Annotated in this window: 57 protein-coding genes, 1 tRNA gene and 1 pseudogene (2 of these 59 cut by a window edge); 33 read left to right on the top strand and 26 right to left on the bottom strand. The window is 58.5% G+C overall.

Annotation, left to right across the window (positions count from 1 at the left end; genetic code table 11):
* Positions 1-53, top strand: the 3' portion of a protein-coding gene (mgtE, locus tag LOY55_RS23210) for a magnesium transporter (protein WP_109785140.1). Its footprint begins 1,390 nt before the window's first position; the window shows 53 of its 1,443 coding nt (coding positions 1,391-1,443); its start codon lies beyond the left edge, outside the window; it ends in the stop codon at positions 51-53.
* Between the two features lie 102 nt (positions 54-155).
* On the opposite strand, the gene LOY55_RS23205 is transcribed toward mgtE, so the two are convergent.
* Positions 156-482 (bottom strand): Arc family DNA-binding protein, encoded by a 327-nt coding sequence (locus LOY55_RS23205; protein ID WP_028620557.1) that lies wholly within the window; start codon positions 480-482, stop codon positions 156-158.
* Between the two features lie 387 nt (positions 483-869).
* Here LOY55_RS23205 and phnN point away from each other — a divergent pair, with 387 nt between their 5' ends.
* A complete protein-coding gene (phnN, locus tag LOY55_RS23200; RefSeq protein ID WP_109785141.1) occupies positions 870-1,442 on the top strand; it encodes a phosphonate metabolism protein/1,5-bisphosphokinase (PRPP-forming) PhnN in 573 nt (190 codons plus the stop codon).
* On the opposite strand, the gene LOY55_RS23195 is transcribed toward phnN, so the two are convergent.
* The gene (locus LOY55_RS23195; RefSeq protein WP_109785142.1) at positions 1,417-1,596 is read right to left on the bottom strand and encodes a PA3371 family protein; all 180 of its coding nucleotides are present in this window, start codon (positions 1,594-1,596) and stop codon (positions 1,417-1,419) included. The two genes, phnN and LOY55_RS23195, sit on opposite strands and share 26 nt — an antisense overlap.
* Positions 1,597-1,619: 23 nt before the next feature.
* On the bottom strand, positions 1,620-1,850 hold the full coding sequence (locus tag LOY55_RS23190) for a hypothetical protein (protein ID WP_109785268.1): 231 nt from the start codon (positions 1,848-1,850) through the stop codon (positions 1,620-1,622).
* Between the two features lie 297 nt (positions 1,851-2,147).
* On the opposite strand from LOY55_RS23190, the gene LOY55_RS23185 reads away from it, so the two are divergent.
* Positions 2,148-2,224 (top strand) — tRNA-Arg (locus LOY55_RS23185).
* A 47-nt stretch (positions 2,225-2,271) separates the two neighbouring features.
* On the opposite strand, the gene LOY55_RS23180 is transcribed toward LOY55_RS23185, so the two are convergent.
* The gene (locus LOY55_RS23180) at positions 2,272-2,817 is read right to left on the bottom strand and encodes an autotransporter outer membrane beta-barrel domain-containing protein (protein WP_258668366.1); all 546 of its coding nucleotides are present in this window, start codon (positions 2,815-2,817) and stop codon (positions 2,272-2,274) included.
* Between the two features lie 310 nt (positions 2,818-3,127).
* On the opposite strand from LOY55_RS23180, the gene LOY55_RS23175 reads away from it, so the two are divergent.
* The 4 genes from LOY55_RS23175 to LOY55_RS23160 all read left to right on the top strand — a co-directional run bounded on the left by LOY55_RS23175 (position 3,128) and on the right by LOY55_RS23160 (position 8,305).
* On the top strand, positions 3,128-4,732 hold the full coding sequence (locus tag LOY55_RS23175; protein WP_109785161.1) for a tetratricopeptide repeat-containing response regulator: 1,605 nt from the start codon (positions 3,128-3,130) through the stop codon (positions 4,730-4,732).
* Positions 4,729-5,421, top strand: coding sequence for a sensor histidine kinase KdpD (locus LOY55_RS23170; RefSeq protein WP_046031546.1), 693 nt, complete (start codon positions 4,729-4,731; stop codon positions 5,419-5,421). The genes LOY55_RS23175 and LOY55_RS23170 overlap by 4 nt, the downstream gene beginning before the upstream one ends.
* 199 nt (positions 5,422-5,620) lie before the next feature.
* Positions 5,621-6,862 (top strand): glutamine synthetase family protein, encoded by a 1,242-nt coding sequence (locus LOY55_RS23165; protein ID WP_258668365.1) that lies wholly within the window; start codon positions 5,621-5,623, stop codon positions 6,860-6,862.
* 69 nt (positions 6,863-6,931) lie between these two features.
* On the top strand, positions 6,932-8,305 hold the full coding sequence (locus tag LOY55_RS23160) for an MFS transporter (RefSeq protein ID WP_258666896.1): 1,374 nt from the start codon (positions 6,932-6,934) through the stop codon (positions 8,303-8,305).
* 65 nt (positions 8,306-8,370) lie between these two features.
* Here the strand turns inward: LOY55_RS23160 and LOY55_RS23155 are convergent, their stop codons facing one another.
* The 4 genes from LOY55_RS23155 to flgA all read right to left on the bottom strand — a co-directional run bounded on the left by LOY55_RS23155 (position 8,371) and on the right by flgA (position 10,981).
* Positions 8,371-9,117 carry a flagellar brake protein gene (locus LOY55_RS23155; RefSeq protein ID WP_046031549.1) on the bottom strand — a complete coding sequence of 249 codons (747 nt, stop codon included), beginning with the start codon at positions 9,115-9,117 and terminating at the stop codon, positions 8,371-8,373.
* Positions 9,118-9,209: 92 nt separating this feature from the next.
* On the bottom strand, positions 9,210-9,677 hold the full coding sequence (locus LOY55_RS23150) for a flagella synthesis protein FlgN (RefSeq protein WP_077431456.1): 468 nt from the start codon (positions 9,675-9,677) through the stop codon (positions 9,210-9,212).
* A gap of 48 nt (positions 9,678-9,725) precedes the next feature.
* Complete coding sequence (gene flgM, locus LOY55_RS23145; RefSeq protein WP_046031551.1) at positions 9,726-10,052, bottom strand: flagellar biosynthesis anti-sigma factor FlgM; 327 nt, start codon at positions 10,050-10,052, stop codon at positions 9,726-9,728.
* A gap of 167 nt (positions 10,053-10,219) precedes the next feature.
* Positions 10,220-10,981, bottom strand: coding sequence for a flagellar basal body P-ring formation chaperone FlgA (gene flgA, locus LOY55_RS23140; RefSeq protein ID WP_109785163.1), 762 nt, complete (start codon positions 10,979-10,981; stop codon positions 10,220-10,222).
* A gap of 82 nt (positions 10,982-11,063) precedes the next feature.
* Between flgA and LOY55_RS23135 the strand changes: the two genes are divergently transcribed.
* Positions 11,064-11,996, top strand: coding sequence for a chemotaxis protein CheV (locus LOY55_RS23135; protein ID WP_258666893.1), 933 nt, complete (start codon positions 11,064-11,066; stop codon positions 11,994-11,996).
* Between the two features lie 46 nt (positions 11,997-12,042).
* Entirely contained in the window at positions 12,043-12,870 is an 828-nt protein-coding gene (gene cheR, locus LOY55_RS23130) for a protein-glutamate O-methyltransferase CheR (protein WP_010457158.1), read from the top strand.
* 196 nt (positions 12,871-13,066) lie between these two features.
* Here cheR and LOY55_RS23125 read toward each other — a convergent pair whose 3' ends face one another.
* The 3 genes from LOY55_RS23125 to LOY55_RS23115 are packed head-to-tail and all read right to left on the bottom strand — an operon-like array spanning position 13,067 to position 15,047.
* Entirely contained in the window at positions 13,067-13,339 is a 273-nt protein-coding gene (locus tag LOY55_RS23125) for a hypothetical protein (RefSeq protein ID WP_258666890.1), read from the bottom strand.
* The gene (locus tag LOY55_RS23120) at positions 13,336-14,859 is read right to left on the bottom strand and encodes an S-type pyocin domain-containing protein (RefSeq protein WP_258666888.1); all 1,524 of its coding nucleotides are present in this window, start codon (positions 14,857-14,859) and stop codon (positions 13,336-13,338) included. The genes LOY55_RS23125 and LOY55_RS23120 overlap by 4 nt, the downstream gene beginning before the upstream one ends.
* Positions 14,844-15,047, bottom strand: coding sequence for a hypothetical protein (locus LOY55_RS23115; protein WP_258666886.1), 204 nt, complete (start codon positions 15,045-15,047; stop codon positions 14,844-14,846). Before LOY55_RS23115 ends, LOY55_RS23120 begins: the two co-directional genes overlap by 16 nt.
* Positions 15,048-15,576: 529 nt before the next feature.
* On the opposite strand from LOY55_RS23115, the gene flgB reads away from it, so the two are divergent.
* The 4 genes from flgB to flgE are packed head-to-tail and all read left to right on the top strand — an operon-like array spanning position 15,577 to position 18,520.
* Positions 15,577-15,984, top strand: coding sequence for a flagellar basal body rod protein FlgB (gene flgB, locus LOY55_RS23110; protein WP_046031554.1), 408 nt, complete (start codon positions 15,577-15,579; stop codon positions 15,982-15,984).
* 3 nt (positions 15,985-15,987) lie between these two features.
* Positions 15,988-16,431, top strand: a complete 444-nt coding sequence (gene flgC, locus LOY55_RS23105; RefSeq protein WP_046031555.1) for a flagellar basal body rod protein FlgC — start codon at positions 15,988-15,990, stop codon at positions 16,429-16,431.
* Between the two features lie 15 nt (positions 16,432-16,446).
* Positions 16,447-17,172 (top strand): flagellar hook assembly protein FlgD, encoded by a 726-nt coding sequence (flgD, locus tag LOY55_RS23100; protein WP_258666882.1) that lies wholly within the window; start codon positions 16,447-16,449, stop codon positions 17,170-17,172.
* A 31-nt stretch (positions 17,173-17,203) separates the two neighbouring features.
* Positions 17,204-18,520, top strand: coding sequence for a flagellar hook protein FlgE (gene flgE, locus LOY55_RS23095; RefSeq protein ID WP_223522230.1), 1,317 nt, complete (start codon positions 17,204-17,206; stop codon positions 18,518-18,520).
* A gap of 227 nt (positions 18,521-18,747) precedes the next feature.
* Here flgE and LOY55_RS23090 read toward each other — a convergent pair whose 3' ends face one another.
* The 3 genes from LOY55_RS23090 to LOY55_RS23080 form a co-directional block, all read right to left on the bottom strand.
* On the bottom strand, positions 18,748-19,584 hold the full coding sequence (locus tag LOY55_RS23090; protein ID WP_223525384.1) for an IS3 family transposase: 837 nt from the start codon (positions 19,582-19,584) through the stop codon (positions 18,748-18,750).
* On the bottom strand, positions 19,581-19,886 hold the full coding sequence (locus LOY55_RS23085) for an IS3 family transposase (RefSeq protein ID WP_046033372.1): 306 nt from the start codon (positions 19,884-19,886) through the stop codon (positions 19,581-19,583). Before LOY55_RS23085 ends, LOY55_RS23090 begins: the two co-directional genes overlap by 4 nt.
* Before the next feature lie 164 nt (positions 19,887-20,050).
* On the bottom strand, positions 20,051-22,945 hold the full coding sequence (locus tag LOY55_RS23080; RefSeq protein WP_077431460.1) for a ribonucleoside-diphosphate reductase subunit alpha: 2,895 nt from the start codon (positions 22,943-22,945) through the stop codon (positions 20,051-20,053).
* A 735-nt stretch (positions 22,946-23,680) separates the two neighbouring features.
* On the opposite strand from LOY55_RS23080, the gene LOY55_RS23075 reads away from it, so the two are divergent.
* Together LOY55_RS23075 and LOY55_RS23070 are read left to right on the top strand one after the other, a co-directional pair.
* Entirely contained in the window at positions 23,681-24,403 is a 723-nt protein-coding gene (locus tag LOY55_RS23075; protein WP_046031559.1) for a response regulator, read from the top strand.
* Entirely contained in the window at positions 24,400-26,010 is a 1,611-nt protein-coding gene (locus LOY55_RS23070) for an ATP-binding protein (protein ID WP_046031560.1), read from the top strand. Before LOY55_RS23075 ends, LOY55_RS23070 begins: the two co-directional genes overlap by 4 nt.
* A gap of 129 nt (positions 26,011-26,139) precedes the next feature.
* Here the strand turns inward: LOY55_RS23070 and LOY55_RS23065 are convergent, their stop codons facing one another.
* Both LOY55_RS23065 and LOY55_RS23060 read right to left on the bottom strand, forming a co-directional pair.
* Positions 26,140-26,865, bottom strand: a complete 726-nt coding sequence (locus LOY55_RS23065; protein WP_223522231.1) for a 4'-phosphopantetheinyl transferase — start codon at positions 26,863-26,865, stop codon at positions 26,140-26,142.
* Between the two features lie 158 nt (positions 26,866-27,023).
* Positions 27,024-27,815, bottom strand: a complete 792-nt coding sequence (locus LOY55_RS23060; protein WP_109785166.1) for a dienelactone hydrolase family protein — start codon at positions 27,813-27,815, stop codon at positions 27,024-27,026.
* Positions 27,816-27,961: 146 nt separating this feature from the next.
* Between LOY55_RS23060 and LOY55_RS23055 the strand changes: the two genes are divergently transcribed.
* The 4 genes from LOY55_RS23055 to LOY55_RS23040 all read left to right on the top strand — a co-directional run bounded on the left by LOY55_RS23055 (position 27,962) and on the right by LOY55_RS23040 (position 31,627).
* Entirely contained in the window at positions 27,962-28,564 is a 603-nt protein-coding gene (locus LOY55_RS23055; RefSeq protein WP_223522232.1) for a hypothetical protein, read from the top strand.
* Positions 28,565-28,759: 195 nt separating this feature from the next.
* Entirely contained in the window at positions 28,760-29,437 is a 678-nt protein-coding gene (locus LOY55_RS23050) for a response regulator transcription factor (RefSeq protein ID WP_109785168.1), read from the top strand.
* Entirely contained in the window at positions 29,434-30,780 is a 1,347-nt protein-coding gene (locus LOY55_RS23045) for an ATP-binding protein (RefSeq protein WP_046031565.1), read from the top strand. Before LOY55_RS23050 ends, LOY55_RS23045 begins: the two co-directional genes overlap by 4 nt.
* Before the next feature lie 454 nt (positions 30,781-31,234).
* Positions 31,235-31,627, top strand: coding sequence for a DUF6124 family protein (locus LOY55_RS23040; RefSeq protein ID WP_258666879.1), 393 nt, complete (start codon positions 31,235-31,237; stop codon positions 31,625-31,627).
* A 128-nt stretch (positions 31,628-31,755) separates the two neighbouring features.
* On the opposite strand, the gene LOY55_RS23035 is transcribed toward LOY55_RS23040, so the two are convergent.
* The gene (locus LOY55_RS23035) at positions 31,756-32,754 is read right to left on the bottom strand and encodes an AraC family transcriptional regulator (RefSeq protein ID WP_258668364.1); all 999 of its coding nucleotides are present in this window, start codon (positions 32,752-32,754) and stop codon (positions 31,756-31,758) included.
* A 130-nt stretch (positions 32,755-32,884) separates the two neighbouring features.
* Here LOY55_RS23035 and LOY55_RS23030 point away from each other — a divergent pair, with 130 nt between their 5' ends.
* The 3 genes from LOY55_RS23030 to LOY55_RS23020 all read left to right on the top strand — a co-directional run bounded on the left by LOY55_RS23030 (position 32,885) and on the right by LOY55_RS23020 (position 35,754).
* Positions 32,885-33,082, top strand: a complete 198-nt coding sequence (locus tag LOY55_RS23030) for a hypothetical protein (protein ID WP_046031568.1) — start codon at positions 32,885-32,887, stop codon at positions 33,080-33,082.
* 11 nt (positions 33,083-33,093) lie between these two features.
* Positions 33,094-34,428: a dicarboxylate/amino acid:cation symporter gene (locus LOY55_RS23025; protein WP_109785171.1), complete on the top strand. Its 1,335-nt coding sequence runs from the start codon at positions 33,094-33,096 to the stop codon at positions 34,426-34,428.
* Between the two features lie 144 nt (positions 34,429-34,572).
* On the top strand, positions 34,573-35,754 hold the full coding sequence (locus LOY55_RS23020; RefSeq protein WP_258666878.1) for a CaiB/BaiF CoA-transferase family protein: 1,182 nt from the start codon (positions 34,573-34,575) through the stop codon (positions 35,752-35,754).
* 109 nt (positions 35,755-35,863) lie between these two features.
* Here LOY55_RS23020 and LOY55_RS23015 read toward each other — a convergent pair whose 3' ends face one another.
* Entirely contained in the window at positions 35,864-36,358 is a 495-nt protein-coding gene (locus LOY55_RS23015; protein ID WP_046031571.1) for a SprT family zinc-dependent metalloprotease, read from the bottom strand.
* Between the two features lie 158 nt (positions 36,359-36,516).
* Positions 36,517-37,119: a Yip1 family protein gene (locus LOY55_RS23010; RefSeq protein ID WP_046031572.1), complete on the bottom strand. Its 603-nt coding sequence runs from the start codon at positions 37,117-37,119 to the stop codon at positions 36,517-36,519.
* Between the two features lie 287 nt (positions 37,120-37,406).
* Here LOY55_RS23010 and ttcA point away from each other — a divergent pair, with 287 nt between their 5' ends.
* Together ttcA and LOY55_RS23000 are read left to right on the top strand one after the other, a co-directional pair.
* Positions 37,407-38,231 carry a tRNA 2-thiocytidine(32) synthetase TtcA gene (ttcA, locus tag LOY55_RS23005; RefSeq protein WP_077431467.1) on the top strand — a complete coding sequence of 275 codons (825 nt, stop codon included), beginning with the start codon at positions 37,407-37,409 and terminating at the stop codon, positions 38,229-38,231.
* Between the two features lie 67 nt (positions 38,232-38,298).
* The gene (locus tag LOY55_RS23000) at positions 38,299-38,973 is read left to right on the top strand and encodes a DNA-3-methyladenine glycosylase I (protein WP_109785174.1); all 675 of its coding nucleotides are present in this window, start codon (positions 38,299-38,301) and stop codon (positions 38,971-38,973) included.
* 132 nt (positions 38,974-39,105) lie between these two features.
* Here the strand turns inward: LOY55_RS23000 and LOY55_RS22995 are convergent, their stop codons facing one another.
* From LOY55_RS22995 to arsC, 3 genes are read right to left on the bottom strand one after another with little or no spacing between them, the layout of a single operon-like run.
* Positions 39,106-39,531: a DUF2069 domain-containing protein gene (locus LOY55_RS22995; protein WP_109785175.1), complete on the bottom strand. Its 426-nt coding sequence runs from the start codon at positions 39,529-39,531 to the stop codon at positions 39,106-39,108.
* A 1-nt stretch (position 39,532) separates the two neighbouring features.
* Positions 39,533-40,129, bottom strand: a complete 597-nt coding sequence (wrbA, locus tag LOY55_RS22990) for an NAD(P)H:quinone oxidoreductase (RefSeq protein WP_046031615.1) — start codon at positions 40,127-40,129, stop codon at positions 39,533-39,535.
* Positions 40,126-40,479 carry an arsenate reductase (glutaredoxin) gene (arsC, locus tag LOY55_RS22985; protein WP_223522237.1) on the bottom strand — a complete coding sequence of 118 codons (354 nt, stop codon included), beginning with the start codon at positions 40,477-40,479 and terminating at the stop codon, positions 40,126-40,128. The genes wrbA and arsC overlap by 4 nt, the downstream gene beginning before the upstream one ends.
* 114 nt (positions 40,480-40,593) lie before the next feature.
* Between arsC and LOY55_RS22980 the strand changes: the two genes are divergently transcribed.
* Positions 40,594-41,061, top strand: a complete 468-nt coding sequence (locus LOY55_RS22980; RefSeq protein WP_077431469.1) for a TlpA disulfide reductase family protein — start codon at positions 40,594-40,596, stop codon at positions 41,059-41,061.
* Between the two features lie 219 nt (positions 41,062-41,280).
* Here the strand turns inward: LOY55_RS22980 and LOY55_RS22975 are convergent, their stop codons facing one another.
* Both LOY55_RS22975 and LOY55_RS22970 read right to left on the bottom strand, forming a co-directional pair.
* Entirely contained in the window at positions 41,281-41,685 is a 405-nt protein-coding gene (locus tag LOY55_RS22975) for an META domain-containing protein (RefSeq protein ID WP_046031618.1), read from the bottom strand.
* Positions 41,685-42,119 (bottom strand): hypothetical protein, encoded by a 435-nt coding sequence (locus tag LOY55_RS22970; protein ID WP_046031619.1) that lies wholly within the window; start codon positions 42,117-42,119, stop codon positions 41,685-41,687. The genes LOY55_RS22975 and LOY55_RS22970 overlap by 1 nt, the downstream gene beginning before the upstream one ends.
* Before the next feature lie 134 nt (positions 42,120-42,253).
* On the opposite strand from LOY55_RS22970, the gene LOY55_RS22965 reads away from it, so the two are divergent.
* Positions 42,254-42,667: a hypothetical protein gene (locus tag LOY55_RS22965; protein ID WP_046031620.1), complete on the top strand. Its 414-nt coding sequence runs from the start codon at positions 42,254-42,256 to the stop codon at positions 42,665-42,667.
* A 5-nt stretch (positions 42,668-42,672) separates the two neighbouring features.
* On the opposite strand, the gene LOY55_RS22960 is transcribed toward LOY55_RS22965, so the two are convergent.
* Together LOY55_RS22960 and LOY55_RS22955 are read right to left on the bottom strand one after the other, a co-directional pair.
* Positions 42,673-43,662 carry a 2-hydroxyacid dehydrogenase gene (locus LOY55_RS22960; protein WP_223522238.1) on the bottom strand — a complete coding sequence of 330 codons (990 nt, stop codon included), beginning with the start codon at positions 43,660-43,662 and terminating at the stop codon, positions 42,673-42,675.
* A gap of 204 nt (positions 43,663-43,866) precedes the next feature.
* The gene (locus LOY55_RS22955; RefSeq protein WP_223522239.1) at positions 43,867-46,620 is read right to left on the bottom strand and encodes a response regulator; all 2,754 of its coding nucleotides are present in this window, start codon (positions 46,618-46,620) and stop codon (positions 43,867-43,869) included.
* A 214-nt stretch (positions 46,621-46,834) separates the two neighbouring features.
* Here LOY55_RS22955 and LOY55_RS22950 point away from each other — a divergent pair, with 214 nt between their 5' ends.
* The 7 genes and pseudogenes from LOY55_RS22950 to mazG form a co-directional block, all read left to right on the top strand.
* Entirely contained in the window at positions 46,835-47,563 is a 729-nt protein-coding gene (locus tag LOY55_RS22950) for a response regulator transcription factor (RefSeq protein WP_258666872.1), read from the top strand.
* The gene (locus LOY55_RS22945) at positions 47,550-48,974 is read left to right on the top strand and encodes a sensor histidine kinase (RefSeq protein ID WP_046031624.1); all 1,425 of its coding nucleotides are present in this window, start codon (positions 47,550-47,552) and stop codon (positions 48,972-48,974) included. Before LOY55_RS22950 ends, LOY55_RS22945 begins: the two co-directional genes overlap by 14 nt.
* 183 nt (positions 48,975-49,157) lie before the next feature.
* Positions 49,158-50,167 (top strand): annotated as a pseudogene (locus LOY55_RS22940) (YhcG family protein).
* 108 nt (positions 50,168-50,275) lie between these two features.
* On the top strand, positions 50,276-51,178 hold the full coding sequence (gene cysM, locus LOY55_RS22935; RefSeq protein ID WP_046031625.1) for a cysteine synthase CysM: 903 nt from the start codon (positions 50,276-50,278) through the stop codon (positions 51,176-51,178).
* A complete protein-coding gene (gene rlmD / locus LOY55_RS22930) occupies positions 51,178-52,530 on the top strand; it encodes a 23S rRNA (uracil(1939)-C(5))-methyltransferase RlmD (RefSeq protein ID WP_077431473.1) in 1,353 nt (450 codons plus the stop codon). Before cysM ends, rlmD begins: the two co-directional genes overlap by 1 nt.
* Positions 52,531-52,653: 123 nt before the next feature.
* Entirely contained in the window at positions 52,654-54,897 is a 2,244-nt protein-coding gene (gene relA / locus LOY55_RS22925) for a GTP diphosphokinase (RefSeq protein ID WP_109785178.1), read from the top strand.
* A gap of 114 nt (positions 54,898-55,011) precedes the next feature.
* Positions 55,012-55,244 carry the 5' portion of a nucleoside triphosphate pyrophosphohydrolase gene (gene mazG, locus LOY55_RS22920; protein WP_046031628.1) on the top strand. The gene runs 601 nt beyond the window's last position, so 233 of the gene's 834 nt are visible here — the first part of the coding sequence; the start codon lies at positions 55,012-55,014; its stop codon lies beyond the right edge, outside the window.

Raw genomic sequence — 55,244 nt, 5'->3', positions numbered from 1 at the left:
ACAGCGGCGGATTCTTCATCTTCCTCGGGCTGGCGACGATCTTTCTGCTCTGACGTGTACGCTTTTGAAAACCCGCCCAACCCGGCGGGTTTTTTTTGCCAGATTTCAGGCAAAAAAAAGCCAGCAATTATGCTGGCTTGAGCTTTCGGGATGAATCAGGAAGCGTCGGCGGCCAATTCGGCGTCGTGGGCAATCAGCGACACGAGAGCGTTTTGTTGGCGGTGAGAGAGTTGACGAAAGCGTTGCAGTAACTCGCGTTCGTGCAATGACAGTTCGGGGCTGTCCAGGCGCATGCTCAATTCTTCGCCCAGTGCGCCTTCCTGAATAAGGCTCTGCTCAAGGCGCGCAATGATTTCGGAGTTCATGCTGCGATGATGATTGCGAGCCACCTCGGCAATGCGTTCACGCATTCCGTCTGGCAGACGTACGACGAACTTGTCAGCCGTACGGCTGGAATAAATTGCCTGTTTCAATGGGCGCATATATTTAACCGGTTAGTTCAGGGGAGCGGTTCTCGGGATTGGCCGCAGGATGTCTGGTAGGACAAGCGTTATGGCCAAATGTTCAACCTGAATTGATAGAGGCGCGCATCATGCCTCAAAGCAGCCAGATCATTGGCGTCAATTCTGTGACAAATATTGATCTGGGTAAAGGCGTTCTGCCAGCACCCATTTTCAGAAATGCGGACTGGTTGGAAAAAATTTGCCCAGCGCCGCATCGCTGAATGCATCCTTTGCCTCCGCAGGTGATGTCCGAAAACGCCTGAAGGTGCATGCTATAAGGATTCGATCCTTGATCCTTGTCTAATACAGAATAGTGGCAAATTGCCGATTTACTAGGGGCTCAAGTGTCGTGGGGGATGATTCAGGATGGATGGCAGGCTGATTTATCTGATGGGGCCTTCCGGATCCGGCAAAGACAGCCTCATTGAAGCGGCTCGAATACCGTTGCGCTCGATGAACTGCGAAGTGGTGCGTCGGGTCATCACACGCTCGGCCGAGTCTGTGGGTGAGGACGCCATCGGCGTATCCCGCGAAGAATTCGAGCGTCGCAAAGACGCAGGGGACTTTGCCTTGTCGTGGCATGCCAATGGCCTGGGTTATGGCATTCCGATTCAGATTAATGATTGGCTCAAGGGCGGTCGTCACGTACTGATCAACGGTTCTCGCGGTCATTTTGCCGAGGCGCTACAACGCTATCCCGCGCTGTTGCCGGTAGTGCTGACCGTAACGGATGAAGTGTTGCGTAAGCGCCTGGTGCGGCGTGGCCGCGAGAGTCTTGATGAGATCGAAGCGAGACTGCGGCGTAATGAACAATTCGCCGCTAACGATTTACTCGGTAATACGCAGGTCCATCGACTGGATAATTCCGGGGAGCTCTCTGTCACCGTTGCCAACCTGCTGCATCTACTGACACTCAACGCAGAACCGGATCGAATTTGATTTTTCGACCGGCAATCAATGCCAGCACAAATAAGCCACCAAAAACGCCGCAGGCAATCAGGGGCGGGGTGACCACTGATTCCTGAACCAATGCCAGATGAAGAATGCCGCTCAGTAAGGCAAGGATCAAAAATCCTGCAGCTGATTTGGACATGCTGTGCTCCTGATAGGGATGATTCAAAATACAAAGCGTTCTGAAGCCTGCGACACGGGTGTACCTTCCTGGCTCACATCCTGGCGATTAAAACCGTGCTGATCATTCATCACCGCTAACTGCGGGGCTTTTTGCAGTTGCAGGTAATGCGGCATGCGCTGAGCAACCTGCGTCGCACTGCTCTCGGGGGCAAAATGAAAACTCGCCAGGACTGCAAGAGCGATTGCATTCGAGAGTAAAAGGGCGCGGTTCATGAGGCTCACCTCAGCTGTTCTGGAGAACATTCTTGAGAACAGCTGAAGCAGCCCGCGTGCCAGGAGTTTAACGGCTATTAAATCCTTTAAAAACAAAGAATTAACTTATCTTTGAAAACGGCCTGCGTTGCAAATTGCAATGATGGCATTTTGAGAGGATGCAATTTGCACGGTAAACGAACCCACCCTCATGCGGGCGTCTGCCTACAGTTAAAAAGCCCTACGGACGACATGACAAACGCAGGCCTGCCCGTTAACATGCAGGCCCTCCATCGCACCGCAATGCGTGCGACTTGTGTCCCAGTAGCTCAATTGGATAGAGCATCCCCCTCCTAAGGGGAAGGCTGGCAGTTCGAACCTGCCCTGGGACACCACCTTCCTTTCCACACCGATGACGTTCCTTTTGCCGCTCCGGCCAAGGTCAGAAATCGTATTTCACCCCCGGCATGCCCTCATAGCTATGGCTGTCGCCATCAAAGGCCTTCTGATAGCCGGCTGAAATATAGAACGTGACTTTCTTGTCGGCCTGATAATCGACACCCAGGTTGGCCTCCCACCAACTCCCGCCAATATCCGCCTCGAAGGGTACGAAGCCGTCGGCCGAGGAGAATTCGGTTTTGGGTTGCCCCTTGAACTCATGCCAGACACTGGGACGCAGCCAGCCATTGGTGCGCAATGTTTCTCCTTTGTCATTTTCGCGGAACCAGTCTTTGGCAAGGCGCACGCCCAGGCGGCCAATCAGCGAGTCGACATCCCTGAAACGTACATCGGCAGCAATGTCATTGCTGTCATCGAGGTCGATGTGCGAATAGATCAATTGAGCCTGCGGTTCGAGGTAGAGGTTTTCGTATTTGTCCTCACCTTCGCCCTTATCGATCAAGAACGGGTAGCCGCCTTCCAGTGAGGCTGTATAACCCCGGGATTGACGGCGTTGACTGTCACGGTTGTACCGACCGGTACTGTGCAGTTCGTGTTACTGGCCACCGCCGGTGACGGACAATCAACCGGCCATGCCGGCGCAACCAGGCCACCCAACAGCGTCACGACGGTCGCGAACTGCCCTGGCAGGCGTATCTCTGGAGTAATGCTCGAGTCGGCGGACTTCGCCGGGAGGAGGTCTTCGTTTATACGCGTCGGGCCGGGGGCGGTGGGGTTCTGACCACTTGCGCAAACATTTAGCCGACACTTGAGGCCTACTAATTCTCAAGGTAACGCCAGTGCTGGCCGATAACCCGAACGGTCACGCTCTTCTTCTTAAAATTGCCTGGAAATCTTCGATGCTGTCGTATCACCAAAAGAGTTTTCTGATCGTCGATGATTTCTCGGATTTCCGCAGTTCCGTCAGGTCCATGCTGCGTGAGCTGGGCGTCAAGGACGTGGATACCGCAGATTCTGGCGAGCAGGCGCTGCGCATGTGTTCGCAGAAGTCCTACGATTTCATCCTGCAGGATTTCCACCTCGGCGACGGCAAGAAGAACGGTCAGCAAGTGCTTGAAGACTTGATGATCGAGAAGCTGATCAGCCATGAAAGTGTGTTTGTCATGGTCACTGCTGAAACCAGCCAGGCCATGGTCCTCAGTGCGCTGGAGCACGAACCGGATGCCTACCTGACCAAGCCGTTCAACCGCTCGGGCCTGGCTCAGCGCCTGGAGCGCCTGGAGCAACGCAAGAACCTGCTCAAGCCGATCCTGCAAGCACTCGACCGTGGCAAGCCACTTGAAGTGCTCAACGCCTGCATCGAGCTGTGCAAGAAAGACATCCGTTATTCGCCACTGTGCTTGCGCTACCGTGCGGATGCGTTGCGCGACTTGAATCAGAACGAAGCGCTGGAGCGCCTCTACGACAGCATCATTGCTGATCGACCGTTGCCGTGGGCGTTTGCCGGGTTGGGCCAGTTGCTGTTCAAGCGCGGCCAGGTCAGCCAGGCCAAGGGCATCTACGAAAAAGCGCTGAAAGTGTTTCCGTTGATGCCTGCGTTGTATGACGGCATGGCCGACGTGCTGGTGGTCGAAGGCGACAACAAGGGCGCCCAAAAAGTACTGGAAGAAGCCATTCGTCTGTCGCCGCTGGCGGTTCGCCGACAAGCGCTGCTGGGCAAACTGGCGATGGCCAACGAAGATTTCGACACCGCCTCCCGAGCTTATCGCCAGGCGGTGAACCAAGGGGCCCAGTCGCGTTTCAAGGATGCGGAAAGCAACCTGGGCCTGGCTCATGCCTTGATCAGCAAAGGCAGCGAGAAAGGCCTGGATACTCGCACCCGCCTGGAAATCAACACGACCCTGAGCCTGGTGGCCAAGGAAAATCCGAGCGACCCTGGCCTGCAGATTCGTGCGCGCCTGATGAAAGCCACCAGTCTGTTGCTCAACGATGCCGAAACTGCCGAGAAGCTCACCGAGCAAGCGATGATGCGCCTTGATGGCATGGAGCAGTTCATGAGCGCCGAAGCCGCGCTGCTGGTGGCCAAACAATTGCAAATGCTCGGTCAGGCGAGTGCTGGCGCATCGATGTTGAAAAACTGCGCGGAAATCTACGGTGACGATCCGGTCGTGATGAAGGGCATCGCCAAACTGACTGACGACCCGACGATCCTCAGTTCCAGCAACGCCGCCGCCGAACTGAACCGCCAAGGCGTGCGGGTGTACAAGACTGGCAACCTGGTGGAAGCCCGCGCGGTGTTCCGCAAAGCGCTGGCAATGCAGCCGAAAAACATCAGTATCGCCCTGAACATGGCGCAGTCGCTGTTGCACGGCACTGACACCAGTGTGCCGTCGGCGGAAATAGAAGAATGTCGGGTTTGCCTGAAAATGGTCGGCTTGATGCCCGATACCGACGCGCGTTATCCGCGCTATCAGAAACTCAAAATCAAGGCGTTCAACGGATGAGCCAAGACAGCCCGGCATTGGATTTCTCGACGGTGATTGCCTCCACCGTGCATGACATGAAGAACTCGCTGGCCATGGTGATGCAGGCACACAGCCATTGGCTGGCGCGCTTGCCTGATCCGCAGCAGCACTGCCCGGAGCAGGGCGTCATCGAGTATGAGTTCGCGCACCTCAACGGCATGTTGGTGCAGTTGTTGGGCCTGTACAAACTGGGCGTCAATCAGCTACCGCTGCAGCCGGCCTACCACGATCTGGATGATTTCCTTGAGGCGCAACTGGCCAGTCATCAAGAAGTGTTTGCCAGTCGCGGCATCATCGCGACCTACGAAGTCGACCCGTTGAGCCCGCTGGGTTTCTTCGATCGGGAACTGGTCGCCTCGGTGCTGGGCAACATCATCAACAACGCCATTCGTTACGCGCGCGAGTCGCTGCTGATCAGCGTCAGTGACGAGGGCGGTCAACTGGTGCTGAGCATCAACGACGATGGCAACGGCTATCCGGCCGAGATGATCGAGTGTCAGGCGGATTATGTGCAGGGCATCAACTACAGCAGCAGTAGCACCGGGCTGGGCCTGTATTTTGCCGGGCGGATCGCCGCGCTGCACCAGCGCAATGGCGTCGGCGGACGCACTCTGCTCAGCAATGGCGGCCCATTGGGCGGCGGTATGTTCACCCTTTATCTGCCCTGACCGTTCTTTATTGTGTGGCACTGCTTGAAATTCTGAACAGGCGGAGCCTATTTTGTACGGGTCGCCGTTCGCGGCTCGCACAACAAAGGATTGCGTCATGACAACCGATGGCCATCGTTCACTCGCACAGCGATTGGCGGGCATTGATGAGATTGAATGTGTCACCCCGGACTTGAATGGCGTACCCCGGGGCAAAGTCATGACGGCCGAGGGTTTTCTCGAAGGACGACGCTTGCAGTTGGCGCGAGGTGTGCTGCTGCAATGCATCATGGGCGGCTATCCGCCGGCACGTTTTTACGGCAGCGATGATGGCGACCTGGCCTTGGTGCCGGACGTTGCGCACATCTATCGGTTGCCCTGGAGCCAGCAGCCTCGGGCGCTGGCCATTTGCGATGCGGACGAATTGAGCGGCGAGGGTTCGCGACTGTCGACCCGTGGTCAGCTCAAGGCTGTGATCGCGCGCTATGCGGCTCGTGGCCTGGCGCCGGTGGTAGCGACCGAGCTGGAATTCTTCGTGTTCGCGCCCAACCCCGATCCGACACAACCGTTCCAGCCTCCCGTGGGCCTGGACGGTCGTCGCGAGGACGGTCAGTCGGCGTTCAGTGTCAGTTCCAATAGCGGCTTGCGGCCGTTCTTCAGTGAAGTCTACGAATGCATGGCGGCGCTGGGTTTGCCGCGCGATACCTTCATGCATGAAATGGGTGTCAGTCAGTTCGAGATCAACCTGCTGCATGGTGATGCGCTGCTGCTGGCCGACCAGACATTGCTGTTCAAGCACCTGCTCAAGGAAGTCGCGCTAAAGCATGGCCTGACCGTGGTCTGCATGGCCAAGCCGCTGGCGCACACGCCGGGCAGTTCGATGCATATTCACCAAAGCATCGTCGACATTGCCACCGGAAAGAATGTGTTCAGTGACGAAGCCGGTCAGCCGACCGCCGCTTTCCGTCACTTCATCGGCGGTCAACAGGCCGGCATGGCTGATTTCACGGCACTGTTCGCACCCAACGTGAACTCTTATCAGCGCTTGTGCCATCCGTATGCGTCACCAAATAATGCCTGCTGGTCCCACGACAATCGGGCTGCCGGGTTGCGCATTCCGGCCAGTGCGCCGGTTGCTCGTCGGGTCGAGAACCGTTTGCCGGGGGCTGACGCCAATCCGTACCTGGCCATCGCCGCCAGCTTGGCCGCGGGCTTGTATGGCATTGAAAAAAAACTGGAGCCGAGTGAGGCGATCCAGGGTGAATTCGAAGTGCCGGATAATCTTTCGCTGCCGTGTACCTTGCATGCGTCTCTTGAGCGTCTGAAACGTAGTCAATTGGCGAAGGAACTGTTTGGCGCCGAGTTCATCGAAGGCTACGTCGCTTCGAAGTCCATGGAGCTGACCAGCTTCTTTGATGAAATTACCCCTTGGGAACGGCGTGTTTTAGCCGCCCAGGCCTGACGCTTCGTCGTCTTCGGGCTATCGTTTGGTTAGCCTGATCTTCACTGCAAGGAGCCGCTCGGAACGCCGATGCGCCAAATCTGGAAATCCTTTCGAGCGCTGTATTTCGCCTCGCTGATGATGTTGATCGGCTCGGGCCTGTTAAGCACTTACCTGGCCTTGCGCCTGGCCGCCGACCATGTCGACAGCCTGTGGGTGGGTGCGTTGATGGCGGCCAACTATTTCGGCCTGGTGCTGGGTGGCAAGATCGGTCACCGACTGATTGCCCGGGTCGGGCACATTCGTGCGTATGCCGCGTGTGCCGGGATCGTCGGGGCGGCGGTGCTCGGCCACGGCTTGATCGACTGGCTGCCGGCCTGGCTGTTTCTGCGAGTAATCGTCGGCCTGGGCATGATGTGCCAGTACATGGTCATCGAGAGCTGGCTCAACGAACAGGCCGACGCGAAGCAGCGCGGCATGGTGTTTAGCGGATATATGATCGCCTCGTACCTGGGCTTGGTGCTGGGTCAACTGATACTGGTCATGCACCCCGGCCTGGGCCTGGAACTGCTGATGCTGGTCGCCTTGTGTTTCGCCTTGTGCCTGGTGCCGGTGGCCCTCACTCGAAGGATTCACCCGGCGCCGTTGCACCCGGCCCCGATGGAGCCGCGTTTCTTCATCAAACGCGTGCCGCAGTCGCTGAGCACGGTATTGGGCGCGGGGTTGATCGTCGGCTCGTTCTACGGTCTGGCGCCGCTGTATGCGTCCCAGCAGGGACTGTCCACCGAGCAGGTCGGTCTGTTCATGGGTAGCTGCATTTTTGCCGGCCTACTGGTGCAGTGGCCGCTGGGTTGGCTGTCTGACCGTTATGACCGGGCGCTGTTGATCCGTTGTTTTGCCTTCAGCCTGGCACTGGCCGCGCTACCGCTGGCGATCCTGCAGAAAGTGCCGTTGGAGGTGTTGTTCATCTCCGGCTTCCTTTGCTCGCTGGTGCAGTTCTGCCTGTATCCGTTGGCGGTGGCGTTCTCCAATGACCACGTCGAAGGTGATCGTCGGGTTTCGCTGACGGCGATGTTGCTGGTGACCTACGGTGTCGGCGCCAGTATCGGGCCGTTGGTCGCCGGGGTGCTGATGAAGCTGTTCGGCAGCCAGAGTCTTTATGCGTTTTTCAGTTTCTTCGCGTTGGTGCTGGTGTGGCGGATCCGCCCGAAAGCGGTCACCAACCTGCATCAGGTCGACGATGCGCCGCTGCATCACGTGGCGATGCCGGACAGCATGTCGAGCTCGCCGCTGGTGGCGTGCCTTGACCCGCGTGTCGATGAGCAGGTGGTGCAGGAGCAGATGCACAGCCCGGTTCATCCTGAAGCGGAGCCGGATCCGGATCCGACTCCTGAGCCCGAATCGACGCCACCGGAAGACCCGGACTCAGGTCGCGAGCCAAGTTTTACTGAGGCCAGGCCCTAACCTTGATGCATAAAAAAAACGGGCAGTTCCGCAAGGGACTGCCCGTTTTTTGTTGAAGCGCTGGATCAGATATCGTCTTTGTCGAAGCGTCGGGCTTCACGCTGAAGCTGGTACACGAAGCGCTCGACCTGGCGCTGCTCCAGCCCGCTCATATTGTGAAAGCGGAGACCGGCGAAGGTGGTGGAGATCTTTTCTTCGAAGTGCAGGTAACGCAATTCCACCGGTGTGGTCATGCTGCCGAAGGGCAGGGCGGCAACGAAGCGCTCGTAGACCTGGCCCAGTTGCAGGCGGCTGGTGATGTCGCCCTCAAAACGCAATTTGCAACCGGTGGCGGAAATATCCAGCAACTTGCCACTGACCGGCGATTTGAGCTTTTCACCGCTCAGTTCGACATTGACCAGTTGCGCCAGCTTCAACGCAGCCCGGAAGGCATTGCGGCGCTGGTGGTAGACCACTTGGTCGGGGAGTTTGCCGCGATAGCAGCGTGTGTTGCCGGATTCGTCGATGTTCAGCAGACCGTTGCTTTCCCAGGCGATGCGCACGCCCTCATGGAAGCCTTCGATCCGAAACGACTCGCCCGCCAGCAGATAGCGTTCGCCATCGCGAGGCACCATCTCGTCCAGGGCAATCATGTTGTTGTCACGGTCAACGTCCACCAGATAGCTCTGGAAGCGCTGGTTACGCTCGTGGAACGTGATGATCAGCGGATCATGGCTTTCTTGCAGTTGCCGCAGGTTACCCGCGATCTCCATGGGTGTGGAGAGTACCTTCGGTGGCTGCGGAGCATCTTCCGCGGTTAAGGCATTGGACACGGTTCATCATTCTCCGGACAAAATATGACTGCGCATAGCCAGCATATTGCCAGCATGTGACGCGTCTTGATAGAGCGAGCTATTCAACAGAATCAAGCCTGACTGAGCGGGCGCGGCTTCGCTAATTTGGAGGTTGATCCGCGGGCATCGTAAAGCGCAGGTGGTTCGCCGCCGGTGAGGATCTTCAGCTGATTGGCCGTGGCGGCCTGTTGTATCAGGATCGACTGACCATTATTGACATTGATCGCCTGGCACTGAGCCAAAAGGTCTGTCAGGGCATCGCTCTGCGCCAGCAATTGCTCACCCACGCTCGACTGGCTGGCGAGTTGCTCCAGGCCTTGGCGATTGGTGGGCAGGTTGAGGCTGGCGAGGATTTCGCTGCGCTTGCGGCCATGCTGTTCGAGCAGAATGATCATTGCCTGTTTGCGCGCCAGAATGTCTTCGAGCAGCGGCATGTCGCGACCATGCAAGGCGAGGGACTCGGTTTGCAATAACTCCAGCAAGTGTTGCGCTGGAGCAAAGTCGTCGATGATCAGTTGCAGTAAATTAGTATCGTGCATGACTGGCCTTGGGGTTTAAGCGTCCAAAAGCCTGGCGCAGGCCGTGGCCTAGCGCTGGGCTTCGAAGTTGAGCAGTTTGCTGGCTACACGGTTGCTGTCGACTTTATAGCTGCCATCGGCAATCGCTGCTTTCAACTCGGCCACGCGGGCGTTGTCGACGGCAGGTTGATCGCGCAGCTTGTCAGTGACCTTCTGCAACTGTTGAGCCTCATCGCTGAGGTGTACCGATTCCCCGATATTGGCGGTACTGGCCTGTTGAGCCGCCGTATTCAGCGGCGCGGATTTGCCGGCTTCGGCAGCTTCCTTGTTGGCGCTGGTACGCGTACTGCCGGGCAGTGGCGAGGAACTGTTCAAACGGCTGAAATCGATGACCATGATAAAAAACCTCTGGGTATTTGGACGCTTGCCATGTTTTCGGCTCTCCCTGCAAAAACTTTAGACCCATTTATCAATGAGCTTGCATGCGCCAGCGCATTTCCTGCGTGCGGCACAGTTTAGGGAACAGCCAGGCAGCGCGCCATAGCTTTACCAAGCAGAGCGCCTTACATGGAGACCTCCACCTGGCCCGGCGCGATCACCTGCGCCTTGATAACCCGTTGGGAGTTAAGGTTTTTCACCCGGATCTGTTCACGCAAGCCGCCGTTCGACAGCGCTTCGCCCGGCATGCGCACACTGAGCGTACCGCTGCGAGCGGTAATCACCACCTGGTCGCCCTTGGTGATGACTTCGGCCTGTTCGAGGTGGACCAGCGTCAGGACCTGACCAGCGACCGTTGGTCGGGTAAGTTTCTGTCCGATCGTTTGATCCGTAGAGGTGAAGTAGCCCTGGCCGATCAGGCTGATGTCTCGTTCGCGCAGCATGACGTCGCCCGGCTCGATAAAGCCGGCTCGCTTGAGTGGCCGAGTGGTGGTGACGACGTCTCGAAACAGGCGGACTTGAGCGGGCACGAAGACCGTCCAGGGGGAAGTGCTGTCACAACGAACCTTGACCGTGACGCGACCAATCGGGATCGCCGGGCTCTCCAGGGTGGCTGTCAATTCCTTGTCGCACATGGGCATGCGCAGGCGTGGATCGAGCTGCTTGACCTCAATCTCATAACGACCTTCGGTTTGACTGGTCGCCAAATAGTCTTCTACGGTGAACTCAAGAAAGCCCTGAGTGACGCCGATAAGCATGTCAGGCAAGGTAACTGCGTCAGCAAGGGCAGGGCTGCCAGCGTTGAACAGGCAGACGGCAGACACCGCGCAAAGCACTTGGCGAGCGTGTGATGTCAGGCGTCGGAAAAATGTCGGTTCTGTGTTCATAAGAGTTAAAAAGCAAGCGCCGTGCCGTTTAGCAATTAACGTGCGTCGCAACACACTTAAGCGTTGGTGTAGGAGTCTGTGCATGGCTGGTGTAATGGATGCGGTAAACCAGCGCACGCAACTGGTAGGGCAGAATCGCCTGGAGCTGTTGTTGTTCCGTCTCGACGGCCAGCAGCTTTACGGGATCAACGTGTTCAAGGTTCGGGAGGTGCTGCAATGCCCCAAACTCACGCTGATGCCAAAATCCAGTCCTGTCGTGTGCGGTGTGGCAAACATCCGGGGGGCGACCATTCCGATTCTTGATCTGGCGATGGCGACCGGTTCCGGCGCGCTGAAAGATCAAAGCAATCCGTTCGTGATCATCACGGAGTACAACACCAAGACCCAGGGTTTCCTGGTGCGCTCGGTGGAACGCATCGTCAACATGAACTGGGAAGAGATTCACCCGCCGCCCAAGGGCACGGGGCGCGATCATTACCTGACGGCTGTGACTCGGGTCGACAATCAGTTAGTCGAAATCATCGACGTCGAGAAAATCCTCGCGGAAGTGGCCCCGACACCGGAAGTGATTTCGGTCGGCGTGGTGGATGTCGAAACCCAGCACAAGGCCTTGTCCTTGAAGGTCCTGACGGTCGATGACTCGTCGGTGGCACGCAAGCAGGTGACCCGTTGCCTGCAAACCGTCGGTGTCGAAGTGGTCGCGTTGAACGACGGCAAGCAAGCGCTGGACTATCTGAAAAAGCTGGTCGACGAAGGGAAAAAGCCGGAGGAAGAGTTCCTGATGATGATTTCCGACATCGAGATGCCGGAAATGGACGGGTACACCCTGACGGCCGAGATCCGCAACGACCCGCGCATGCAAAAGCTTCATATCATCCTGCATACTTCGTTGTCGGGTGTATTCAATCAGGCGATGGTCAAGAAAGTCGGTGCCGATGACTTCCTTGCCAAATTCCGTCCTGATGACCTGGCATCCCGGGTAGTCGACCGGATCAAAGCAGCAGATTTCAGCTAGGGGCCTTCTGCCCCTGGTGGTTAACACGATTTAAGAGGCGGCATCATTGTCTACGGGTAATTTGGATTTCGAACAGTTCCGGGTATTCCTGGAAAAAGCCTGTGGCATTTTGCTCGGTGAAAACAAGCAGTACCTGGTCTCGAGCCGTCTCAACAAACTGATGGAACAGCAAGGCATCAAATCCCTGGGTGAGCTGGTCCAGCGCATCCAGACCCAGCCGCGCAGCGGTTTGCGCGAAATGGTGGTGGATGCCATGACCACCAACGAAACCCTGTGGTTTCGTGACACCTATCCGTTTGAAGTCTTGAAGAACAAGGTATTGCCTGAAGCGATCAAGGCCGCTCCCGGTCAGCGTCTGCGGATCTGGTCGGCGGCGTGCTCGTCGGGTCAGGAACCGTACTCGCTGTCGATGTCCATCGATGAGTTCGAGCGCGTCAACATGGGTCAGTTGAAGATGGGTGCGCAGATTGTAGCCACCGACTTGTCCGGCACCATGCTGACCAACTGCAAGACCGGCGAGTACGACAGCCTGGCCATCGGCCGAGGCCTGTCGCCCGAGCGTCTTCAGCGTTACTTCGACCCAAAAGGGCCGGGACGCTGGGCGATCAAGGCGCCGATCAAGAGCCGGGTGGAGTTTCGCTCGTTCAACCTGCTGGACAGCTACGCGGCCCTTGGCAAATTCGACATCGTGTTCTGCCGCAACGTGCTGATCTACTTCTCCGCAGAGGTGAAGAAAGACATCCTGTTGCGCATTCACAGCACGCTCAAACCGGGCGGCTATTTGTTCCTCGGCGCGTCCGAAGCGCTGAACGGTTTGCCGGATCATTACCAGATGGTCCAGTGCAGCCCGGGGATCATTTACCAGGCGAAGTGATGCAAAGGCCACCGGCATAAAAACGGAAGCCCTCTGGGGCATGCCGATCAGGTAAGCTCATTCGCTTGACCATTGGCCGCAAGTCAAAATCCGATGCCTGTACTGGCATCGGATTTTTTTATGTGTCTCAATCGGGCCTGGAGTTCACCCATAACTTGCTAATCGTCTCCCTGAAGGTGACAGGCGATTAGCAATATCACTCAAAAGTATATTTCCCCTCTACCATGAATGCCGGCTCCCTCCAGTTGTTGCCCCTGACAATTCCGGTACCGTTAGACTTTACAAGACCCGCGTCACGCATTTTCCAGACGATTTTCATTAGCCCTATATTATCCGCAACATGCGCCCAATTAGCCCAGCTATAGAGACGATCCAGCTGAGGAAAAGAGATGCCTAATTCATTCTTGGTAAGAAATAGGATTACTTCTTCAGGCTTCTCGTTTAATACAATGGTTTTAATGACACTCATCGCTTTGCTCCTCCTAATTGTTTGTACTCTCTTTCAATTTGTTTGCCGTATGCCTCCATGGCTTCAGGTGTGTAGAGTAACTCAGGATCGTCTTTTAGTTTGTAGTCTTCCAGTGTTGCAGCGTGAGTGCTATTCCAAATAGCGCCTTCATCATTTGGATTTATACCGTCTGCCACTCCTAATTTTCTGAAACGTTCAAGCTCTCTGAGTTCATGAGTATAGAAACGTTTGTCGGTAGCCGTGATTACTAATTTACCTTGGAGAATCTTTTTCAGTCGATCAACCATGATGGCATTAGCATCTGAAGGGCTGAAACGTCCAATATGCAATTTCACTCGTTTAATACCCGCTTTCGTCACGGTAGCCTTGGTCCAATCCAGATCCAGGATTGAGCCTCCAGCTTTGGCAGGATTGAAAAATCGACCGCTATAATTTCCTCTCGTAGTAGCCCCTTCATAAGGGCTATTGAAAACAACATAAATCGGCGGCAAGCCGCTGTTGATCGGAAAGCAGTAAATACAATCCCTGAAATCCGGTAACTCGAACGCAGGCAATGGTTCGGGCCGCACGAGTAGTGGCAACAGTTCAACGCCACTGTAATGCGGTACTTCCACTGATCTAGCAGGCGAAGTTGTCGAACTGCTTTCCCAGTGGATAATTGGAAAGCCGAGGGTGATGGGCGGTGTGTCGGCGGAGGTGAAACTGTAGCTGTTAGTCTTCTGGTCAAACTCCAGCGCTCGAACTGGCACCGCTGGTGAAATGCTACCTCCCGCCGGTGTTGCAACGAGGGTGTATTGGCCAAGGTCACCATAAATCCGGTAGGGAAGGTCGATGGTTCCTTCGGTAGCGGCGATTTCATTCAGGTTAGACGGTGCTTCTGGCAAGACTGTACTGCCAGATAGTTTGAGAGCCGTTTGAGGATAACGCTCGCCGTTACCCAGAGCGGGTGAATAGAGCAAAGCCCCGATCCCAATCGCCGTCGCTCGACTGAGAAGTACGTCCCCCAGCCCTGTCAACAACAAAATGCTTTTACGGATGGCTGCCTCGAAGGTCCAACCGTCCGCGTTTTGGAGAGTAGCGGCACCCGCCACAGTGACCACCTGCGCGGATTGACTAAGGGTTAAATTGAAACTGTAGGCAGTTTCACCTCTAGCCAAGGCAGAATGGATCGCAGCATCTATAGCTGGAGAAGCGTCCTCTAAAATGGAAACAGCCTCGACAAGGATTCGTTTGATGTAGGCGGCTGTCAGAGATTTCAGAAAGTTTTCGTAATAGGCTCGGCGCTCCTCCTCGTGTTCTACTGTATCCACATAAGCCGCGAACAACTCGGCACTTTCCATACTGTCCAATGACAATGCATCTATGCCAAAAAAGCTATCTGCTTCATACCAGCTGCTACTCATTCTAATTTGTTGCAGGAGCTCGACAATAATGGCTTTCTTTTTTAAGGCGTCCTCTAGTTTGTTGAATGGATGGGTATCAGTAGACGAGCCTATGCGCCCCTCTATTTCATTTCGCACGCCCGCCGTGCCGTTCGAAAAAAACTTCCTGTCTGATCTTGCACCGAATGTGCTACGGCTACCAACTTTGCATATGCGTCGCGCTCTTGGTCGATAGTTTCAATACTGTGAACCCCAGTAATCGTCGGAATAGCTCCATTCCAATTCAGAGCGCTGTCAAAATTTGATAAATCGATAGATTTTTGCATGCGGCATTCCTTGCCATGATTTGAATTCCAATTAGCAGAAGCGCCTAGTTATGCCGCAACAAGGGCGCCACATCAACAGTAGAATATTTGCTGTTGATGTCGTGATTGAAGATTGGGTAATTACAATGTGAGCGATACCTGTAGTAAAACTTCTTACATTAAATAATCCGATTTCAGGCAGAATTTTTGATGCATTCTGTAGAGAAAATATCGGATTAAAACTTAGCTGATAGGACTATTGCCTATCAGTTAAGCCCCGAAACAACAGGTAGCGGCTGGCGAAGGCTGTATTTGGCTGCGTAGCAGTCATCGCCAGCTCCTACAACGACCGGCGCACGATTCGAGAAATCGAGGCACGATTCGAGAAAGCGGCAGAAAAGCGGCATTCAGCGGAAACCGGTTGCCGCTTTTCTGGCATTGCCGCTTTGCCACCGCCCGCAAAGCCCCGGTTTTCGGGCTTTTTCGAATTGGCACGCCGCTTGCTATATCTCTGGTTACGAAAAATCAGGTCACCCGAAGGTTTCCCGACATGAGCATCAGCTTCGATAAAGCGCTCGGTATCCACGAACAAGCCCTGGGCTTCCGCGCTCAGCGTGCCGAAGTCCTGGCCAACAACATCGCCAACGCCGACACCCCGAACTACAAGGCTCGGGATCTGGAATTCTCCAAAGTGCTCGCTGCACAGAACGAGAAAACCAAGAACGGCACCTTTGCCTTGAACATGACCAACAGCCGTCATATCGAAGCTGAAGGCCTGGGCAATGGCGACGAGTCGCTGATGTATCGCACGCCGATGCAGCCATCGATCGACCAGAACACCGTGGACGCCCAACTGGAACAGTCGAACTACGCGGAAAACGCGGTCGGCTTCCAGGCCAGCTTCACCCTGCTCAACAGCAAATTCAAAGGGCTGGTGTCAGCCCTGCGCGGAGAGTAAGTCATGTCTCTATCCAGTGTTTTCAACATTGCCGGTAGCGGCATGAGTGCTCAAACCACTCGCTTGAACACCGTGGCCTCGAACATCGCCAACGCCGAAACCGTCTCGTCGAGCATCGACCAGACCTATCGCGCCCGTCACCCGGTATTCGCCACCATGTTCCAGGGCGGCCAGAGCGGCGGCAGCAACTCGCTGTTCCAGAGCCAGGACGCTGCGGGTCAAGGCGTGCAAGTGCTGGGCGTGGTCGAAGACCAGAGCAACCTTGAAGCGCGCTACGAGCCGAACCATCCGGCTGCCGATGCCAAGGGCTACGTCTACTACCCGAACGTCAACGTCGTCGAAGAAATGGCCGACATGATTTCCGCGAGTCGTTCGTTCCAGACCAACGCTGAAATGATGAACACCGCCAAAACCATGATGCAGAAGGTCCTGACTCTCGGTCAGTGATAAGGGGCGACTCAGATGAGTGTTATCGATACCACCAGTGGCGTGAGCCTCAAGGATGTCCTGGCCAACTCTTCGGTCAAGGCCAATAAATCCAGCAGCGATGGCCTGGCTGCCGCAACCGGCAGCGCCACGGGCAAGAAAGCGTTGGGCAAAGACGCGTTCCTGCAGTTGCTGGTGACCCAGCTGAAAAACCAGAACCCGTTGGAGCCGCAGGACAACGGCGCGTTCGTCGCGCAGTTGGCGCAGTTCAGCAGCCTGGAAGGCATCACCACGCTGAACGATACCGTCAGCGGCATTGCCGGCAACTACAACTCCTCGCAAGCGTTGCAAGCGTCTTCGCTGGTGGGGCGTTCGGTGGTTGCCCAGACCGATACCGCAGTGGTCGATACCTCCAAGAGTTTCAACGGTACGGCGGTCGTACCGGCCTCGACGAATCCGGTGACGGTCAAGATCACGGATACCGATGGCAAAGTCGTTCGCACCATCGATCTTGGCAGCCAGCAGGCCGGCAACGCCGGTTTCATCTGGGACGGCAAGAACGATGCGGGCGAAGTGGCCAAGGCTGGCACTTACAAGTTTGCAGCTACCGCGACTTACGACAGCAAGGCGACCTCGCTGGTGACTTACCTGCCGGCAACCGTCAACAGCGTGACCATCAGCCAGACCGGCGGTGAGTTGATGCTGAACCTGGCAGGCCTGGGCAGTGTTGCCCTGTCCAAAGTACAGACCATTGGTATATAGAGCCGACTAACACGGCACAAAGGAGTGGAATATGTCTTTCAATATCGGCCTTAGCGGTCTCTATGCAGCCAACAAACAACTGGACGTAACCGGCAACAACATCGCCAACGTCGCGACCACCGGTTTCAAATCGTCCCGTGCAGAATTCGAAGACGTGTACTCGGCCACGCGCCTGGGTACCGGCAGCAAGACCGTCGGCAACGGCGTGCGTCTGGCCAACGTTTCCCAGCAGTTCGGCCAGGGCGACGTGAACAACACCGGCAACGTGTTGGACATGGGTATCCAGGGCAACGGTTTCTTCGTCATGAGCGACAACGGCTCGCTGAGTTACACCCGTGCCGGTGCGTTCAAGACTGACGCCCAGAACTACGTGGTCGACAACAACGGCCGCCGCTTGCAGGGTTTTGGCGTAGACGCCAACGGCAAGATCATCAACGGCGTGCTGACCGACCTGAAAATCGACACCTCGAGCCTGGCGCCACACGCGACCACTCGTGTCGACCAGACGATGAACGTGAACTCCTCGGATCCACTGCCAACAGTGACCCCGTTCAACGTCAAAGACACCAACAGCTACAACAAGACCATTTCCACCCCTGTGTACGACACGCAGGGTAACCAGCACACGATGGATCAGTTTTACGTTAAAAATGCGGCGTCCAACTCCTGGACTGTTTACACCTACATGGACGGCCGTAGCCCAACCAACCCACTGGCTGAGCCACCGGTGCCGATCCAGGCTGATATCACCTTCAATCCTGATGGCACCATCAAGACGCTGACGGGCGGTGCTGGCTGGACGCAAACCGGTACCACCCTGACCATGACAGGCTGGAAGCCGGGCGTGATGGTTAACGCCAACACCAACCCGCCGACCTGGGCCCTGAACGGTTCGGACGCAGCCGCGGCCGGTATCGCGTTCGACATGACCAAAACCACTTCGTACGCTTCGCCAACCGCACGTACTGCGCAGTATCAGGACGGTTACGCGACCGGCCAGATCTCCAGCCTGACCATCGACGAAAGCGGTGTCATGACCGCCAACTTCACCAACCAGCAAACCAAGGCCATCGGCCAGGTAGCCATTGCCAGTTTCGCCAACGAACAAGGCCTGCAGCCAATCGGTGGTACTGCCTGGAAAGAAACCTTCGCTTCAGGCGTGCCTGGCATCGATGCACCGAAAACCGGTACGCTGGGTTCGGTTGTATCCAACTCGCTGGAAGAGTCCAACGTCAACCTGACCAACGAGCTGGTTGACTTGATCAAGGCGCAGAGCAACTACCAGGCGAACGCCAAGACCATCTCCACCCAGAGCACCATCATGCAGACCATCATTCAGATGACTTGATGCCTGATAGCGCTGCATAAAAAACCCCTCGAAAGAGGGGTTTTTTTATGGACGGGATTTGTCTCAGGTGCTGACATTTTGGTTGTCTGTATTGGCCTCATCGCGAGCAATCTCCCACAGGGGACCGAGTTGGCCCGGAGGAATGCGATCAACTGTGGGAGCGGGCTTGCCCGCGATTGGGTGGCACAGTGAACTGGTCAAGTAATCTCGGACACCGATTACGGTGTTTATGCCGCTTTTTGCTCCATGGCTATTGGCGACAGGTAGTCGTTATAGCTATGGAGTCTGGTGCGGTTGTAGTACATGAAGAAGCGCACGATATCGGTTTTGGCTTCCTCGATCAGGCTGTAACCGCCACGAGGCACCCACTCTGACTTGAGCGTGCCGAAAAAGCGTTCTGTCGGCGCATTATCCCAGCACTGCCCGCGATGACTCATGCTTTGCAAAATGTCGTGTTGCAGCAGCTCTTCTTGAAACTTGCGACTGGTGTACTGACATCCCTGATCTGAGTGAAACATCAGCCCAGGAGGACACGTTCGTACCTCTGTCGCCATACGCAGCGCTTTGCTGACCAAGTTGGCGTCATTGACCAGAGAAAATGCCCAGCCAATAACCCTTCGGGCATACAGATCGATCACGATGGCCAGATGAACCCAACGTTTGCCCACCATCAAACTGGTGACGTCGCCACACCAAACCTGATCGATTGCAGTCGGTTTGAAGTTGCGCTTGAGCCGATTGGGCGCGACAAATGCTTCCACTCCTTTGGATCTGAAAGGGTGAGGCTGGCGTTGTTTACTGACGATATTGGCCTCTCTCATCAGCGCTCTGACAAGACTCCTTCCAGCTGTAATGCTTTGGGATTTCAGGCCTTTACTGATCATTCTGGAGCCCATGGCTTCGCGGCTTTCGCTGTGCAGCTCAACTACTTTCAGCTTGAGCTCTTCGCGTTTGCGCCTCGGTTTGGCGCGTCGCTGAATCCACTCATAAAAGCTGCTGCGCTTCACACCGAAAACACGACACACCACAGCCGTCGGGAATGACTCTCTTAGCTCTGCGATCATCGAAAACGATCGGGATCCGACATCAAGAGAGCGGTAGCCTTTTTTAGGATATCGGCTTCCATCTCCATGCGCTTGATCTTGGCTTTTAGTTCCTGGATCTGGCGCTGATCTTCGGTGATTGCCTTGGTGCCTTTGACTGGCTGCCCTTCACGTTCCTTACGAACCTGATCGACCCAGCGCCGTAAAGCGGTGGGCCCGATATCCAGCGATGCACAAACATCTGAAACCGGGCAGTTATCATCAAGCACCATGCTGGCAGCATGAAGCTTGAACTCGCGCGTATAGACCTTTCTTTCGTTCATGGAGCCTCCAAGTTGGCGAAATCATATCGCCCTTAAGAGGTGTCCGAAATTATTAGGCCAGTTCACAGTCGACGCTTTACTTGAGCCAAAAGAAAACCCCCGATCAATCCAGAGGAGTGATCGGGGGTTTTCGAGTAGCGTCTTGCGACGCCTACCGGCTCAGCTTATTGGCAAGCTTCGCAATCCGGCTCGTCGATGGCGCAAGCCTTTGGCACTGGAGCAGGGCCGGCAGGTGCTGCCAGGACCGAATCTTCACCGTGGTTGCCGCCGCTGGAAACAGCGTTCAGCTTGCCGGTGTTGATGGTCGACTTCTCGGTGCTGGTCGCAGCCAGGGCACGGAGGTAGTAAGTGGTTTTCAGACCACGGTACCAGGCCATGCGGTAGGTCACGTCCAGCTTCTTGCCCGAAGCGCCAGCGATGTACAGGTTCAGCGATTGAGCCTGGTCGATCCACTTCTGACGACGGCTTGCCGCGTCAACGATCCACTTGGTGTCCACTTCGAATGCAGTCGCGTAGAGCTCTTTGAGTTCTTGCGGGATGCGCTCGATTTGCTGCACCGAACCGTCGTAGTACTTCAGGTCGTTGATCATGACCGAGTCCCACAGACCGCGAGCCTTCAGGTCGCGAACCAGGTACGGGTTGATTACGGTGAATTCGCCCGACAGGTTCGATTTCACGTAGAGGTTCTGGTAGGTCGGTTCGATCGACTGCGATACGCCAGTGATGTTGGCGATGGTCGCGGTCGGTGCGATGGCCATGATGTTGGAGTTACGAATGCCTTTCTGTACACGGGCGCGAACCGGTGCCCAGTCCAGGGATTCGTTCAGGTCAACGTCGATGTACTTCTGGCCACGCTGTTCGATCAGGATCTGTTGCGAATCCAGCGGCAGGATGCCTTTGGACCACAGCGAACCCTGGAATGTCTCGTAGGCGCCGCGCTCGTCAGCCAGGTCGCAGGAAGCCTGGATCGCGTAGTAGCTGACCGCTTCCATCGACTTGTCGGCGAACTCGACGGCAGCGTCGGAACCGTAAGGAATGTGCTGCAGGTACAGCGCATCCTGGAAGCCCATGATGCCCAGGCCGACCGGACGGTGCTTGAAGTTGGAGTTCTTCGCTTGTGGCACCGAGTAGTAGTTGATGTCGATGACGTTATCGAGCATGCGAACGGCGGTGTTCACGGTGCGTTCCAGCTTGGCGGTGTCCAGCTTGCCGTTGACGATGTGGTTCGGCAGGTTGATCGAGCCCAGGTTGCAAACGGCGATTTCGTCCTTGTTGGTGTTCAAGGTGATTTCGGTGCACAGGTTCGAGCTGTGAACCACGCCCACGTGCTGCTGCGGGCTGCGCAGGTTGCACGGGTCTTTGAAGGTCAACCATGGGTGGCCGGTTTCAAACAGCATGGACAGCATTTTGCGCCACAGGTCTTTGGCCTGGATGGTCTTGAACAGTTTGACCTTGCCTGGGTATTCGGTCAGGGCTTCGTAGTACTCGTAACGCTCTTCGAAGGCTTTACCGGTCAGGTCGTGCAGGTCCGGTACTTCGGATGGCGAGAACAGGGTCCACTTGCCGTCATCGAAGACACGCTTCATGAACAGGTCAGGGATCCAGTTGGCGGTGTTCATGTCGTGGGTACGACGACGGTCATCACCGGTGTTCTTACGGAGTTCGATGAACTCTTCGATGTCCATGTGCCAGGTTTCCAGGTAGGCACAGACAGCGCCTTTGCGCTTGCCACCCTGGTTAACGGCGACGGCGGTGTCGTTCACGACTTTCAGGAACGGAACAACGCCCTGGGACTTGCCGTTGGTGCCCTTGATGTACGAACCCAGTGCACGAACCGGAGTCCAGTCGTTGCCCAGGCCGCCGGCGAATTTCGACAACATGGCGTTGTCGTGGATCGCGTGGTAAATGCCCGACAGGTCATCCGGCACGGTGGTCAGGTAGCAGCTGGACAGCTGTGGACGCAGGGTACCGGCGTTGAACAGGGTCGGGGTCGACGACATGTAGTCGAAGGACGACAGCAGGTTGTAGAACTCGATCGCACGGTCTTCTTTGTGCTTCTCTTCGATCGCCAGGCCCATGGCCACGCGCATGAAGAAGATCTGCGGCAGTTCGAAGCGGATACCGTCCTTGTGGATGAAGTAACGGTCGTACAGGGTTTGCAGGCCCAGGTACGTGAACTGCTGATCGCGCTCGTGGTTGATGGCCTTGCCGAGTTTTTCCAGGTCGAAGGACGCCAGGACCGGGTTCAGCAATTCGTATTCGATACCCTTGGCGATGTAGGCAGGCAGGGCCTTGGCGTACAGGTCGACCATCTCGTGGTGGGTCGCGCTTTCGGCAACGTTGAGGAAGCTCAGGCCTTCGGCACGCAGGGTGTCCATCAGCAGGCGGGCGGTTACGAACGAGTAGTTCGGCTCACGCTCGACCAGGGTACGGGCGGTCATCACCAGGGCGGTGTTGACGTCGGTCAGGGCCACGCCGTCGTACAGGTTTTTCAGGGTTTCGCGCTGGATCAGGTCGCCGTCGACTTCTTCCAGGCCTTCGCACGCTTCGGTGACGATGGTGTTCAGGCGACCCATGTCCAGAGGGGCCAGGCTGCCATCGGCGCGGGTGATGCGGATCGACGGGTGAGCGTTGACGGCTTCTTCGGCCGGGGCGTGGGCGGCGCGTTGTTTCGAGCGACCGTCGCGGTAGATCACGTAGTCGCGGGCTACTTTCTGCTCGCCGGCACGCATCAGGGCCAGTTCAACCTGGTCCTGGATTTCTTCGATGTGGATGGTGCCGCCCGATGGCATGCGACGCTTGAAGGTCGCGGTGACTTGTTCGGTCAGGCGGGCCACGGTGTCATGGATTCGCGACGAGGCGGCAGCGGTGCCGCCTTCAACTGCGAGAAACGCTTTGGTGATGGCGACGGTGATCTTGTCATCGGTGTAAGGAACGACAGTGCCGTTACGCTTGATCACACGCAATTGACCCGGCGCGGTGGCGGACAGATCCGAAGTCGAATCAGCGGCCTGCGGCAAGGTACCCTGCGGGTTCTCGCGAGTTGTGTCGGTTTGCATGGGGGGTTGTCTCCACATTCTCTATGTTTGTTTGGGCACCATTACGGCGCCCACCGTTCTGTCCTGAAGCACTACAACCGACGTGGTGTCGGGCATAACAACTTCGGGACAGTAGGAAAAAGGCTAATGATGCCGCTTCCTTGCCGAAGTCTTTGGCCGCGAGCCTGGGCTCGAAGCCGGATTCCTTTCAAGGGTGCCAGTTATGACTGCAACACCCGTACCGTTTCGGCTGTTCTGGCCTGAAAAAACGGTGCCATCCGCACGTGCGGTTTGGTCTTGTAAAATCGTGCTTGGTTCAACCATAAACAGGCAATAAAGCGCTTGAGTTTCTGGTCTGAAATGTGGTTGGGCTTTTAAGCTAAAACCCTACATGTAGGGGTTTTTTGGCGCCGGGGTACAAGATAGTGCGTTTTTGGAGGTGTTGCAACGTACTGCCTGTGGATAAACCTGTGTGTAAATTGTGCGTGAAAGGTGGAACGAGCGTGTAGGCCGCGACCTAGCTGGATCGAGCCGTTTTTCATCGCTTTTCAACGATCGAAAACAGCCGTTTGGATTTTTAAGGGCGCGAACCCTATCACAAAAAACCGGGTTGTCCGAACGCATTTGCCGGCTTGTGTTCTCGGCGGGCGGCGTTTATACAATCGGCCAGTGTATAAGCATTCTTATCCTCCCCAATCATTACAAAAAGACGGGCGGATCCTTCCTTATTAGTGTTGTTGGCAAGCAGAGGTCACCGTGGAGCAAGAAGCCTGGCAGGTATTGATTGTGGAGGACGACCGGCGTCTGGCCGAACTGACCCGCGACTACCTGGAAGCCAATGGCCTGCGCGTCTCGATCGAGGGCAATGGTGCGCTGGCGGCGGCACGTATCATCAAGGAGAAACCGGACCTGGTGATTCTCGACCTGATGCTGCCTGGCGAAGACGGCCTGAGCATCTGCCGCAAGGTCCGCGACAAGTATGACGGGCCGATCCTGATGCTCACCGCCCGCACCGACGACACCGATCAGATCCTCGGCCTCGACCTCGGTGCCGACGATTACGTGTGCAAGCCGGTGCGTCCGCGCCTGTTGCTGGCGCGCATCCAGGCGTTGTTGCGCCGCAGTGAAGGCCCCGAAGCCTCTCCGGAAAAACAACGGCGCCTGCAGTTCGGCCCGCTGGTGGTGGACAACGCGTTGCGTGAAGCCTGGTTGCATGACAACGGCATCGAACTGACCAGCGCCGAGTTCGACCTGCTCTGGTTGTTGGTGGCCAACGCCGGGCGGATCCTGTCTCGCGAAGAGATTTTCACCGCGCTGCGCGGTATCGGCTATGACGGCCAGGACCGTTCCATCGATGTGCGGATCTCGCGCATCCGCCCGAAAATCGGCGATGACCCGGAACACCCGCGGCTGATCAAAACCATCCGCAGCAAGGGCTATCTGTTTGTGCCTGAAGCCTGTGTAGATCCGTCGCTGTGAATTCGATATTCCTGCGCATTTATGGCGGCATGTGTGCGGCGCTGGTCCTGGTCGCCGTGCTGGGCGTGCTGGCGTTGCACTTGCTCAACGAAGTGCGCAGCGAGCAATACCGCGAGCGCCTGGCCCACGGTACGTTTTCGCTGATGGCCGACAACCTCAAGCCGATGAACGAAACCGAGCGCCACCGCGCCTTGCTGGTGTGGGAACGCTTGCTCGGCATTCCGTTGGCGCTGACCACGTTTGCCCAGACCGACCTCGACCTCACCCAGCGCACCCGTGTGCTGCGCGGTCAGGCGCTGGTGGAACAGACCGGCCCGCATGCGGCGAAGGTCTACCGACTGGTCAACGACAAGGAACAGTTGGTGCTCACCGGCGAGGTTCAGCAGATCAGCGAGCAACTGGCCCGGGCCACTATTTATTTGCTGGTCGATGAACTGGTGCGCTACCCGGTGGCTGAACAGCCCGAACGGCTGGCGCTGTTGAAAGAAGACAAAGGGTTTGGGTTTGACCTGCGCCTGGTCAAGGTCGAGCAGGCGGACATGGACGAGGACCAGAGCCGTCGTGTGTCCGAGGGTGACACCGTGATGGCGCTGGGCAAGGGCGGCGACTCGATCCGCGTGTTTGCCGGCATGGTCGGTACGCCGTGGGTACTGGAGATCGGCCCGCTGTACCAGATGAATCCTTATCCGCCCGAATGGCTGGTGTTGATCGCCGCCCTCGGTTTGAGCCTGATTGGCCTGATCGTTTACTTGTTGGTGCGGCAACTGGAGCGCCGGTTGCGCGGGCTGGAAGCGGCCGCCACGCGCATCGCCAAGGGTAGCCTGGAAACCCGCGTGCCGGCGCGCGGTGCCGACTCGGTGGGGCGACTGGCCGCCGCCTTCAACGGCATGGCCGAGCACTTGCAGCAATTGCTGGCGATCCAGCGTGAACTGGTGCGCGCCGTGTCCCACGAGTTGCGCACGCCGGTGGCGCGCCTGCGTTTCGGCCTGGAGATGATCGGCTCGGCCACCACGCCACAGCAGCTGGAAAAATACTGCGAGGGCATGGATCACGACATCGAGGACCTCGACAAACTGGTCGACGAGATGCTGACCTACGCGCGGCTGGAGCAGGGTTCGCCGGCGCTGAATTTCCAGCGGATTGATCTGGATGCGTTGGTCAATCAAGTGATCGAAGAACTGGCGCCGTTACGCGCCGAGGTCACGGTGCAGCGCGGCTTGTGTTTGTCGGCCGCCGATTGCGACGACGCCTGGGTCGAGGCCGAACCGCGTTACTTACATCGGGCCATTCAGAACCTGGTCAGCAACGCCATGCGTCACGCCCACTCACGGGTGACCGTCAGTTATCAGGTGGGGCAGCAGCGTTGTCGGGTGGACGTCGAGGATGACGGGCCGGGGGTGCCGGAGTTGGCCTGGGAGCGAATTTTCACGCCGTTCCTGCGCCTTGATGACAGCCGTACCCGCGCCTCGGGCGGGCATGGATTGGGGTTGTCGATCGTGCGGCGGATTATCCATTGGCATGACGGGCGGGCGTTGATCAGCCAGAGTAAAAGCCTGGGTGGGGCGTGTTTCAGCCTGAGTTGGCCGCGCAATCAGGAGAAGCGTTGAGAGTTGTGGTGATAGTCAGGCCGCCATCGCGAGCAAGCTCGGCTCCTACAGGTGATCTTCGGTGTGTCAGAGATCCAATGTGGGAGCCGAGCTTGCTCGCGATGAGGCCAGTACAAACCCTGCAAATCTTCAGGCCTTGATACTGACCAGGCTCAACAACTGCCCATCCATCACCCCGAACTGCGCCTCAAGCTCCGTGCCATTGCGCCACTCGGCGGACAGGTCCGTCAGCAACCGCAACCGCACCTCACCGGCCTCGGTCCACTCCAGCACCTCGGCATGTTCAAAATAAAAGCGCTGCTGGACAATCGGATACAGCGCCTTGAACAGACTTTCTTTTACCGAAAACGTCAGCGTCACCAGCAGTGCGAGGTCATCGCGACAACCGGCTGCCATGCGCTGCAACTCCGGCGGCGTGAGAATTTCCCCTGCCAGACGTTCGGCCCGGTCTGGGTTGAGCAGGTTTTCCAGGTCCATCCCCAAGCCGCGCCAATCAGTTTTTTTCGCGACGATGGCGGCCGCCCGGCCAGTGCTGTGGGTGATCGAGCCGGCGATGTGCACCGGCCAAACCGGCGCCCGGTCTTCGCCGATGGCCGGGCTGACACTCAGGCCTTCCAATTGTTGCAACGCGGCCCGGGCGCAGACTCGCCCAGCCAGAAATTCCGCCTGACGCTTGGCGACCGAACGCTGAATGCTCGCTGGCGGCTCAATGGCGCTGCGCTGGAAATCATCGCTGGCCAGTTGCGAACTATCAAAGCGGGTGCTCAGCAGCACCGTATCGGGCAGCACAAACGGCAGCGGCCAACGGGCGTCGAGCGGGGTGCAGCAAACGGGGAGGGCGGGGACGGAGTTCATGTCGGCATTTTGCCGGGTTGCCTTCTGGCTGGGTAGTAGCAAGATCGTTCCTACGCTCTGCGTGGGAATGCATCCAGTGACGCTCTGCGTCACATTCGCGAGGGACGCGCAGCATCCCGGGCTGCATTCCCACGGGGACCGTGGGAACGATCGCTGCGCTAACCAAATATCTTTTTGAAAAACGCCTGCATATCCGCCCAGGACTGTTCATCCGCCGCCTTGCTGTAGCCGATGTCCGGCCCGCCATGATCGCCGTGGCTCAGACGATCCGCATCAGGATTACTGAACCCATGCTTGGCGCCCTCAAGGCTGACGAACGTGTAGTCGGCGCCGGCCTTGTCCATTTCAGCCTTGAACGCGGCCACGTTATCCGGCGTGACCATGCTGTCCATCGCCCCATGCTCGACCAGGATTTTTGCCTTCACATTGCCCGGCGTCGCCGGTGACTGGGTGGCCAGCGCACCGTGGAAACTCACCACGCCTGCCAGTGGCACGCCCTGACGAGCTGCATTGAGCACCACGCCGCCTCCGAAGCAGTAACCGATGGCGGCGATTTTATCCGGATTGGTCTGTGGCTGTTTCTTCAGCAAATCGAGCCCGGCCTGGAAGCGCGCGCTGGACGCGGCACTGTCTTTCAACGCGGCTTGCATGAAGGCCATGGCGTCCTTTGGATGTTCGGTGTTCTTGCCATCGCCATACATGTCGATGGCCAGAGCGCTGTAACCCAGACCGGCCAGATCACGGGCGCGGCGCTTGGTGTAGTCGTTGAGCCCCCACCATTCGTGCACCACCACCACGCCTGGACGTTGGCCTTTGATGGCGTCGTCGTAGGCGTAGTAGCCAATCAGTTTTGTACCGTCGGCACTTTGGTAGGGAATCTCTTGAGTCTTGATGGCGGCTTGGCTGAGTCCGCTCAAGGCCAGTAATACAAGGGCAAGGAAAACGCGCATGGTCGAATCTCCTGCAAAAAGTCAGCAAAACAGCTGGGTGGATTTGATTCAGCTCAGGTTCAGTGTGCGTTCAGGGGGAGTTCAGGGCGGGGTGAGTAACCTTGCCCCATACCCAAAAAGCAAATAGCGCATGAGGAAACTCCCCAATGACTACTTTCAAAAAACTGCTTCTGGCCTTCGCCGTGATGGGCGCCAGTACCGCGGCTTTGGCGACCGACGATAATTTCGCCAGCCTTACTCTTGGACAGACCAGCGACAAAGTCAAAAAATCCCACGCCCTGAACGACAACCTCAACCATCCGAACGCCGACGGCGTGATCGGCAAGGACACCACTTATGGTGTGCGCCTGGGCAAGCAAAACAGCGAGGGCCGCTACTACGCCACTTACGACAACGTGTCGGGCTCGCACAATGGCATTAAACTGCGCCAGGAAAACCTGCTGGGCAGCTACGATCTGTTCTACCCGGTGGGCGGCAGCACCAAATTGTTTGGCGGGGCTACGGCCGGTTTGACCAAGATGACTCAGGATTCCTCAGGCTATAGCCGTGACAGTGACATCGGTTATGCGATTGGCGGCCAGGTCGGTGTGTTGCAACAGGTTTCGCAAAACACCTCGGTTGAACTGGGTTACCGTTACCTGCGCAGCAACGCCAGCACCGAGATGAGCGAGCGCGGCGGCAGCAAACAGGGTTCGCTGGACCTGACCAGCAGCGCCCAGACTTACCTGTCGGCAAACTACGCTTTCTGAACAGGTTGTGGGCATGTGCCAATGCCTTCAGATAAGCGAACCCCCTGTGGGAGCGGGCTTGCCCGCGATAGCGGCGGCACATTCACTATTGATGTGCCAGCCAGATCGCTATCGCGGGCAAGCCCGCTCCCACAGGTTCTGCGGCCTGACTGAAAACTGTGCTGTTGGAGATAACGATTTGCCTGGGAGAGCGTTATGAAACTGTTGGTCGTCGAAGATGAAGCGCTGTTGCGCCATCACCTGCAAACCCGCCTGACGGAAAGTGGCCATGTGGTCGAGTCCGTGGCCAATGGCGAAGAGGCGCTGTACCAGACCGAGCAGTTCAACCATGACCTGGCGGTGATCGACCTCGGCCTGCCAGGCATGAGCGGGCTCGATTTGATCCGCCAACTGCGCGCACGAGGCAAGACCTTTCCGATCCTGATCCTGACCGCGCGCGGCAACTGGCAGGACAAGGTCGAAGGCCTCGCCGCCGGGGCCGATGATTATGTGGTCAAGCCGTTCCAGTTCGAAGAACTCGACGCCCGGTTGAATGCCTTGCTGCGCCGTTCCAGCGGTTTCACCCAGTCGACCATCGTTGCCGGGCCACTGCTGCTGGACCTCAATCGCAAACAAGCCTCTCTTGATGATCAGCCGCTGGCGCTGACCGCGTATGAGTACCGGATCCTCGAATACCTTATGCGTCATCACCAACAAGTGGTGGCCAAGGACCGCTTGATGGAACAGCTCTACCCGGACGACGACGAGCGCGATCCGAACGTGATCGAAGTGTTGGTCGGCCGTCTGCGCCGCAAACTCGAAGGCCCGGCCGGCTTCAAACCGATCGACACCGTGCGTGGCCTCGGCTACCTCTTCAATGAGCGCTGCACTTGATCCGTTCCCTTCGCGTCCGGTTGATGCTCGCCGCCACCCTGTTGGCGGTGTTGTTCATGCTGGCATTGCTGCCGGCGATGCAGGGCGCGTTCAGTCTGGCGTTGCAAGATTCCATCGAGCAACGCCTGGCGTCGGACGTCAACACGCTGATTTCCGCCGCGCGGGTGGAAAACAACACCCTGCAAATGCCGGAGCAATTGCCGGATGAGCGCTTCAACCTGACGGACAGCCGTTTGCTCGGCTACATCTTTGACCGCGATGCTCACCTGGTCTGGCGTTCGAAGGGCACCGGGCAGGAGATGATCAACTACAAACCGCGTTACGACGGACGTGGTAATGAGTTCGCGCGTATTCGCGAGGCCAGTGGCCAAGAGTTCTTCGTCTATGACGTCGAAGTCAAACTGCTCAGCGGCAAAAGCGCCGCGTTCAGCATCGTCGCTCTGCAACCGGTGAGCGAATACGAAACCACCGTCGAAGGTCTGCGCGAAAACCTTTACCTCGGTTTCGGCGCGGCGTTGTTGGTGCTGCTGGCGTTGCTGTGGATCGGCCTGACCTGGGGCTTGCAGGCGTTGCGCCGGCTCAGTCAGGAACTCGACGAAATCGAAAGCGGCGCCCGTGAAAGCCTCAGCGAACAGCACCCGCGTGAACTGTTGCGCCTGACCGGCTCCCTCAACCGTTTGCTGCACAGCGAGCGCGAACAGCGCAGCCGCTACCGCGACTCCCTCGATGATCTGGCCCACAGCCTGAAAACCCCGTTGACCGTGCTGCAAGGCGTCAGCGAAGACATGGCCCAGCGCCCGGAAAACCGCGAACAGGCCAGGGTGCTGCAAACCCAGATCGAACGCATGAGCCAACAAATCAGCTATCAACTGCAACGCGCCAGCCTGCGCAAAAGTGGTCTGGTGCGTCACCAGGTGCGTCTGCAACCGGTGCTCAAAAGCCTGTGCGACACACTGGACAAGGTCTATCGCGACAAGCGCGTGCGGGTCGCTTTCGATCTGCCGGACCCATGTGATGTGCCGATCGAGCAAGGCGCCTTGCTGGAAATGATGGGCAACCTGTTGGAAAACGCGTATCGGCTGTGCCTGGGTGAAGTGCGCATCAGCGTGCGTGAAACCCTGAGCGGCGTTGAGTTGTGCGTCGAGGACGACGGCCCCGGTGTGCCGATGGATCAGCGTGCACGGATTCTCGAACGCGGCGAGCGGCTGGATCGTCAGCACCCGGGGCAGGGGATCGGGCTGGCGGTGGTCAAGGACATTATCGAGAGCTACAGCGCCAAGCTGACGCTGGGGGATTCGCCAATGGGCGGGGCGGCGTTCCGGATTCATTTTCCGGTGGTTTAGTGGGTGGCCCTGCTGGCCCCTTCACCGATCGTTCCCACGCTCTGCGTGGGAATGCCTCAAGGGACGCTCCGCGTTCCTGCTCTCGAAAGGGACGCAGAGCGTCCCGGGCTGCGTTCCCACGCAGAGCGTGGGAACGATCAAGATGCTCTGTAATAAACAGTGCTGTTTAAAAGAAATCTACAGACACTCTCTCAGGCTACACATCCTTGCGCCGCTGCCTACGACTACGCCAGAATCCGCCGGCTTGTGCGTCTAGGGCGTGGGTTCTATCGTTTGCGGGTCGCTGACGAATCAGCGATCGGGTTTAGCGATCCGATCCCCTACACAGACGCAAAGCTGCAGTTCGCGTAATGGCGGCTGTGCGTGGGAGACCTTCGAGGTCTACCCGGGGTTTCTGTGTCCCGGATCGCTAACCTGCGTACAGCCGCCACCTTTACTTGTTTAGCGATAGGTCGTGGCGGCTCAACCAACCACGGAGCTTCACAGTTTCAAAATCACGCCCAACCCGCCAGAAACCGACGACGTTTCCCCCTACGAAACCGCCGACTCCAAAAAGCTCAACACCGCCGCCGACCGCGCCCTTGATTACTACCTCAACCCCGTCATCCCCAAAGACACGCCACGCAAACCCAGCACTATCTATTTCGTCGGCCCCGACACCGATGACGAAACCCTGCTGGTCAACGCCTGTGAGACGTTGGCATCAGCGAGTGTGATGTTGAGTGATTTCGCCGGGCAACAGGACGGTTCGCAGCGCCATACCCTGCTGGGCATTCAACACTCGGTCATGTTGGGTGAACTGGCGGTGAACCGGATGCTGGATAACGTCGATCCGCAAAACGCTTAACGCACTGATCGTTCCCACGCTCTGCGTGGGAATGCCTCAAGGGACGCTCTGCGTTCCAACGTTAGAGAGGGACGCGGAGCGTCCTGGGCTGCATTCCCACGCGGAGCGTGGGAACGATCAGTGCACCTTCAGTGCTCTTGCGCGCGGTAGGCGCCAGGCGTCAACCCTGTCCACTTCTTGAACGCTCGATGAAACGCCGAAGGTTCTGAAAATCCCAACTGCTCGGCGATCTGCTGCAACGACAGATCCGCACGCCCCAAGTGATAAATCGCAATGTCCCGACGCAACTGGTCCTTCAATTCCTGAAAACTCGTGCCTTCCTCGCGCAGGTGCCGGCGCAAGGTCTGCGGGCTGATGTGCATATGCGCGGCCACGGCTTCGAGGTCTGGCCAGCGCGCACTGTCGCGGCTGAGCAAACGGCGCAACTGGCTGCTCAGGCTGTCGCCATCATCCGGGCGCGAGAGCAGGTCGGCGGGGGAGTGTTCGAGGAAGTGCTTGAGGGTGCGCTCGTCTTGCAACAGCGGCATGTTCATGTATCGACTGTGAAACAGCAGGCTGCTCTGCGTCGCAGAAAATTCGAGCGGGCAAGAGAACAGCAAGTCGTATTCCGCGCCGTGCTCGGGCCTCGGGTAACTGAAGGTCGCCTGCTCCAGGCGAATGCGTTGGCCGATCATCCAGCTGCCCAGCCGATGCCAGACCAACAGTTGGCTTTCGGTGAGAAAATGGTCCGGGTCCTGGAGCTTCGAATCATCGAGGCACAGGCGGATCATGTCGCCTTCATGGGTCAGGCTCAGACGCGGACTGCCGGGGAATAAGCTATAAAACAATAAGCCGCGATGCAGCGCTTTTTCCAGATTGCGGCAGTGGATCACCGCGTGGCACATCATCGCGAAGCTCCCGGTTTTGCTCGGAGCGGGCCCGAATCCCAGGTATTCGTCGTCCAGGGCCTGCCACAAACCCTGGATCAATCGGGTGAATTGTTCAGGCGCAATCCGCGCACGTGGCTCGTCCAGCAACTCGAGGCTGATGCCCAGTTGCTGTAACAAGTCTGAACAGTCGACACCCAGCCGGCGCGCGCCACCGAGGGCGGCGCGGGCGAAATGACTGGCGATGGTGCGTTCGCGCATAAGCAGGCAAGTCCGTCCATTGAGCGACGGATGGTAGCCGTGGTGGCTGGCAACGGACAAGGCGGATATCCGCCAAATTGTAGGACGAGGTTTGGCCGATGGGCGGAAACCCGCCACATTGTGCGAGCCGATGGATGACCACGACAAACCTGCAACCCTTGATGTCAAAAGGCTTGCCGGTGATTTTGTGAAGGTGGCACGGGCCTTGCGATACAACGAGCAGAAGCTTGCCTTCGCGCAGCTCGAAAACAAATCCCTCCAGAAGCAGGAGGGTTCGCAATTCAGGTGTCGTGGACAACAGATGGATGTTGTCACCGGGCACTCTTGAGGAACTTTGCAATGACGACTCGTCAGCCACTGTACAAATCCCTGTATTTCCAGGTGATCGTTGCAATTGTTATCGGTATCGCGCTCGGTCACTTCTACCCACAAGCTGGTGTGGCGGTTAAACCACTGGGTGACGGGTTCATCAAACTGATCAAAATGATCATCGCCCCGATCATCTTCTGCACCGTCGTCAGCGGTATTGCGGGCATGCAGAACATGAAGTCGGTCGGCAAGACCGGCGGTTACGCGCTGCTCTACTTCGAAATCGTTTCGACCATCGCTTTGCTGGTCGGTCTGCTGGTGGTCAACATCGTCCAGCCGGGCAACGGCATGCATATCGACGTGGCCACGCTGGATGCTTCCAAAGTCGCTCAATACGTCGCCGCGGGGGCGGATCAAAGCGTCGTCGGCTTCCTGTTGAATGTGATCCCGTCGACCATCGTCGGCGCGTTCGCCACGGGCGATATCCTGCAAGTGCTGATGTTCTCGGTGATCTTTGGTTTCGCCCTGCATCGCCTGGGTGCCTACGGCAAGCCGATCCTGGACTTCATCGATCGCTTCGCCCACGTGATGTTCAACATCATCAACATGATCATGAAGCTCGCGCCAATCGGTGCCTTCGGTGCCATGGCGTTCACCATCGGTGCCTACGGTGTGGGTTCGCTGGTGCAACTGGGTCAGTTGATGGCGTGCTTCTACATCACTTGCGTGCTGTTCATCCTGGTTGTGCTGGGCGGTATCGCTCGCGCTCACGGCTTCAGCGTGCTGAAAGTGATTCGCTACATTCGTGAAGAACTGCTGATTGTGCTGGGTACTTCCTCGTCGGAATCGGTACTGCCGCGCATGCTGATCAAGATGGAACGTCTGGGCGCGAAGAAGTCGGTAGTGGGTCTGGTGATCCCGACCGGTTACTCGTTCAACCTCGACGGTACGGCGATCTACCTGACCATGGCGGCCGTGTTCATCGCTCAAGCGACCGACACCCACATGGACATCACTCACCAGATCACCTTGCTGGTGGTGTTGCTGCTGTCCTCCAAAGGCGCTGCTGGCGTAACCGGCAGTGGCTTCATCGTGTTGGCGGCGACTTTGTCCGCTGTTGGCCACCTGCCGGTTGCCGGCCTGGCGCTGATCCTCGGTATCGACCGCTTCATGTCTGAAGCCCGCGCCCTGACCAACCTGGTGGGTAACGCTGTGGCCACCCTGGTCGTGGCCAAGTGGGTTAAAGAACTGGACACCGACGTGATGAACGCAGAACTGGCGTCTGGCGGTCGCGGTATCGCTGATACCCGTCCTGAAGATGACCTGGGCGTGGCCGAAGGCCCTACCCCAAGCAACGTCAAGTAACCCTCGTTGCACTGAAAAACCCGCTTCGGCGGGTTTTTTCTTGCCTGGGATTTGAGCGCAACGGTCACCTTTGCTGACACTTCGGGTGATTGCTGCAATGCCATCGGCTGCCTAGTCTGGAGGCATCGTTCACGGAGATCACTCATGCCCGGTCCATTGGCATCACTCAAGGTTCTGGATTTCTCGACACTGTTGCCGGGGCCGTTTGCCTCGTTGTTGCTGGCGGACATGGGCGCCGAAGTGCTGCGCATCGAATCGCCGACCCGCCTGGATTTGCTGCGGGTACTGCCGCCTCACGATCAGGGTATTTCCGCCAGTCACGCCTACCTCAATCGCAACAAGCGCAGCCTGGCGCTGGACCTCAAGCAGCCCGAGGCGCTGGAGGTGATCAAGCAGTTGCTGGCCGATCACGACATCGTGCTGGAGCAGTTCCGCCCCGGCGTGATGGAGCGCCTGGGGTTGGGGTATGAGGCCTTGAAGGCGATCAATCCCAAACTGATTTATGTGTCGATTACCGGTTATGGCCAGACCGGCCCCTACAAGGACCGCGCCGGCCACGACATCAACTACCTGGCGCTGGCGGGGCTGGCCAGCTACACCGGCCGCGCCGACAGTGGGCCGCTGCCGTTGGGCGCCCAGGTGGCCGATGTCGCCGGTGGTTCGTTGCATGGGGTGATCGGTCTGCTGGCGGCCGTCATCGCCCGGCAGCAGACCGGGCAAGGCCAGCATCTGGATGTGAGCATGACGGACTGCGCGTTCAGCCTGAACGCGATGGCGGGCGCCGGGTACCTGGCCTGCGGCGTGGAGCCGGGGAGGGAAGACCAGGTGCTCAATGGCGGCAGTTTCTACGACTATTACCGTTCGCGGGACGGGCGCTGGTTGTCGGTGGGCAGTCTGGAACCGGTGTTTATGCAGCAACTGTGTACGGCGCTGGGGCGGCCGGAACTGGCGGCGCAGGGGTTGTCAGCGAAACCGGTGCAGCAACAGGCGTTGAAGAACGAGTTGAAGGTTGAATTCGAGAAGCATGACTTTGCTCAACTGTGCGAGCTGTTTGCCGGGGTGGATGCCTGTGTGGAACCGGTGTTGAGCATGAGCGAAGCGGTTCTGCATCCGCAGTTGCAGGCTCGGGCGTTGGTGACTGAGGTGCCGCGCGGGGATGGGACGAGTCAGGCGCAGATGGCGTGCCCGTTGAAGTTTTCGCAAGGGTTGCCAGAGCCTCGGCACATTGGCGCGACGTTGGGGCAGCATACCGATCAGGTGTTGGGGGCGTTGGGGTTCAGTGCGCAACGGATCGAAGATCTGCGTCGTGCCAAGGTCATTGCATAGATCGTTCCCATGCTCCGCGTGGGAATGCTTCCCGTGACGCTCTGCGTCACAGTGGACGCAGAGCGTCCATGGCGGCATTCCCACGCAGAGCATGGGAACGATCATCCAACTACTCGACCCGCATCTCCCCACTGAACACCAAGGTGCTGCGGCAGCGCCGACACAAATACCGCCGCCCCTGCCGCACCAGGCCATGGCGTTGGGCCGAGAACGGAAAGTCGCTGTCCGCGCACGGGCATTTGTAGATGTAGCGCGTCACGCTGCGGCGTTTGACATCGTAGGTGTGGCAGCGATTGGGCGGCAGTTCGTACACGCCGCGCATGATCAATTGCCACTCTTCACCATGGGGCGCAATGCGGTCGCCAAACAGTTGATGAGCGATCAGGTGCGCGACCTCATGGGCCACGGTTTGCTTGAGAAAGTCTTCGGTGTTTTCCCGATACAGTTGCGGGTTGAAGCGCAGCAGGTTCTCGTGCAAATGCGCGACACCGGCTTTTTGACCGCGCAGCTTGAGGCTCACCACGGGGCGTTTGAAAGTTCGTTTGAAAAAGGATTCGGCGAGTTGGTAACAGTCTTCGACGCGGGTATTGAGTTGCTCGGGCATGCTTGATGGATCTCCAGAGACGTCGAGTATGCCGCAACCCTGTTGGCTTGCGAATCGCCGAGGCGCCGAATGGTCGCCACCCCGTCTGCCCTGGACATTAGAAGGCCGCCTTGCGGCGGCCTGTATTGGCAGATCTGGTTATTTTGGGTGCAGAGTTTTTAATTCGTATAGACCGGCCCCACGCCGAGTCCCCAGACAATGACTGTGAACGCCATGATGGCTACGAGCACCACCAGGCCTACCGCAAGCACCGAACTTGAAAAAAGAAAGCCCTCGTCTGTTGGAATGTTCATGAAAGTGGGTAGCCCCACATACAACAGGTACACCGTGTAGCAGATGGCAGCCGTCCCGACGACCATCCCCAACCACATGTGTGGGTACAGCGCCGCCAGACCGCCAACGAACAGCGGGGTCGCGGTGTAGGTTGCAAACGCAACGCAACGGGCCAGGCTCGGGTTGGCGTCATAGGTGCGAGCCATCCAGTGGATGAACGCGCCCATCACTGCAACACCACCGAGCATCGCCACGTACGACATGATCGTCATCCATAGCGCGCTTTCTTGCGTCAACATCACCGGTGCACGGCTGCCAATCACCCAGCCGACCTGCGTGGTGCCGATAAACGCCGACACGGCGGGGATCGCCGCCAGAATCAGCGTGTGGGTCAGGTACATGTGGCTGATACTTTCCTCTTGGTCGCCACGGATTTCTTTCCATTCCTGGTCGGGGTGGGTGAAGAGCCCCACTACGTGATGGATCATGCCAGTCACTCCTCTTGTTTTTACCGTCGCCCCCCAGTGGAGCGCCTACCGGCCAAAGTGGCCACGTAAGTAAAGGTCTGGATTTAAATGCGACCTTATGTCGCAGTATAGAAAGGACTTAACCGCACAGGTGAAAGGGGCTTAGAGCAAATCGCGCTGTAAAGATCTCTGTTAATCGCCGACGGGTCTGTGCACGCAGATCCCTACAGGAGACGGTGGGCACTTCGCCCCTGATGTGTTTTTGCGTAAAATGCCGGCCTTTCGTCACACCTCACGGATTTCGCGTCATGGGCACTCTTACGGTCAACCAGAACAAACTGCAAAAGCGCCTTCGCCGCCAGGCCGGCGAGGCTGTTGCCGATTTCAACATGATTGAAGACGGCGACAAGGTCATGGTCTGCCTGTCTGGTGGCAAGGACAGCTACACCCTGCTCGATGTGCTGATGCACTTGCAGAAGGTCGCGCCGATCAAGTTCGAGATCGTGGCGGTGAACATGGACCAGAAGCAGCCAGGTTTCCCGGAGCACGTGCTGCCGGCCTACCTCAAAGAGCTGGGCATCGAGTACCACATCGTCGAGAAGGACACCTATTCGGTGGTCAAGGAGTTGATCCCGGAAGGCAAGACCACCTGCTCGCTGTGCTCGCGCCTGCGTCGCGGTACGCTCTACACGTTTGCCGATGAAATCGGCGCGACCAAAATGGCCCTCGGTCATCACCGTGACGACATCGTCGAGACGTTTTTCCTGAATATGTTCTTCAACGGCTCGCTCAAGGCCATGCCGCCCAAACTGCGCGCCGACGATGGCCGCAACGTGGTGATCCGCCCGCTGGCCTACTGCAACGAAAAAGACATCCAGGCTTATTCGGACTTCAAGCAATTCCCGATCATCCCGTGCAACCTCTGCGGTTCTCAGGAAAACCTGCAACGTCAAGTGGTCAAGGACATGCTGCAAGACTGGGAGCGCAAGACCCCGGGCCGCACCGAAAGCATTTTCCGTAGCCTGCAAAACGTAATCCCGTCGCAACTGGCGGACCGCAACCTGTTCGACTTCACCAGCCTCAAGATCGATGAGACGGCGGCTTCGCGCTTCGTCAATGTGGTGAACCTCTGACAGTTGCAATAGCTCTGACACACGGCGCTTGCGGGCGCCGTTTTCATTTCATTCTTTAGGAGAGGGCATGCGCGACTACAAGTGGCTGCACGAATACTGTCTGAACCGTTTCGGCTCGGCAGCTGAACTGGAAGCCCATCTGCCCGTTCCGAAAACCCCGGCACAGTTACGCAAGATCAGCGACGACCGTTACCTCTCGACCATGGCGCTGCGTGTGTTTCGCGCCGGGCTCAAGCACAGTCTGGTGGACGCCAAGTGGCCGGCCTTCGAAGAAGTGTTCTTCAAGTTCGACCCGGAAAAAGTCGTGCTGATGAGCGCCGAACACCTCGAACGCTTGATGCAGGACGCGCGGATCATCCGCCATTTGGGCAAGCTCAAGAGTGTGCCGCGCAATGCGCAGTTCATTCTGGACGTGGCGCACGAACACGGCAGCTTCGGCGCGTTGCTCGCCGATTGGCCCGTGACCGATATCGTCGGGTTGTGGACGACCCTGAAAAAACGCGGCCATCAATTGGGCGGGCTGTCGGCGCCACGCTTCTTGCGCATGGTCGGCAAGGACACGTTTGTGCCGAGTTACGACGTGGTCGCAGCATTGAATGCGCAAAAGATCGTCGACAAGGTGCCGACCAGTTTGCGCGACCTGGCGACAGTGCAGGGCGTGTTCAACCAGTGGCATGAACAGAGTGGCGGGCGGCCGATGAGCCAGATTTCGATGATGCTCGCTTACACCGTCAATCATTAAAACCGAATCGCGACATGATCGTTCCCATGCTCCGCGTGGGAATGCATCAAGTGACGCTCCGCGTCACAGGGACGCGGAGCGTCCCGGGCGGTATTCCCACGCAGAGCGTGGGAACGATCAACTTAGGCGCGGTCAGGCGGCGGAAATTTCGCCTTCACCCGCCAACTTGCGATTCAACTGAAACCGCCACCGCACATACAGCAACGCCGAACAGAACACCGCCAGGCTCGCGCCCATTTCCAGTAATCCGAACAGCTGCCGGTTGGGGTCATACGCTGCCAGCGCGCCCTTGATGAAATACAGGTTCACCACAAAACACATCCACGAATGCCCGCGCGGGCTACCGATCAGCATCCCTGGTGCCAACAGCAGCAGCGGCACCAATTCGATCAGCAGAATCACCCACGGCCGTGCGCCATGCAGATCGGCAAACACCAGATAGTAGGCGCACAACAGCCCGACCAGACCGAAAAAGCACAGCAAGCTGACGGCGCGCATTGCCCGAACCCGCGGTTCAAGCCATTCGATGGAGGGCAGAATCTTCGGCTTCTTGGCCACGTCAGTTCCCCAGCTTTTGCGCAGTCTTCGCCAAGCGCAGGCCCAAGGCCCGGCACAGCGCGACTTCGTGTTCGTTCAAACCACTTTTGCCATCGGCCCCTGCGTGATGGCTGGCGCCGTAGGGCGTGCCGCCACCACGGGTTTCCAGCAAGGCCGACTCGCTGTAAGGCAGGCCGGTGATCAGCATGCCGTGGTGCAGCAGTGGCAACATCATCGACAGCAGAGTGGTTTCCTGGCCGCCGTGCAGGCTGGCAGTGGAGGTGAACACGCCAGCCGGTTTGCCCACCAGCGCACCGGTCAGCCACAGGTTGCTGGTGCCGTCGAGAAAGTACTTGAGCGGTGCCGCCATGTTGCCGAAACGGGTCGGGCTGCCCATGGCCAGGCCCGCGCAGTTCTTCAGGTCGTCGAGGCTGGCGTACAGCGCGCCCTCGTCCGGGATGTCTGGCGACACGGCTTCGCATTCAGTGGAAATCGCCGGCACGGTGCGCAGGCGCGCTTCCATACCGGACTGCTCGACGCCACGGGCAATCTGGCGGGCCATTTCATTGGTCGAGCCGCTGCGGCTGTAATACAGAACCAGAATGTACGGTGCACTCACGGCAGCAACTCCAGCACGTTCTCCGGTGGCCGGCCGATGATGGCTTTGTCGCCGACTTCGAGAATCGGTCGCTCCATGAGTTTCGGATGAGCCGCGATGGCCGCAATCACTTGTGCTTCGCTCAGGCTGGCGTCAGCGAGGTTCAGGGTCTTGTATTCGTCTTCGCCCGTGCGCAGCAATTGCCGGGCACTGATGCCCAGCTTGCCCAGCAGACTCTGGATTTGTACGGCGTCCAGCGGGGTTTCCAGGTAACGGACCACGGTCGGCGTCAGGCCACGAGCTTCGAGCAATTCGAGCGCACCGCGGGATTTCGAGCAGCGCGGGTTGTGATAAAGCGTCAGATCGGTCATGTGCGGGTCGCTTCTTGCGTAAGGTGGCGGCTATTCTAACTGGGCAGCGCGTAATCCAGAACCTTGCGAGGCGATGGGTCGCAGGCGCATTCAATTTTGAACAAGGATCACGACATGACAAGGCGACTGGCAGCGGCATTGGCGATTTTCGGGGCGTTGATGCTGGGGGGCTGCGGCAATGACTATGGTATTGACCAGGACGGTCACAAGGTTGCTGCCAATCGCCTGGATGGCAAATGGCTGGTGCTTAATTACTGGGCTGAATGGTGTGGCCCTTGCCGCACCGAGATTCCGCAGTTGAACGCCTTGGCCGATCAATTGAAGGACAAGAAGATCGGCGTGTTCGGGGTCAATTTCGACAACGTGCAGGGTGAAGAGCTGAAGAGCGCCAGCGAGAAACTGGGCATCAAGTTCACGGTACTGGCTTCAGACCCGGCCGATCTTTTTGAATTGCCGCGCAGTGAAGCCTTGCCGGTGACGTACATCATCGATAACAAAGGCAAGGTGCGTGAACAACTGATGGGCGAGCAGACCGCGGCGGGGGTGATGGCCAAGCTGGAGGCGTTGCAGGCGAAGAACTAGCCGTAACGCGATTTGTAGCAGCTGGCGCAGCCTGCGTCCGGCTGCGCAGCAGTCGTAAACCCTGAAAATGCAGTCGTTCTGTATGACCGCATAGCCTGATTTCACGGCAGCTTCGCAGCCAGACGCAGGCTGCGCCAGCTGCTACAGGGAGCTGCGTCGTCTTCAATCCTCACCTTGATAGTTCCCACGCAGAGCATGGGAGCGATCATCAGCGGGGGATCAACCCTCTTCGAGCCACAAACGCAGCGGCTTTCCTTCCGCCGGCCAGAAGCGCATCTGGTCGATCGGTGAAATATCCCAGCGTTGCACACCTTCCAACGCCTCCAGGAAGCGCTTTTCCTGCTCCATGAGCGCGGGTGCGCAGAGTTTGCGGGTGCTGCCGATTTTGCCGAAGGTCAGATTGTCGCCATCCAGGGTATACGGCGCGAACCAATGGTTGCAGCCGCCATTGCCATAGGCCCGACCGTCGTCACCCAGGGTGATGGTCAGGTGGCTGTAGTCGATCAACGGACGATCGCCGATCCATTCCAGAATGTAGCTACGATTTTGTTGCAGTTGCACCGGCTCGGCGGCGCAGCCCAGCAGGCTGGCACCGACCATAGTGGTCAGAGCGAGGCGTTTCATCACACAGGCTCCTGGCATTTCGGGCACAGGTGTTTGTCGCTAACGGTGGCCCAGCCCAATTCGGCAATCCGCGCGGTGGCAGCGGGCTTTTCAGCCTTGTTGCCGAGCTTGGCGTCGACCGCGAACTCGAAGCTCAGTGCCTTGGCGCAACTGTCGCAATTGACTTCCCACGTGTGGATCCCCAACTCGCCGAACACCGGACCACTGCTCACCGCGACCCATTGGCCCGGCGGGTTGATCAAGTGACGAACGGTTTCGACGGTCAGGCGCATGGACAAGTCCTTGCTGCCTTTAAGGGTGACTACCAGCACATCGCCAATCCGGATCGAGCCGCCGTTGCCGGTGACTTGATAACGCCCCGGCACCAGGGCGCGGCATTCGGTAAGGGTGTGTTGCGGGCTCATCAGGGTGTAGCGGAAATCGTGTTCGACCATGGGTCCTCCAAATATGCGCGGTATGCTATCACGGGCCTGCACGCAGCATGGCGCGGGTAGATGACCTTCGATCAGGTTCAAATGACCTGCCGACTCATGGCACACTGCCGCTTTTGCATCTCTAAGGAACGGACATGGCGTTAATCGAATGTTATGAGTGCAAGCAGAGCATCAGCTCCACGGCGCCTGCTTGCATTCATTGCGGTGCACCCGCGGCAACGGTGCAAGCGGCCACTTCGACGGCAACGCCTGTGCAGGCGCCTCTTTCGTTCGGGCGTTTACCGACGGACGAGAAAGTGGCCCGGGTGACCCCGGCCGCGTTCGGGCGTAAGCGCAAAACCGCGGTCGAAGCCGACGTTCAGTCGCCGGCATCCGCACCGACACCGGCACTCGATGGGACACGTCCGGTAGAGCTGTGGCTGAAACTGATGATTTTCTTTCTGCCGCCGTTTTTTGTCTGGTTCCTGCTGCGCCGCGGGCATTCCCTCGGGCAGCGCCTGCTGGGTTTTGGCTGGTTGGCGTTGATGATCCTGTTGTCGAAGGCCTGACCCGGTCAGCCCTCGACCCGATTCTGCGGCGCACCGGCAGCCCAGGCTGCGATGTTCTGCAGGGTCGTCGCGGCAATCGCGCCCAGGGCTTCACGGGTCAGGAAGGCCTGGTGCGCGGTGATGATCACGTTCGGAAAGGTCAGCAGCCGCGCCAGCACATCATCCTGCAACGGCAGGTCCGAGCGATCCTCGAAAAACAGCTGCGCCTCTTCTTCATACACATCCAGCCCCAGATAGCCCAATTGGCCGTCCTTTAACGCGTCAATCAGCGCCGGCGTGTCCACCAGGCCACCACGCCCGGTGTTGATCAGCATCGCGCCGGGTTGCATGTGTGCCAGTGACTCGCGATTGATCAAGTGTTTGCTCTGCTCGTTGAGTGGGCAATGCAGGCTGATGATCTGCGACTCGGCCAGCAGCTGCGGCAAACTCAGATAACGCGCGCCCAGGGCTTCGACTTGCGGGTTGGGGTAGGGGTCATAGGCCAGCAACTGGCAGCCGAAACCATTCATGATCTTGGCGAACGTCGCGCCGATCTGCCCGGTGCCGACCACGCCGACGGTCTTGCCCACCAGATCGAAGCCGGTCAGCCCGTGCAGGCTGAAGTCGCCTTCGCGGGTGCGGTTGTAGGCTCGGTGCAAGCGGCGGTTGAGGGCCAGGATCAGCGCCACTGCGTGTTCGGCCACGGCGTGTGGGGAGTAGGCCGGGACACGCACGATCGTAAGGCCCAGACGTTTGGCCGCAGGCAGATCGACATGGTTGTAACCGGCCGAACGCAGAGCGATCAGGCGCGTACCGCCCGCGGCAAGACGTTCAAGCACCGGGGCGCTGAGGTCGTCATTGATGAAGGCGCAGACCACCTCGTGCGCGTCTGCCAGCGCTACGGTATCCAGGCTCAGCCGCGCTGATTGAAAGTGCAGCTCGATTCCGGCGGGCAGGTCGGCGCCCAGAAAGCTGTCACGGTCGTAAGTCTGGCTGCTGAAAAGTATCGTGCGCATGCAATCCTCCATTTAATTCATGCTGTATGTAGCAGCTGGCGAAGCCTGCGTCCGGCGGCGCAGCCGTCGTAAATCCGGTAAACGCGGTTTCCCTGAACGAGCGCAGTGCCTGATTTTACGACGGCTTCGCCGCCGGACGCAGCCTTCGGCAGCTGCTACACGGGCCAGCTTAGCGCCGATGGTGATCGGCGCCATTGCGCTGTGTCAGGCATTGATCCGGGCGTGAGCGGCGAGACGATTGATCGCTCGTTCGAGCTCCTCCAATGCGCCGGGTGCTTTCGGGTCCTGTTGCTTGAGCAGTGTTTCACTGCGCTGGCAGGCGGCGCGCAGTTGCGGGACGCCACAGTAACGGGTGGCCCCGTGCAAGCGATGGACGCGCTCGATCAAAGCAGTCTGGTCGTTGCTGTCCCGGGCCATGCGAATGGCCTCGCGGTCGGCTTCTAGCGAGGCCAGCAACATCGCGAGCATGTCCGCCGCCAGATCCGCCTTACCCGCCGCCAGGCGCAAACCTTCTTCGGGGTCGAGTACCTGCAAGTCATGCGCGCTGCCGTGGCTGTCGCTGGAACGTTCCGGCCCGTGGTTGCGCAATGCCAGGCCTGTCCACTTCAGCACCACTTGCGCCAGTTGCCGCTCGCTGATGGGCTTGGTCAGGTAATCGTCCATGCCGCTTTGCAGCAGCGCACGTTTTTCATTGGCCATGGCGTGAGCGGTGAGGGCCACGATCGGCAGCGGTGTGCAATGCCGTTCACTTTCCCACTGACGAATCGCTTCGGTACTTTGGCGTCCGTCCATGCCGGGCATTTGCACGTCCATCAACACCAGGTCGAAGGTTTCGGTCTGCACGGACTTGACCGCCGCGTAACCGCTGTCCACGGCCAATACCTTGGCGCCCATGTCTTCGAGCAGGGTTTGCACCAACAGCAGGTTGGCCGGGTTGTCGTCGACGCACAGCACCTTCGGCGCACGACTCGACACCGGTTCGCCGGGTTCGCTGCGCTGCTGGCGCGGGTTGACCAGATCGGACAAGGCGCGACGCAGTTTGCGGGTGCAGGCCGGTTTGGCCTGCAACTGGCTGTGCGGGTTGGGGACCGAGAGATGAAACAACGTCTGCTCGGTGGTCGGGCACAGCACCAGGACTTTGCAGCCCAGGTGTTCGAGGTCCCAGATGTGCTGGTTCAGTCGCTCCGGTGGCATGTCGTTGCTGGTGATGCCAAGTACCGCCAGGTCGATGGCCTGATCGGTCTGGTGCGCGCCGGTCACGCCATTGGCCAGGTTTTCCAGGGTATTGAACGGCGTTACGCTCAGGCCGCAGTCTTCCAGTTGGTGCTGCAATGCCTGCCGGGCCAGTTCATGGTTTTCCAGCACTGCCACCCGACGCCCGAGCAGGGGCGCGGCAGGCAGATCTTCGGCGTCATCGCGAGTCTTGGGCAGGCTCAGGCTGATCCAGAATTCCGAACCTTCACCCGGTGTGCTGTCGACGCCAATTTCGCCACCCATCTGTTCGATCAGTCGCTTGGAAATTACCAACCCCAGGCCCGTGCCGCCGGGTTGCCGGGACAACGAGTTATCGGCCTGGCTGAAGGCCTGGAACAGTGCGCGCACGTCCTGGTTCGACAGACCGATGCCGGTGTCCTGAATGCTGATGCGCAGTTGCACGCTGTCTTCATGCTCTTCTTCAAGCATGGCGCGGGCCACGATGGTGCCTTCGCGGGTGAACTTGATCGCGTTGCTCACCAGGTTAGTGAGGATCTGTTTGAGTCGCAGCGGATCGCCGACCAGCGACAGCGGCGTGTCGCGATACACCAGGCTCACCAGTTCCAGCTGTTTGGCATGGGCCGCCGGGGCGAGAATGGTCAGGGTGTCCTGGAGCAGGTCGCGCAGGTTGAACGGAATATTGTCGAGCACCAGTTTGCCGGCCTCGATTTTCGAGAAGTCGAGGATTTCGTTGATGATCCCCAACAGGCTGTCGGCGGATTTTTCGATGGTGCCCAGGTAGTCGAGCTGGCGCGGCGTCAGTTCGCTTTTTTGCAGCAAGTGCGTGAAGCCGAGAATGCCGTTGAGCGGCGTGCGGATTTCATGGCTCATGTTGGCCAGGAACTCGGATTTGATCCGGCTCGCTTCCAGGGCTTCCTTGCGCGCCAGGTCCAGCTCGATGTTCTGGATCTCGATGGTTTCCAGATTCTGGCGCACGTCTTCGGTGGCCTGGTCGACGCTGTGCTGCAATTCTTCCTGAGCGTTTTGCAATGTGCCGGCCATGCGGTTGATGCCGGAGGCCAGTTCATCCAGTTCCTGGCTGCCGAGCGGCGGCAGGCGGGTTTCCAGATGCCCGTCCTTGAGTTGCGCCACCGCCAGTTTGATCTGGCTGATCGGCCGGTTGATGGTCCGGCCCATCCGCAGGGCCAGCAGCGCCGCGCCGGCCAGGCCTGCGGCAATCATCAGCAGGCTGGCGAACAGGCTGCGGTAGCCGCGTAACAACATGCCGTTGTGGGATAACTCGATTTCGACCCAGCCCAGCAGGCGATCGGCTTCTTCGGGGATCAAGTCGCCGGCCAGGTTGCGGTGTTTGCCGAACACCGGCAGCAAGTAGCGCGTCGCATCATTGCCGCTGCGGCGCAGCATCTGCGAACCGTTGCCCAGCGGTGCGCTGTTGAGCATGGTCGGGCCGGCATGGGCGAGCGACGTGCGGTCGGGGGCGAGGAACGTCACTGCGCGCACGTCCGCGGTTTCCAGCGCCTGGGTGGCAATGCGCTCCAGCAGTTCACTGTCCTTGTGACTCATGGCCGGAGCCACCAGGGGCGCCAGTTGTTCGGCAATCATTTCGCCGCGCTGCAACAGTTGGGTTTGCAGGTCGGATTGCTGCATCCAGGTGAAATAGCCGCCCAGGACCAATGCCATCAGAGTGGTTGGCAACAGGGTCAGCAACAGCACGCGGCCTTTAATTCCCAGTTTCGTGAGCACGCATCTCTCCTGCATCCAGCGATTGATTGACCTGCGTGTACGTCCGGTACGCGCCACCCGGGCAGTGTAGCGATTTGCAGGCAGGCAATCTTCGTAAAATTGATGTCGTCATTCGTCGGCTGGCGGGCGGCTTTTGCCTCAAAGGCAAACCTTGGGTTGCCCATCGATGGGCAATCTTGAATAATCATCAACTGAGAATTATTTGCAGATACTCATGACTCCCATCTCTATCGGCCACCCCCGAATCCTTTCCATCGAAGACGACCTGGTGCTCGGGGCGTATGTGCATGAGCATTTGGGCCGTTGCGGCTTTCAGGTGACCTGGTGCCAGAACGGCCAGGAAGGTCTGGCCATCGCGCGTCAGCAGGCCTTCGATGTGGTGTTGATGGATATTCTGTTGCCGGGCCTCGACGGGCTCAATGTATTGACGCAGTTACGCCAGAGCCACTCCACGCCTGTGGTGCTGATGTCCGCGCTGGGCGCCGAAGAGGATCGTATCAGCGGTTTTCGCCTGGGTGCCGATGATTACTTGCCGAAACCCTTCAGCATGGCCGAATTGCGTGTGCGCATCGAAGCGATCCTGCGCCGGGTGGCGCTCGACCGTCGACCTCCACCGGTGCCGTCAGCGGTTGACAGCGAGACGGGCGGCCTGCGTTTTGACGATGAGCTGTGCGAAGTTTTTCATGGCAAACACGCCGCCGGCCTCACCCGCAGCGAGTATCGATTGCTGGAAACGCTTAACCGCAGCGGTGATGAAGTACTGAGCAAAGCCTTCCTTTATCAACACGTACTGCAACGCGGCTACGCGGCCCATGACCGCAGTCTCGACATGCACGTCAGCCAGATTCGCCGCAAGCTCAAAGGTATCGGCTACACCGCGCGCGAAGTGCGAACGGTGTGGGGCAAAGGCTACGTATTGAGTGCGGCCGATGAAGTGGTCTGACCTGCCGGGGCGGCACTCACTGTTCTGGAAACTGGCGTGTTTGCTGGTGGCGTTCTGTTTGCTGATGATCTGGCTGAGCTGGTCGTGGGGCCGGTACATGGAGCAGCGCAACCAGTTTCTGTCCGATGAGGCCCGACGCACCCTGGCGGGCTATGCCGTCGAGGCTGAACAGGCGTGGCGCCAGGGACAAAGTGACGGCGTCGATCGTTGGCTGCAGGGGATGCAGGAACGCGAAAAGGGCTGGGTTGGTGTCATTGGCGGTGATTTGCAGACATTGAGCAATCAGCCACTGACGGGCAAGGAAATCGAGCGTCTGACCTTTCTGCGTGGCCTCGATTGGCCTATTCACAAGCAAGGCCGACCTTGGCTGCGCATACCGTTTCCCAGTGATCCAAGCGTCGGCAATCTGGTGATCGAACTGCCCCAGCGGTTCTTGCCCGGGCGTTACAGGACCTTCTGGCGCGTGATTACCAACGGGGTGATTCCAGGGCTGTTTACCTTGCTGCTGTGTGTCGGCCTGTATCGACTGCTGGTGGTGCCGTTGAACAGTCTGCGTGAACAGGCCAACGCCTGGCGCGCCGACCAGTTGAATGTGCGCTTGTCGAGCAGCACCACCAATCGTTCGGATGAACTCGGTGAGCTGGGCAGGGCCTTCGATCACATGTCCGAGCGCCTGCAAAGCACGGTGGCCCTGCAGCAACAATTGTTGCGCGACCTCTCCCACGAACTGCGCACGCCGCTGAGCCGCTTGCGGGTGGCCAGCGAAAGCGAGCAGGAGCTGACAGCGTTGCGTGAGCGCATTGGCCGGGAAGTCGATGGCATGCAGCGTCTGGTGGAAGACACGTTGCAACTGGCCTGGCTCGACACCGAGCGATCACCGCTGCCCGATGAGGCGATCCAGATTCAGGCTCTGTGGGAAATGCTCACGGAAAACGCCTGCTACGAAAGCGGTTGGCCGGTCAGTCAATTGCGCTGCACGGTGGACTCGACCTGCTGGGTTCGCGGCAACCTCAACACCCTGGCGCAGGCACTTGAAAACATCCTGCGCAATGCTATTCGTCATTCGTCCGAGGGCGGCGTTGTAAGTCTCGGTGGGCAGCGCGATGGCGATTTCTGGCATGTGTGGCTGGAAGATCAGGGCGGTGGGGTGGCCGAGGCGGATCTTGAACGGATCTTTTCGCCGTTTACTCGGCTAGACGGTTCGCGACCGGGGGATGGCGGGTTTGGCTTGGGATTGAGCATTGCCAGGAATGCGGTGCAGCGTCAGGGCGGGCAGCTTTGGGCCGAAAACACCGGGGTTGGGTTGCGACTAAATATGCGGTTGGTGGCTGAAATTGATGGTGTGAGTGATGACGCCATCGCGAGCAAGCTCGCTCCTACAGTACAGGTGTGTCGCCCACAAAGGGTGTGATCACCCCGATCCCCATGTAGGAGTGAGCCTGCTCGCGATGAGGCCCTCCCAGCCACCAAGAAGCTGGTTTTTCCGGAGCGTTCCCGTTCTTTTGTACGACCTTTCCTAAAGGGTATTGCCGACACCTACTGCCTGACTTAACGCAATAGACTCGCGTTTTTTCTCGGCCTCAAGGAGTTCGGCATTAATCCATCCAGCGTCCCCGACGACCGCTTCAATGAAGTGCTTGCACTGATTCAAAGTGCCAAACAGCAGGCGATGCAGGCGGTGAACACCCAGCTGATCGAACTGTATTGGCAGGTCGGTGCTTACATCAGTCGCAAGCTCGAAAAAGCCGAATGGGGCGATTCTGTGGTCGGTCAGTTGGCGGAACATCTGGCTCAGACTCAACCTGGGTTGCGCGGATTTACCCGGTCGAATTTGTTCCGCATGCGCCAATTCTATGAGATTTATTGTACGGAGGAGAAAGTCGCACCACTGGTGCGACAATTGTCCTGGTCGCACAACCTGATCATTTTCGGCCAGAGCAAACGCTCGGAAGAGCGGGAGTTTTACGTCCGTCTGTCGGTTCAAGAAAAATAGTCGAAGCGCGAACTGGAGCGTCAGTTCAAAGCAGCACTGTTCGAGCGAAGCGTGACCCAACCAGCAAAAACCTCAGCGATGCTGAGACAAACCCACCCGGCAGCACTTGAGATATTCCGTGATGGCTACATGCTCGAGTTTCTCGACCTGCCCGGTGGCCATGCCGAGACCGATCTGCAAAAAGGGTTACTGGCGCGCCTAAAAGAATTCCTGAGCGAGCTCGGTCGCGACTTCTGCTTTGTCGGTTCCGAGTATCCGCTGCAAGTGGGTGGGTGTGATTTGCATTGGATCTGCTGTTCTTCCACCGTGGCCTTAATTGTCTTGTAGCCATTGAGCTGAAGGTCGGTCGTTTTAAGCCGGAGTACCTGGGCAAGCTGGACTTCTATCTGGAAGCGCTGGACCGCAATGTACGCAAGCCCCACGAAAATCCGGCCATTGGTGTGTTGCTGTGTGCCAGCAAGGATGACGAAGTGGTGGAGTACGCCCTGAACCGCAGCCTCTCAGCAGTATTGATCGCCGAATATCAAGTCCAGCTTCCAGACAAGCAATTGTTGCAGGCCAAGTTGCATGAGTTCTATGCGTTGAATGTCGCGCATGAAGAGCAATGCTGAGGCAGCCGCTTATTCCCATAAGCCATAAGCACCGCACTTTGCGTGATATGGCCTGCGAACGTTTGCCGGTATGATAGGCGCCCCCGCAGTCTGGATTGCGAATACGCCATGACCTTGCAGTACCCAACCATCGCCGATTGCGTCGGCAACACTCCGCTGGTCCGTTTGCAGCGCCTGCCCGGCGTCACCAGCAATACCCTTTTGCTCAAGCTCGAAGGGAATAACCCGGCGGGTTCGGTCAAGGACCGTCCGGCGCTGTCGATGATCACCCGCGCCGAGTTGCGCGGGCAGATCCACGCCGGCGATACGTTGATCGAAGCGACTTCGGGTAACACCGGGATTGCGTTGGCCATGGCCGCCGCGATCAAGGGTTACAAGATGATCCTGATCATGCCGGATAACTCCAGCGCCGAACGTAAAGCCGCGATGACGGCTTATGGCGCCGAACTGATCCTGGTCACCCAGGAAGAAGGTATGGAAGGCGCCCGCGATCTCGCTCAGCGGATGGAAGCCGAAGGCCGTGGCAAGGTGCTGGACCAGTTCGCCAACGGTGACAATCCGCAAGCGCACTACACCACCACCGGCCCGGAAATCTGGCGTCAGACCGAGGGCACCATCACCCATTTCGTCAGTTCGATGGGCACCACCGGCACCATCATGGGTGTCTCGCGCTACTTGAAAGAGCAGAGCGAGAGCGTGCAAATCATCGGCCTGCAACCGATGGAAGGCTCGGCGATCCCGGGTATCCGCCGCTGGCCGCAAGAATACCTGCCGAAGATTTATCAGGCTGATCGCGTAGACCGCATCGTCGACATGGCGCAAAGCGAAGCCGAAGACGTGACCCGTCGTCTGGCCCGCGAAGAAGGCATTTTCTGTGGCGTGTCCTCGGGCGGTGCAGTGGCAGCGATGTTGCGACTGTCCAAAGAAGTTGAAAACGCGGTGATCGTCGCGATCATCTGCGACCGTGGCGACCGTTACTTGTCGACCGGCATTTTCGACGCGCCCAACTGATGGCCAAGCACGAGAGAGGCCTGCGCTTCCAACCCACGGGCGGCAGCAAGGCCCCACAAATCCCGACCGGCAAAAAGCAGCGCTTGACCATCGAACGCCTGGCCAATGACGGTCGCGGTATCGCATTTTTCGAAGGTCGCACCTGGTTCGTCATCGGCGCATTGGCCGGTGAAGACGTCGAGGCGCGGGTGTTGGGTGCCCACGGCAAAGTGGTCGAGGCGCGCACCGAACGCGTGTTCCAGGCCAGTGAACTGCGACGTCCGGCGCCGTGCCCGCATGCCGGTCGTTGCGGCGGTTGCAGCGTGCAACATCTGCCACACAACGAACAATTGGCCCTGAAACAGCGCATGCTCGCCGAGCAGCTGTCGAAGGTCGCCGGTGTCGAACCGCAAGAATGGGCGGCGCCGTTGAGTGGCCCGGAATTCGGTTACCGCCGTCGCGCCCGGGTTGCAGTGCGCTGGGACATGAAGGCGAAAAAGCTCGAGGTGGGTTTCCGCGCGGCGGGCAGTCAGGACATCGTCGCGATTAACGAATGTTCAGTGCTGGTTCAGCCATTACAGCCGATCATGACCCGCTTACCGGAAATGCTGCGTCGCTTGAGCAAGCCTCAGGCGCTGGGGCATGTGGAATTGTTCAGCGGCTCGTCGCTGGCGGTCTTGCTGCGGCACATGGCGCCGTTGTCTGACGCTGACCTGACGATCCTCAAGGATTTCTGCGCGTTCCACGAAGCGCAGTTGTGGCTGCACGGTGACGGCGAGCCGCAACCGGTCGATGCCGATCAGTCGCTGGGTTATCGTCTGGCGTCGTGGGATCTGGATCTGGCGTACCGGCCGGGAGATTTCATCCAGGTCAACGCCGGCGTCAACGAAGCGATGATCGCCCAGGCGCTGGAATGGCTGAAGCCGCAACCGGATGAACGCGTTCTCGACCTGTTCTGCGGGTTGGGCAATTTTGCATTGCCGCTGGCCAAAGCCGTTCGCGAAGTGGTGGCGGTCGAAGGTGTGCAGACGATGGTCGAGCGTGCTGCCGCGAACGCCGCTAGCAATAATCTGAATAACGCGAAGTTTTTTCAGGCCGATTTATCCCAGCCTTTGGCTGATGCCGAATGGGCCCGCGAAGGCTTTTGTGCGGTACTCTTGGACCCACCGCGTGACGGTGCTTTCGAGGTGGTGCGCAAGCTCAAGACCTTGGGCGCCGAGCGATTGGTGTATGTGTCGTGCAACCCGGCAACGCTGGCGCGCGACACGGTTGAGTTGATCAAGCAGGGCTACCGGTTAAAACGTGCCGGGATTCTCGATATGTTTCCTCAAACGGCACATGTCGAGGCCATGGCGTTATTTGAAGCGAGCTAGGATGGCTCGTCTGGTCCGACTGGCCCGCCCGAGCAGCGCTCGCATGAGCCCCGTGAGCGCAATCGGGCAACGAAGGTCAGCGATTTGACGCATTGAATCTGCGTCGTAGGGAAGGTAAGCAAGATGGTACAGGTGAGAGCACACCAGCCGATCAACACAGACGGCAGTATCAATCTCGAGGCTTGGCTCGATCATGCGGTCAGTGTCGATCCGGCACTGGATCGCGAAGCCTTGAAGGAGGCGTGCGAGTTCGCTCGCATGTCGGAACAACAGGCCAATGCGGCGAAGAATCTCTGGTCCGAAGGGACCTCGAGTTTCCGCACGGGCCTTGAGATCGCCGAGATTCTCGCCGACCTCAAACTCGATCAGGATTCACTGGTCGCCGCGATCTTGTACCGTGGCGTGCGCGAAGGCCAGATCGAGTTGCCTGCCATCAGCCAGCGCTTCGGCCCGGTGGTGGCCAAGCTGATCGATGGCGTGCAGCGCATGGCGGCGATCAGCGACAGCCTGAGCCCACGCAAATCCCTGGTGCTGGGCACTCAGGGCCAGGTCGAAAACCTGCGCAAAATGCTGGTTGCCATGGTCGATGACGTACGCGTCGCACTGATCAAGCTGGCTGAACGCACCTGCGCGATTCGTGCGGTGAAAACCGCCGACGACGAAAAGCGCAATCGCGTCGCCCGCGAAGTCTTCGACATCTATGCGCCACTCGCGCACCGTCTCGGTATCGGTCACATCAAGTGGGAACTGGAGGATTTGTCCTTCCGTTACCTTGAGCCTGACCAGTACAAGCAGATCGCCAAGCTGTTGCATGAGCGACGTCTGGATCGCGAACGCTTCATCAGCGACGTGATGACCCAACTCAAAAACGAATTGCAGGCCACCGGCGTCGATGCCGACATCAGCGGCCGGGCCAAACACATCTATTCGATCTGGCGCAAAATGCAGCGCAAGGGTCTGGAGTTCAGCCAGATCTACGACGTGCGCGCCGTTCGCGTGCTGGTGCCGGAAATGCGCGATTGCTACACCGCGCTCGGCATCGTCCACACCTTGTGGCGGCACATCCCGAAAGAATTCGACGACTACATCGCCAACCCGAAAGAGAACGGCTATCGCTCGCTGCACACGGCGGTGATCGGGCCTGAGGGCAAGGTGCTGGAAGTGCAGATCCGCACCCACGCCATGCACGAGGAAGCCGAGCTGGGCGTGTGCGCGCACTGGCGCTACAAGGGCACCGACGTCAAATCCGGTTCGAACCACTACGAAGAGAAAATCTCCTGGCTGCGTCAGGTCCTCGAGTGGCATGAAGAGCTGGGCGATATCGGTGGCCTGGCAGAACAGCTGCGGGTCGATATCGAGCCGGACCGGGTCTACATCTTCACCCCCGACGGTCACGCCATCGACTTGCCCAAAGGCGCGACACCGCTGGACTTCGCGTACCGGGTGCACACCGAGATCGGCCACAACTGCCGTGGCGCGAAGATCAACGGGCGCATCGTGCCGCTCAACTACAGCCTGCAAACCGGTGAACAGGTCGAGATCATCACCAGCAAGCACGGCACGCCGAGCCGCGACTGGCTGAACCCGAACCTGGGCTACATCACCACCTCGCGGGCACGGGCGAAGATTGTCCACTGGTTCAAATTACAGGCCCGCGATCAGAACGTTGCGGCCGGTAAAACCCTGCTTGAGCGCGAACTCAATCGCCTCGGCCTGCCAGCCGTAGATTTCGACAAGCTGGCCGACAAGGCCAACATGAAGACGGCCGAGGACATGTTCGCGGCGTTGGGCGCCGGTGATTTGCGCCTGGCGCAACTGGTGAACCTGGCGCAGCAACTGGTCGAGCCGGAACGCGGCAACGAGCAGTTGGAGCTGATCCCCCGCAAGGCCACCGGCTACAAGCCAGGCAAGCGCGGCGACATCCAGATCCAGGGTGTCGGCAACCTGATGACGCAAATGGCCGGCTGCTGCCAGCCATTGCCGGGCGATGCCATCGTCGGTTACATCACCCAGGGTCGTGGCGTGAGCATTCACCGTCAAGACTGTGCCTCGGTGCTGCAACTGGGCGGGCGCGAGCCAGAGCGGATCATCCAGGTCAGTTGGGGGCCGGTGCCGGTGCTCACTTACCCGGTGGACATCATCATCCGCGCCTACGACCGCTCCGGGTTGCTGCGTGACGTGTCGCAGGTGCTGCTCAACGAGCGGATCAACGTGCTGGCGGTCAACACCCGCTCGAACAAAGAGGACAACACCGCGTTGATGTCCCTGACCATCGAGATTCCGGGACTGGATGCGCTGGGGCGGTTACTGGGGCGGATTTCCCAGTTGCCGAACATCATCGAAACCCGCCGTAACCGGACGCCGTGAAACCGATCCCTGTAGGAGCCGAGCTTGCTCGCGATGGCGATTTACCTGATGTACCGCTATCGCGAGCAAGCTCGGCTCCTACGGGTTTTGCGATTCAGATGCAGAGAATGATTGATGTATTCACTTGAAGACTTGCTGCACTTGATGAACCGGCTGCGCGACCCGCAGTTCGGTTGCCCGTGGGACATCAAGCAGACCTACGAAACGATCGTCCCGCACACCCTTGAGGAAGCCTACGAAGTCGCTGACGCCATTGAGCGCGGTGACTTCGATCACTTGCAGGGTGAGCTGGGGGATTTGCTGTTCCAGGTGGTTTATTACAGCCAACTGGCGCGCGAAGAAGGGCG

The organism is Pseudomonas sp. B21-040 (assembly GCF_024748695.1).
Lineage (GTDB): Bacteria > Pseudomonadota > Gammaproteobacteria > Pseudomonadales > Pseudomonadaceae > Aquipseudomonas.
This window is presented reverse-complemented; position numbering and strand designations above follow the sequence as displayed.

Excerpts from the sequence above, each read along its gene's own strand:
- flgD (WP_258666882.1), top strand. The coding sequence starts at position 16,447 with ATGAGTGTTATCGATACCACCAGTGGCGTGAGCCTCAAGGATGTCCTG.
- flgM (WP_046031551.1), bottom strand. The coding sequence starts at position 10,052 with ATGGTCATCGATTTCAGCCGTTTGAACAGTTCCTCGCCACTGCCCGGC.
- LOY55_RS23080 (WP_077431460.1), bottom strand. The coding sequence starts at position 22,945 with ATGCAAACCGACACAACTCGCGAGAACCCGCAGGGTACCTTGCCGCAG.
- LOY55_RS23125 (WP_258666890.1), bottom strand. The coding sequence starts at position 13,339 with ATGAGTGTCATTAAAACCATTGTATTAAACGAGAAGCCTGAAGAAGTA.
- LOY55_RS23135 (WP_258666893.1), top strand. The coding sequence starts at position 11,064 with ATGGCTGGTGTAATGGATGCGGTAAACCAGCGCACGCAACTGGTAGGG.
- LOY55_RS22945 (WP_046031624.1), top strand. The coding sequence starts at position 47,550 with ATGAAGTGGTCTGACCTGCCGGGGCGGCACTCACTGTTCTGGAAACTG.
- flgE (WP_223522230.1), top strand. The coding sequence starts at position 17,204 with ATGTCTTTCAATATCGGCCTTAGCGGTCTCTATGCAGCCAACAAACAA.
- LOY55_RS23175 (WP_109785161.1), top strand. The coding sequence starts at position 3,128 with ATGCTGTCGTATCACCAAAAGAGTTTTCTGATCGTCGATGATTTCTCG.
- cysM (WP_046031625.1), top strand. The coding sequence starts at position 50,276 with ATGACCTTGCAGTACCCAACCATCGCCGATTGCGTCGGCAACACTCCG.
- LOY55_RS23165 (WP_258668365.1), top strand. The coding sequence starts at position 5,621 with ATGACGGCCGAGGGTTTTCTCGAAGGACGACGCTTGCAGTTGGCGCGA.
- LOY55_RS23060 (WP_109785166.1), bottom strand. The coding sequence starts at position 27,815 with ATGCGCGTTTTCCTTGCCCTTGTATTACTGGCCTTGAGCGGACTCAGC.
- ttcA (WP_077431467.1), top strand. The coding sequence starts at position 37,407 with ATGGGCACTCTTACGGTCAACCAGAACAAACTGCAAAAGCGCCTTCGC.
- LOY55_RS23015 (WP_046031571.1), bottom strand. The coding sequence starts at position 36,358 with ATGCCCGAGCAACTCAATACCCGCGTCGAAGACTGTTACCAACTCGCC.
- LOY55_RS22980 (WP_077431469.1), top strand. The coding sequence starts at position 40,594 with ATGACAAGGCGACTGGCAGCGGCATTGGCGATTTTCGGGGCGTTGATG.
- LOY55_RS23085 (WP_046033372.1), bottom strand. The coding sequence starts at position 19,886 with ATGAACGAAAGAAAGGTCTATACGCGCGAGTTCAAGCTTCATGCTGCC.
- LOY55_RS22960 (WP_223522238.1), bottom strand. The coding sequence starts at position 43,662 with ATGCGCACGATACTTTTCAGCAGCCAGACTTACGACCGTGACAGCTTT.
- LOY55_RS23170 (WP_046031546.1), top strand. The coding sequence starts at position 4,729 with ATGAGCCAAGACAGCCCGGCATTGGATTTCTCGACGGTGATTGCCTCC.
- LOY55_RS23160 (WP_258666896.1), top strand. The coding sequence starts at position 6,932 with ATGCGCCAAATCTGGAAATCCTTTCGAGCGCTGTATTTCGCCTCGCTG.
- arsC (WP_223522237.1), bottom strand. The coding sequence starts at position 40,479 with ATGACCGATCTGACGCTTTATCACAACCCGCGCTGCTCGAAATCCCGC.
- LOY55_RS22965 (WP_046031620.1), top strand. The coding sequence starts at position 42,254 with ATGGCGTTAATCGAATGTTATGAGTGCAAGCAGAGCATCAGCTCCACG.
- LOY55_RS23205 (WP_028620557.1), bottom strand. The coding sequence starts at position 482 with ATGCGCCCATTGAAACAGGCAATTTATTCCAGCCGTACGGCTGACAAG.
- LOY55_RS23055 (WP_223522232.1), top strand. The coding sequence starts at position 27,962 with ATGACTACTTTCAAAAAACTGCTTCTGGCCTTCGCCGTGATGGGCGCC.
- LOY55_RS23000 (WP_109785174.1), top strand. The coding sequence starts at position 38,299 with ATGCGCGACTACAAGTGGCTGCACGAATACTGTCTGAACCGTTTCGGC.
- LOY55_RS23090 (WP_223525384.1), bottom strand. The coding sequence starts at position 19,584 with ATGATCGCAGAGCTAAGAGAGTCATTCCCGACGGCTGTGGTGTGTCGT.
- LOY55_RS23020 (WP_258666878.1), top strand. The coding sequence starts at position 34,573 with ATGCCCGGTCCATTGGCATCACTCAAGGTTCTGGATTTCTCGACACTG.
- LOY55_RS23065 (WP_223522231.1), bottom strand. The coding sequence starts at position 26,865 with ATGAACTCCGTCCCCGCCCTCCCCGTTTGCTGCACCCCGCTCGACGCC.
- LOY55_RS23115 (WP_258666886.1), bottom strand. The coding sequence starts at position 15,047 with ATGCAAAAATCTATCGATTTATCAAATTTTGACAGCGCTCTGAATTGG.
- LOY55_RS23050 (WP_109785168.1), top strand. The coding sequence starts at position 28,760 with ATGAAACTGTTGGTCGTCGAAGATGAAGCGCTGTTGCGCCATCACCTG.
- LOY55_RS23025 (WP_109785171.1), top strand. The coding sequence starts at position 33,094 with ATGACGACTCGTCAGCCACTGTACAAATCCCTGTATTTCCAGGTGATC.
- LOY55_RS23035 (WP_258668364.1), bottom strand. The coding sequence starts at position 32,754 with ATGCGCGAACGCACCATCGCCAGTCATTTCGCCCGCGCCGCCCTCGGT.
- flgB (WP_046031554.1), top strand. The coding sequence starts at position 15,577 with ATGAGCATCAGCTTCGATAAAGCGCTCGGTATCCACGAACAAGCCCTG.
- LOY55_RS23010 (WP_046031572.1), bottom strand. The coding sequence starts at position 37,119 with ATGATCCATCACGTAGTGGGGCTCTTCACCCACCCCGACCAGGAATGG.
- phnN (WP_109785141.1), top strand. The coding sequence starts at position 870 with ATGGATGGCAGGCTGATTTATCTGATGGGGCCTTCCGGATCCGGCAAA.
- LOY55_RS23030 (WP_046031568.1), top strand. The coding sequence starts at position 32,885 with ATGGATGACCACGACAAACCTGCAACCCTTGATGTCAAAAGGCTTGCC.
- LOY55_RS23195 (WP_109785142.1), bottom strand. The coding sequence starts at position 1,596 with ATGTCCAAATCAGCTGCAGGATTTTTGATCCTTGCCTTACTGAGCGGC.
- LOY55_RS23190 (WP_109785268.1), bottom strand. The coding sequence starts at position 1,850 with ATGAACCGCGCCCTTTTACTCTCGAATGCAATCGCTCTTGCAGTCCTG.
- flgA (WP_109785163.1), bottom strand. The coding sequence starts at position 10,981 with ATGAACACAGAACCGACATTTTTCCGACGCCTGACATCACACGCTCGC.
- LOY55_RS23150 (WP_077431456.1), bottom strand. The coding sequence starts at position 9,677 with ATGCACGATACTAATTTACTGCAACTGATCATCGACGACTTTGCTCCA.
- LOY55_RS22950 (WP_258666872.1), top strand. The coding sequence starts at position 46,835 with ATGACTCCCATCTCTATCGGCCACCCCCGAATCCTTTCCATCGAAGAC.
- rlmD (WP_077431473.1), top strand. The coding sequence starts at position 51,178 with ATGGCCAAGCACGAGAGAGGCCTGCGCTTCCAACCCACGGGCGGCAGC.
- relA (WP_109785178.1), top strand. The coding sequence starts at position 52,654 with ATGGTACAGGTGAGAGCACACCAGCCGATCAACACAGACGGCAGTATC.
- LOY55_RS22970 (WP_046031619.1), bottom strand. The coding sequence starts at position 42,119 with ATGGTCGAACACGATTTCCGCTACACCCTGATGAGCCCGCAACACACC.
- flgC (WP_046031555.1), top strand. The coding sequence starts at position 15,988 with ATGTCTCTATCCAGTGTTTTCAACATTGCCGGTAGCGGCATGAGTGCT.
- LOY55_RS22975 (WP_046031618.1), bottom strand. The coding sequence starts at position 41,685 with ATGAAACGCCTCGCTCTGACCACTATGGTCGGTGCCAGCCTGCTGGGC.